The 57,671-nt window shown below is 46.1% G+C and carries 48 protein-coding genes and 17 tRNA genes (1 of these 65 running past the window's edge); 6 read left to right on the top strand and 59 right to left on the bottom strand.

Annotation, left to right across the window (positions count from 1 at the left end; genetic code table 11):
* From AC58QD_RS29280 to AC58QD_RS29270, 3 genes are all read right to left on the bottom strand, one after another.
* A protein-coding gene (locus AC58QD_RS29280; protein ID WP_497338601.1) for a CBO0543 family protein crosses the window boundary here: on the bottom strand, positions 1 to 402 show its 5' portion. 105 nt of this gene lie to the left of the window's left edge; the window shows 402 of its 507 coding nt (coding positions 1-402); it begins with the start codon at positions 400 to 402; its stop codon lies off the left edge, out of view.
* Between the two features lie 273 nt (positions 403 to 675).
* Positions 676 to 1,566, bottom strand: coding sequence for a TrmH family RNA methyltransferase (locus AC58QD_RS29275; protein ID WP_497338577.1), 891 nt, complete (start codon positions 1,564 to 1,566; stop codon positions 676 to 678).
* 7 nt (positions 1,567 to 1,573) lie between these two features.
* Positions 1,574 to 2,275, bottom strand: coding sequence for a potassium channel family protein (locus AC58QD_RS29270; protein WP_497338600.1), 702 nt, complete (start codon positions 2,273 to 2,275; stop codon positions 1,574 to 1,576).
* 135 nt (positions 2,276 to 2,410) lie between these two features.
* On the opposite strand from AC58QD_RS29270, the gene sspI reads away from it, so the two are divergent.
* Complete coding sequence (gene sspI, locus AC58QD_RS29265) at positions 2,411 to 2,623, top strand: small acid-soluble spore protein SspI (RefSeq protein ID WP_497338576.1); 213 nt, start codon at positions 2,411 to 2,413, stop codon at positions 2,621 to 2,623.
* Positions 2,624 to 2,741: 118 nt separating this feature from the next.
* Here sspI and AC58QD_RS29260 read toward each other — a convergent pair whose 3' ends face one another.
* The 3 genes from AC58QD_RS29260 to zwf all read right to left on the bottom strand — a co-directional run bounded on the left by AC58QD_RS29260 (position 2,742) and on the right by zwf (position 7,244).
* On the bottom strand, positions 2,742 to 4,331 hold the full coding sequence (locus tag AC58QD_RS29260; RefSeq protein WP_497338575.1) for a peptide chain release factor 3: 1,590 nt from the start codon (positions 4,329 to 4,331) through the stop codon (positions 2,742 to 2,744).
* Positions 4,332 to 4,586: 255 nt separating this feature from the next.
* The gene (locus AC58QD_RS29255) at positions 4,587 to 5,504 is read right to left on the bottom strand and encodes an NHL repeat-containing protein (protein ID WP_497338599.1); all 918 of its coding nucleotides are present in this window, start codon (positions 5,502 to 5,504) and stop codon (positions 4,587 to 4,589) included.
* A 165-nt stretch (positions 5,505 to 5,669) separates the two neighbouring features.
* Positions 5,670 to 7,244: a glucose-6-phosphate dehydrogenase gene (gene zwf, locus AC58QD_RS29250; protein ID WP_497338574.1), complete on the bottom strand. Its 1,575-nt coding sequence runs from the start codon at positions 7,242 to 7,244 to the stop codon at positions 5,670 to 5,672.
* Between the two features lie 204 nt (positions 7,245 to 7,448).
* On the opposite strand from zwf, the gene AC58QD_RS29245 reads away from it, so the two are divergent.
* Positions 7,449 to 7,826 carry a hypothetical protein gene (locus AC58QD_RS29245; protein WP_497338573.1) on the top strand — a complete coding sequence of 126 codons (378 nt, stop codon included), beginning with the start codon at positions 7,449 to 7,451 and terminating at the stop codon, positions 7,824 to 7,826.
* Positions 7,827 to 7,882: 56 nt separating this feature from the next.
* Here the strand turns inward: AC58QD_RS29245 and AC58QD_RS29240 are convergent, their stop codons facing one another.
* The 25 genes from AC58QD_RS29240 to AC58QD_RS29120 form a co-directional block, all read right to left on the bottom strand.
* Entirely contained in the window at positions 7,883 to 8,323 is a 441-nt protein-coding gene (locus AC58QD_RS29240) for a GNAT family N-acetyltransferase (protein WP_497338572.1), read from the bottom strand.
* A gap of 381 nt (positions 8,324 to 8,704) precedes the next feature.
* Positions 8,705 to 9,349 carry a response regulator gene (locus AC58QD_RS29235; protein ID WP_497338571.1) on the bottom strand — a complete coding sequence of 215 codons (645 nt, stop codon included), beginning with the start codon at positions 9,347 to 9,349 and terminating at the stop codon, positions 8,705 to 8,707.
* A 3-nt stretch (positions 9,350 to 9,352) separates the two neighbouring features.
* A complete protein-coding gene (locus AC58QD_RS29230) occupies positions 9,353 to 10,384 on the bottom strand; it encodes a HAMP domain-containing sensor histidine kinase (RefSeq protein ID WP_497338598.1) in 1,032 nt (343 codons plus the stop codon).
* 36 nt (positions 10,385 to 10,420) lie between these two features.
* Positions 10,421 to 11,068, bottom strand: coding sequence for a cell wall-active antibiotics response protein LiaF (gene liaF / locus AC58QD_RS29225; protein WP_497338570.1), 648 nt, complete (start codon positions 11,066 to 11,068; stop codon positions 10,421 to 10,423).
* 163 nt (positions 11,069 to 11,231) lie between these two features.
* Positions 11,232 to 11,966, bottom strand: coding sequence for a PspA/IM30 family protein (locus tag AC58QD_RS29220; protein ID WP_497338569.1), 735 nt, complete (start codon positions 11,964 to 11,966; stop codon positions 11,232 to 11,234).
* A gap of 3 nt (positions 11,967 to 11,969) precedes the next feature.
* Entirely contained in the window at positions 11,970 to 12,440 is a 471-nt protein-coding gene (locus AC58QD_RS29215; protein ID WP_497338568.1) for a PspC domain-containing protein, read from the bottom strand.
* Positions 12,437 to 13,111, bottom strand: coding sequence for a PspA/IM30 family protein (locus AC58QD_RS29210; protein ID WP_497338567.1), 675 nt, complete (start codon positions 13,109 to 13,111; stop codon positions 12,437 to 12,439). The genes AC58QD_RS29215 and AC58QD_RS29210 overlap by 4 nt, the downstream gene beginning before the upstream one ends.
* 42 nt (positions 13,112 to 13,153) lie before the next feature.
* Positions 13,154 to 13,453 carry a LiaF transmembrane domain-containing protein gene (locus tag AC58QD_RS29205; RefSeq protein WP_497338566.1) on the bottom strand — a complete coding sequence of 100 codons (300 nt, stop codon included), beginning with the start codon at positions 13,451 to 13,453 and terminating at the stop codon, positions 13,154 to 13,156.
* 274 nt (positions 13,454 to 13,727) lie between these two features.
* A complete protein-coding gene (locus AC58QD_RS29200) occupies positions 13,728 to 15,347 on the bottom strand; it encodes an extracellular solute-binding protein (RefSeq protein ID WP_497338565.1) in 1,620 nt (539 codons plus the stop codon).
* 86 nt (positions 15,348 to 15,433) lie between these two features.
* Positions 15,434 to 17,824 carry a helix-turn-helix domain-containing protein gene (locus AC58QD_RS29195; protein WP_497338564.1) on the bottom strand — a complete coding sequence of 797 codons (2,391 nt, stop codon included), beginning with the start codon at positions 17,822 to 17,824 and terminating at the stop codon, positions 15,434 to 15,436.
* Between the two features lie 518 nt (positions 17,825 to 18,342).
* Positions 18,343 to 19,788 (bottom strand): hypothetical protein, encoded by a 1,446-nt coding sequence (locus AC58QD_RS29190; protein WP_497338563.1) that lies wholly within the window; start codon positions 19,786 to 19,788, stop codon positions 18,343 to 18,345.
* A 24-nt stretch (positions 19,789 to 19,812) separates the two neighbouring features.
* Complete coding sequence (locus AC58QD_RS29185; protein ID WP_497338562.1) at positions 19,813 to 21,993, bottom strand: family 20 glycosylhydrolase; 2,181 nt, start codon at positions 21,991 to 21,993, stop codon at positions 19,813 to 19,815.
* Positions 21,994 to 22,005: 12 nt separating this feature from the next.
* On the bottom strand, positions 22,006 to 23,112 hold the full coding sequence (locus AC58QD_RS29180; protein WP_497338561.1) for a hypothetical protein: 1,107 nt from the start codon (positions 23,110 to 23,112) through the stop codon (positions 22,006 to 22,008).
* 22 nt (positions 23,113 to 23,134) lie between these two features.
* Entirely contained in the window at positions 23,135 to 25,120 is a 1,986-nt protein-coding gene (locus AC58QD_RS29175) for a beta-galactosidase trimerization domain-containing protein (RefSeq protein ID WP_497338560.1), read from the bottom strand.
* A 19-nt stretch (positions 25,121 to 25,139) separates the two neighbouring features.
* On the bottom strand, positions 25,140 to 26,360 hold the full coding sequence (locus AC58QD_RS29170) for an acyltransferase domain-containing protein (RefSeq protein WP_497338559.1): 1,221 nt from the start codon (positions 26,358 to 26,360) through the stop codon (positions 25,140 to 25,142).
* Entirely contained in the window at positions 26,360 to 26,773 is a 414-nt protein-coding gene (locus AC58QD_RS29165; protein WP_497338558.1) for a GNAT family N-acetyltransferase, read from the bottom strand. The genes AC58QD_RS29170 and AC58QD_RS29165 overlap by 1 nt, the downstream gene beginning before the upstream one ends.
* Positions 26,710 to 27,333, bottom strand: a complete 624-nt coding sequence (locus AC58QD_RS29160) for a GNAT family N-acetyltransferase (RefSeq protein WP_497338557.1) — start codon at positions 27,331 to 27,333, stop codon at positions 26,710 to 26,712. The genes AC58QD_RS29165 and AC58QD_RS29160 overlap by 64 nt, the downstream gene beginning before the upstream one ends.
* 222 nt (positions 27,334 to 27,555) lie before the next feature.
* Positions 27,556 to 29,946, bottom strand: coding sequence for a choice-of-anchor Q domain-containing protein (locus AC58QD_RS29155; RefSeq protein ID WP_497338556.1), 2,391 nt, complete (start codon positions 29,944 to 29,946; stop codon positions 27,556 to 27,558).
* 31 nt (positions 29,947 to 29,977) lie between these two features.
* On the bottom strand, positions 29,978 to 32,182 hold the full coding sequence (locus AC58QD_RS29150) for an IPT/TIG domain-containing protein (protein WP_497338555.1): 2,205 nt from the start codon (positions 32,180 to 32,182) through the stop codon (positions 29,978 to 29,980).
* 34 nt (positions 32,183 to 32,216) lie between these two features.
* Positions 32,217 to 34,478: a family 20 glycosylhydrolase gene (locus AC58QD_RS29145; RefSeq protein WP_497338554.1), complete on the bottom strand. Its 2,262-nt coding sequence runs from the start codon at positions 34,476 to 34,478 to the stop codon at positions 32,217 to 32,219.
* Between the two features lie 109 nt (positions 34,479 to 34,587).
* Positions 34,588 to 35,466: a carbohydrate ABC transporter permease gene (locus AC58QD_RS29140; RefSeq protein ID WP_497338553.1), complete on the bottom strand. Its 879-nt coding sequence runs from the start codon at positions 35,464 to 35,466 to the stop codon at positions 34,588 to 34,590.
* 18 nt (positions 35,467 to 35,484) lie between these two features.
* The gene (locus tag AC58QD_RS29135) at positions 35,485 to 36,444 is read right to left on the bottom strand and encodes an ABC transporter permease (RefSeq protein WP_497338552.1); all 960 of its coding nucleotides are present in this window, start codon (positions 36,442 to 36,444) and stop codon (positions 35,485 to 35,487) included.
* Between the two features lie 15 nt (positions 36,445 to 36,459).
* A complete protein-coding gene (locus tag AC58QD_RS29130) occupies positions 36,460 to 38,079 on the bottom strand; it encodes an extracellular solute-binding protein (RefSeq protein WP_497338551.1) in 1,620 nt (539 codons plus the stop codon).
* A 293-nt stretch (positions 38,080 to 38,372) separates the two neighbouring features.
* Entirely contained in the window at positions 38,373 to 39,350 is a 978-nt protein-coding gene (locus AC58QD_RS29125; protein ID WP_497338550.1) for a Gfo/Idh/MocA family protein, read from the bottom strand.
* Positions 39,351 to 39,538: 188 nt separating this feature from the next.
* Complete coding sequence (locus AC58QD_RS29120; RefSeq protein ID WP_497338549.1) at positions 39,539 to 40,738, bottom strand: GNAT family N-acetyltransferase; 1,200 nt, start codon at positions 40,736 to 40,738, stop codon at positions 39,539 to 39,541.
* A 282-nt stretch (positions 40,739 to 41,020) separates the two neighbouring features.
* Between AC58QD_RS29120 and AC58QD_RS29115 the strand changes: the two genes are divergently transcribed.
* Positions 41,021 to 41,113: a YjcZ family sporulation protein gene (locus AC58QD_RS29115; protein WP_497338548.1), complete on the top strand. Its 93-nt coding sequence runs from the start codon at positions 41,021 to 41,023 to the stop codon at positions 41,111 to 41,113.
* 207 nt (positions 41,114 to 41,320) lie between these two features.
* On the opposite strand, the gene AC58QD_RS29110 is transcribed toward AC58QD_RS29115, so the two are convergent.
* From AC58QD_RS29110 to moaA, 3 genes are read right to left on the bottom strand one after another with little or no spacing between them, the layout of a single operon-like run.
* The gene (locus AC58QD_RS29110) at positions 41,321 to 42,619 is read right to left on the bottom strand and encodes a molybdopterin molybdotransferase MoeA (RefSeq protein ID WP_497338547.1); all 1,299 of its coding nucleotides are present in this window, start codon (positions 42,617 to 42,619) and stop codon (positions 41,321 to 41,323) included.
* On the bottom strand, positions 42,597 to 42,728 hold the full coding sequence (locus AC58QD_RS29105; protein ID WP_497338546.1) for a hypothetical protein: 132 nt from the start codon (positions 42,726 to 42,728) through the stop codon (positions 42,597 to 42,599). The genes AC58QD_RS29110 and AC58QD_RS29105 overlap by 23 nt, the downstream gene beginning before the upstream one ends.
* 45 nt (positions 42,729 to 42,773) lie before the next feature.
* Positions 42,774 to 43,778 carry a GTP 3',8-cyclase MoaA gene (gene moaA / locus AC58QD_RS29100; RefSeq protein ID WP_497338545.1) on the bottom strand — a complete coding sequence of 335 codons (1,005 nt, stop codon included), beginning with the start codon at positions 43,776 to 43,778 and terminating at the stop codon, positions 42,774 to 42,776.
* Between the two features lie 263 nt (positions 43,779 to 44,041).
* Here moaA and AC58QD_RS29095 point away from each other — a divergent pair, with 263 nt between their 5' ends.
* Together AC58QD_RS29095 and AC58QD_RS29090 are read left to right on the top strand one after the other, a co-directional pair.
* A complete protein-coding gene (locus AC58QD_RS29095) occupies positions 44,042 to 44,407 on the top strand; it encodes a response regulator (protein WP_497338544.1) in 366 nt (121 codons plus the stop codon).
* A 168-nt stretch (positions 44,408 to 44,575) separates the two neighbouring features.
* Entirely contained in the window at positions 44,576 to 44,944 is a 369-nt protein-coding gene (locus AC58QD_RS29090) for a response regulator (RefSeq protein ID WP_497338543.1), read from the top strand.
* A 78-nt stretch (positions 44,945 to 45,022) separates the two neighbouring features.
* On the opposite strand, the gene AC58QD_RS29085 is transcribed toward AC58QD_RS29090, so the two are convergent.
* Positions 45,023 to 45,784 (bottom strand): sugar phosphate isomerase/epimerase family protein, encoded by a 762-nt coding sequence (locus tag AC58QD_RS29085; protein ID WP_497338542.1) that lies wholly within the window; start codon positions 45,782 to 45,784, stop codon positions 45,023 to 45,025.
* Between the two features lie 168 nt (positions 45,785 to 45,952).
* Between AC58QD_RS29085 and AC58QD_RS29080 the strand changes: the two genes are divergently transcribed.
* Positions 45,953 to 46,795, top strand: a complete 843-nt coding sequence (locus AC58QD_RS29080; RefSeq protein ID WP_497338541.1) for an ABC transporter ATP-binding protein — start codon at positions 45,953 to 45,955, stop codon at positions 46,793 to 46,795.
* Here the strand turns inward: AC58QD_RS29080 and AC58QD_RS29075 are convergent.
* The 24 genes from AC58QD_RS29075 to AC58QD_RS28960 all read right to left on the bottom strand — a co-directional run bounded on the left by AC58QD_RS29075 (position 46,792) and on the right by AC58QD_RS28960 (position 57,638).
* Positions 46,792 to 47,679, bottom strand: a complete 888-nt coding sequence (locus AC58QD_RS29075) for a helix-turn-helix domain-containing protein (protein ID WP_497338540.1) — start codon at positions 47,677 to 47,679, stop codon at positions 46,792 to 46,794. The genes AC58QD_RS29080 and AC58QD_RS29075 overlap by 4 nt on opposite strands.
* A gap of 20 nt (positions 47,680 to 47,699) precedes the next feature.
* Positions 47,700 to 48,443, bottom strand: coding sequence for a phytanoyl-CoA dioxygenase family protein (locus AC58QD_RS29070; RefSeq protein ID WP_497338539.1), 744 nt, complete (start codon positions 48,441 to 48,443; stop codon positions 47,700 to 47,702).
* A 127-nt stretch (positions 48,444 to 48,570) separates the two neighbouring features.
* Positions 48,571 to 49,452 carry a carbohydrate ABC transporter permease gene (locus AC58QD_RS29065; protein WP_497338597.1) on the bottom strand — a complete coding sequence of 294 codons (882 nt, stop codon included), beginning with the start codon at positions 49,450 to 49,452 and terminating at the stop codon, positions 48,571 to 48,573.
* A gap of 19 nt (positions 49,453 to 49,471) precedes the next feature.
* Entirely contained in the window at positions 49,472 to 50,404 is a 933-nt protein-coding gene (locus AC58QD_RS29060) for an ABC transporter permease (protein WP_497338538.1), read from the bottom strand.
* A gap of 79 nt (positions 50,405 to 50,483) precedes the next feature.
* Complete coding sequence (locus tag AC58QD_RS29055) at positions 50,484 to 52,109, bottom strand: extracellular solute-binding protein (protein WP_497338537.1); 1,626 nt, start codon at positions 52,107 to 52,109, stop codon at positions 50,484 to 50,486.
* Between the two features lie 156 nt (positions 52,110 to 52,265).
* Positions 52,266 to 54,584, bottom strand: coding sequence for an AraC family transcriptional regulator (locus AC58QD_RS29050; protein WP_497338535.1), 2,319 nt, complete (start codon positions 54,582 to 54,584; stop codon positions 52,266 to 52,268).
* 108 nt (positions 54,585 to 54,692) lie between these two features.
* Positions 54,693 to 55,715: a LacI family DNA-binding transcriptional regulator gene (locus AC58QD_RS29045; RefSeq protein WP_497338534.1), complete on the bottom strand. Its 1,023-nt coding sequence runs from the start codon at positions 55,713 to 55,715 to the stop codon at positions 54,693 to 54,695.
* Positions 55,716 to 55,856: 141 nt separating this feature from the next.
* A tRNA-Leu gene (locus AC58QD_RS29040) sits at positions 55,857 to 55,936 on the bottom strand.
* A 44-nt stretch (positions 55,937 to 55,980) separates the two neighbouring features.
* A tRNA-Arg gene (locus AC58QD_RS29035) sits at positions 55,981 to 56,057 on the bottom strand.
* A 17-nt stretch (positions 56,058 to 56,074) separates the two neighbouring features.
* A tRNA-Leu gene (locus tag AC58QD_RS29030) sits at positions 56,075 to 56,163 on the bottom strand.
* Positions 56,164 to 56,177: 14 nt separating this feature from the next.
* Positions 56,178 to 56,251 (bottom strand) — tRNA-Cys (locus AC58QD_RS29025).
* A gap of 9 nt (positions 56,252 to 56,260) precedes the next feature.
* Positions 56,261 to 56,335: transfer RNA gene (locus tag AC58QD_RS29020), tRNA-Gly, on the bottom strand.
* Between the two features lie 33 nt (positions 56,336 to 56,368).
* Positions 56,369 to 56,440, bottom strand: a tRNA-Gln gene (locus tag AC58QD_RS29015).
* A gap of 12 nt (positions 56,441 to 56,452) precedes the next feature.
* Positions 56,453 to 56,528 (bottom strand) — tRNA-His (locus AC58QD_RS29010).
* A 22-nt stretch (positions 56,529 to 56,550) separates the two neighbouring features.
* Positions 56,551 to 56,624, bottom strand: a tRNA-Trp gene (locus tag AC58QD_RS29005).
* A 9-nt stretch (positions 56,625 to 56,633) separates the two neighbouring features.
* A tRNA-Tyr gene (locus AC58QD_RS29000) sits at positions 56,634 to 56,716 on the bottom strand.
* A gap of 7 nt (positions 56,717 to 56,723) precedes the next feature.
* Positions 56,724 to 56,799, bottom strand: a tRNA-Thr gene (locus AC58QD_RS28995).
* Positions 56,800 to 56,812: 13 nt separating this feature from the next.
* A tRNA-Phe gene (locus AC58QD_RS28990) sits at positions 56,813 to 56,888 on the bottom strand.
* 70 nt (positions 56,889 to 56,958) lie between these two features.
* Positions 56,959 to 57,035 (bottom strand) — tRNA-Asp (locus tag AC58QD_RS28985).
* 63 nt (positions 57,036 to 57,098) lie between these two features.
* A tRNA-Met gene (locus tag AC58QD_RS28980) sits at positions 57,099 to 57,172 on the bottom strand.
* Positions 57,173 to 57,223: 51 nt separating this feature from the next.
* Positions 57,224 to 57,299, bottom strand: a tRNA-Val gene (locus tag AC58QD_RS28975).
* A 76-nt stretch (positions 57,300 to 57,375) separates the two neighbouring features.
* Positions 57,376 to 57,450 (bottom strand) — tRNA-Glu (locus AC58QD_RS28970).
* A 21-nt stretch (positions 57,451 to 57,471) separates the two neighbouring features.
* Positions 57,472 to 57,559, bottom strand: a tRNA-Ser gene (locus AC58QD_RS28965).
* 6 nt (positions 57,560 to 57,565) lie between these two features.
* Positions 57,566 to 57,638 (bottom strand) — tRNA-Asn (locus AC58QD_RS28960).
* Between the last annotated feature and the right edge of the window lie 33 nt (positions 57,639 to 57,671).

Genomic DNA, 57,671 nt, shown 5'->3' with positions numbered 1-57,671 from the left:
CCCAATAAAAATGAAAAACCAAACAACTAACGACCACCAAAAGTTCCATCCATTGTGATAAGACAATAATTTCAAAAATAAAAATAGGGTCTCGATGACTATAAATAAAATACTCCAAAAGGAAATATAGGCAAGTTGTTTAATGAACTGTGTCTTGTATGGATAACGTGAAAGAAAAATTAATACGATTAAAGGAAGGTTTGTGAAAGCAATAAAAAAATCAGCTATAGTATGATTCGGAGCTAAAAAGGCTTTATGGAAATACCAAAGTGAGTGTTCATATAATACAATAGAGATAAAAAAGTCAATACAAATGGCGAATATTATTGTAGGGTAGTATTTCCTCCAATTTTTCCAATCGGCGTATATCAAAGCGAAAATCAAAAGTATTACTGCAAACATTAAAGGAAAATAAATCGATAGTTTATGAAGCATTATATACCTCCTACAAAATTCCCCTACAGGTCAACCCTTAAAGTAGTTTCTTTTAAATGTGGAATATTTATACTCAGTGCTTCAATGGTCCGTATTTATTAATAAGCACTCCTATAGCTAGTAGTAGTTGACAATTGCCAAAACATAATAAAAAGACCAGAAATCGATCGAATGAAGTGCCGATCCATTTCGGGTCTTTGGTTTTTGAAATCAAGGCTTTGAGCAGAAACTAGTAACTGCTTACAACAACCGCTGTCTCGAAGCCTCGAATAACAGAACGGTCGCTGCCATTGCAACGTTCAATGACTCGGCCCCGCCCGCCATAGGAATAATAACATGCGTATTCACGATGCTGGCGACAGAATCAGACACACCGCGGCCTTCGTTGCCGACAACGAACCATGTGTGGAGCGAGAAATCCACTTCGTAGCAAGATTGCTTAGCTTGTAAACTCGTGTTGACGAGTTGAATCCCGCGCTTATGTGCTTCTTGAAGCAGAGGCTCCAGATCTGCTTCTATAATAGGAAGATGGAATAAGGAACCCATTGTAGAACGGACCGTCTTGGGGTTGTACAAATCTACGGTACCCCGACCTAATACAACAGCCGTAGCCCCAACGGCATCTGCACTCCTTATGATCGTCCCGAGGTTGCCCGGATCCTGCACGCCGTCCACAACTACAACGAGCGAAGCGTGATCCGTCCTTTTAATAATATTTGTGCCCTCTGCTTCTCCCGCAGCATCATTATTCAGACCTCCGCCGTCTGAACGGCAGCCCCACAGCACATTAAGCGAATCACTCCGCTTGTTGACCACCGCAAAAATCCCTTGCGGCGTCTGAGCATCCGTGCATTTGGACAGCACCTCTTCGCTTACGCTCACCCAATCATAAGTGTGCCCTGCAGCAGGATCTTCTGCACTTATCACTTCCCGAATTTCCTGTGGAACACCGCGAAATTCGGCGTAGACGATCGTCTCAATCGAAGCGCCTGAGCGAATGGCTTCTATAACAAGATGTGTGCCTTCTACCAGAAATTTCCCTTGCTGATCCCGCCCCTTTTTCTCCAGCAGACGGCTCCATTGCCTCACTCTATCATTATTGACTGATACTATATTCAACGTCTTGTCCATAAGACCGCTATTCTGAGAACGTCCGCTCGAACTGCTGCAGGTTTTCATTACGGCCTACGACGACGAGAACGTCATTTTCTTTTATTTTATCCTCTGCATAAGGTGCAATATTCATTTTATCTCCTGTTTTGAGCGCCATTACATTGCAGCCATACTTAGCTCTTATGTCTAACTCCCGCAAGTTTTTACCAATCATTGTGCTAGTTGCCTTGATCTCCACAATGCTGTAATCATCCGAAAGCTCGATGTAGTCCAGAATATTAGGCGAGATCAGATGGTGGGCCACTCGGACCCCCATATCCCGTTCCGGGTATACTACCTTATCCGCGCCGATCTTGGTTAACACCTTACCATGCAGCTCGTTCTGAGCTTTCACAATAAGTGCCGGCACACCCATATCCTTTAATATTAAAGTAGTCAGAATACTCGCTTGAATATCTTCTCCAATGGCAACGACCACCACATCGAAATTCCGAATGCCAAGAGCACGCAGCGCTTCCTCGTCTGTTGAATCTGCTTGTACAGCATGGGTAACCATATTCACGACTTCTTGTGTTCGTTGCTCACTGGAATCGATAGCCAACACCTCATAACCTAATCCGTGCAAAGATTTGGCCACACTAGAGCCGAAGCGCCCCATACCGATAATGGCATATTGTTTCGCTTTCATTCGCTTGCCCCTTCCCACGCGCTCTCGATTAATCTTCATTTTTTCCAACATTATACCATATTTCAATCCTTTCCCCTATCCGCATTAATCAGCCACATACATGTTCTACCCAATAAAGCACATCCTAAACAAGGTTGCCGTATAAAGTTTATTTAGTCTGGAGGAATCTCTTACGTGCAAATTGATTTGAGGCAGGCCATCTTTCAGCGTGTCCATGATAAATCCACCGATGAGCTGCACGAGGTGATTCAACTATCCATTCACGGGCAAGAGCTTGTGCTTCCAGGACTCGGAGTCTTGTTTGAAATCATTTGGGAACACAGCTCTTTGGACGTGCAGCATCAGCTGGTCGAGACCTTACACACTCAATTACAATTAAGGCAATAAGCACACAAGTCGCTTTCCCTGCTATTAACACAGTAAAGACCGTCCTATTCTGCACAATAGGACGGTCTTCTTTATTCAGTATTTCTATCTGATTCAATCGCCGGCCAACACCACAAACTTAAGGAGCGGTCTCCAGGAACTTGGCCTTAGGCATTTTCTCCATTGCAGTACGCATCGCATATTCATTCTCGAATAAGGCTACATAATTGTCCTTCTTATCCTTTACAAGCTGAGAGTTGATGCGGAATTTGGTAGGATCCAAGGAATCGTCCACTACCCAGCGAGCGAATTGGTAAGGCAGACGTTGAAGAATAATGTCCACGCCGTACTCACTGCGCATACGATGCTCCATTACCTCAAACTGCAGCTGGCCGACTACACCCAGGATGATCTCATCGAAACCAACGGTTGTATGGAACACTTGAATCGTGCCCTCTTCCGTAAGCTGGTCGACGCCTTTGAGGAATTGTTTCTGCTTCAGCGCATTCTTAATCGTTACTTTGCTGAATAACTCTGGAGAGAACGTTGGCAATTCATCGTATACAATTTCTTTACCCTGTGATAAAGAGTCGCCGATGCGGAATATACCTGGATCGAATAGTCCAATAATGTCGCCTGGATAAGCAGTGTCCACGATATCTCGGTCCTGTGCCAGGAACTGTTGCGGCTGCGAGAGCTTAATATCTTTACCTACACGAATATGCTTGACGGTCATTCCCCGTTCGAACTTCCCGGACACGATACGCAGGAAAGCAATACGATCGCGGTGAGCCGGGTTCATGTTTGCCTGAATCTTGAACACATATCCGCTGAAGCTTGGATAGCTCGGGTCGATTTCCCCTTCACTGCTTTTACGCGGGGCCGGTGTTGGTGCTAAGGAGAGGAAGTTTTCCAGGAATGTCTGAACACCGAAGTTATTGATCGCACTTCCGAAGAAAACCGGTGTCAGCTCACCTTGACGCACTTTCTCTATGTCAAATGCATCGCCTGCAACGTCCAGAAGCATCAGTTCTTCTTGCAACTGATCGTATAAATAATCTCCGGCAATTTCTTTGACCAATGGATCCTCATACCCGCTGACGGAGGTTACGCTAATTTCTTGATGGTCGTCACCCTTGAATAGCTCAACTTGTGTCTTCTCACGATCATATACTCCACAGAACTGTTTGCCTGAACCAATTGGCCAATTCATTGGATAAGAGCGAATACCTAATACTTGCTCAAGCTCCTCTAACAGCTCAAAAGGGTTACGTCCCTCACGGTCCATCTTATTGATGAATGTGAAGATCGGAATGCCTCGCTGACGACATACCTGGAACAGCTTCTTCGTCTGGGTCTCGACCCCTTTAGCGGAGTCTATAAGCATGACGGCGCTGTCTGCGGCTGTCAGAGTTCGATAAGTATCTTCACTAAAGTCTTGGTGACCCGGTGTATCCAGAATATTAATCCGGTGACCGTTATAATCGAATTGCATCACACTTGAGGTTACAGAGATCCCCCGCTGCTTCTCAATCTCCATCCAGTCGGAGGTGGCATGCTTGCTTGCCTTGCGGCCTTTAACCGTACCTGCCAACCGAATGGCGCCTCCGAATAATAACAACTTCTCGGTAAGCGTCGTTTTCCCGGCATCCGGGTGAGAAATAATGGCGAATGTGCGCCGTTTCTGAACTTCTTTCTCAATTTCGTTATCAATCGCTTTGTTACTCATGCAGCCTATCCCTTCATTGGTTAACTTTTATTGGTCAAGAATCATACATTACATGAATGTATAAGTCTTGTGACTAGGTTTGTGTGGGCAAGAACGTCTGGACATGCCTTCACTTGCGGTACAGAATATTGCTTTCTTATTATATCCGTTTTATGGATCAAATGTAAGGGAGCCCTCCGTCCTCATGAAAAAAAGCCGATTCGTCAAATAACGAACAGGCTGGATATACTGGAAAGCATAAGTGCTATTGGAGCCTTATTTCCTAACTAACTTCGTAATTCTTCCGGTTGGAACCCATTCCGCAACATAGATAGATCCCTCGGAATCCACACATAACCCATGCGGGGAGACAAAGCGGTCATCCGCCCATTCCGTCTCTGGCCGTCTAGGCCAACCTTCTTTCTTCCATGCTTCCGCGTCTTCACCAAGGTGAGCCAGAAACTTGTCATCTTTGTCTAGTATCGTAACCCGACTATGCAAATCTGGTATGTAGAGCTCCTCGCCATGTGTGTAGAAACAGCACGGCAAGTCTAACATCTCTTGGACAAAACGAAGGTGCTGTCCTTCAAGCGTGAATACCTGTATACGATGATTGCTCCGATCGGCAACATAAACTTCTGCTTGATCCTTGCCTTTCCGCGTATCAATCCAGATGCCGTGCGGACAACTCATTTGACCGGCATCAGAGCCTTTTCCGCCCCATGAGCGAATATGTTCTCCATCCTTGCGGTATTGGTGAATCCAGCTCTGGCCATAGCCGTCACATACGTAGAAATCACCATTGGGAGCTACAGCCACATCGGTAGGCGAGTACTTCAAGCCCTCTCCATATACATCTGGCAAGTCCGGAATACCCAGCTCAAGTACAATTTTGCCATCCAACGTTGTCTTTACAACCTTACCGCCGTTACCCGTGTCAGTCAAATAAAGATACTCTCCATCGCTTTCCTGACTCAGGAACAAACCGTGAGCTCCAGTACCGAACCCAATGCTCCAGGAATTCAAGAATACACCATCCGGACCTAGTACAACAATCTGCTCTTCCCCAGTATTATGTACGTAAAACCGTCCCTGCGAGTCTACATCAATCCCGTGCGTATTCCCTAACTTCAAGCCATCCGGCAGTTGACACCATCCAACCGCAACCTCATACGTGTGTTTGCCTGTCCCCATTGTTGCCACGAAGAGCACCTCCCAAGACTTTTATCCACATCTTGGATAAGTATACCACCAATCACGTTCTAACTGGTATCATCTCATATGACAAAAACCTTTGGAGAAAATCACTGAAATAAAAAGACGCTAGAAGTATTGCCCCTTCTAACGCCCCATAACATGTTATTTCGCTGTTCCTGTTGAGCCATCAACAGGCTCTAAAGGAACGATCTCGCCTTCGTGCTGACCGTTCACCGGCCACCAACGGAATCCATCGCGTTGGAGCAGCTCATGCGACCCTTTCGGCCCCCACGAACCGGCAGGGTACAAGTGCAGTTCGTTGCTCTCCGCTTTCCATGCTTGCTCGATCCGGTCTACGAACTTCCAGGCTAAGGCTACCTCATCCCAACGCGTGAAATAAGTGGAGTCGCCTCTAGATGCATCATACAACAATCTCTCATAGGCTTCCGGCGTGTTGATCCCTACTTCACTGCTTTGGCAGAAATCCATGGCGATTGGAACGATCCCCCATTGCGAACCAGGGCGCTTGGCATTCATCTTCAGATAAATACCCTCGTTCGGGTTCACACGGAAGACCAACAGATTCGGTTCAAGCGGTGTCTTTTTGGCAAAGTAAATATTATCCGGCATGTTCTTAAATTCGACAACAACTTCTGTCGTCTTCACTGGCAGCCGCTTGCCTGTCCGAATATAGAAAGGGACTCCAGCCCAACGGAAATTGTCCACGAATACTTTGGCAGCGAAATAAGTTTCTGTCGAGGAATCATCTGGAACTCCCTCTTCTGAGCGATAAGCCGGTAAAGGCTTACCCTTATGAGAGCCGGATGAATATTGACCGCGAATAACGTTCGCCTGTACTTCCTCATCCGAGGAGTACGTGCGCAAGGATCGCAGCACCTTAACCTTCTCATCCCTAATATCTTCCGGGTGCAGGCGGCTTGGCGGCTCCATAGCCATCATCGTCACCATCTGCAGCATATGGTTCTGCCCCATATCCCGCAAAGCGCCTGAATGGTCGTAGTAACCTCCGCGCTCTTCAACACCGACCGTTTCGCTTAGTGTGATTTGAATATTAGCAATGTATTTGTTGTTCCAGAGCGGCTCGAAGAATGCATTGGAGAATCGCAGCACCTCAATGTTCTGAACCATTTCTTTACCAAGGTAGTGGTCAATTCGATACACTTCTTTCTCACGGAACACTTCTCGTATCTGTTGATTCAGTTGTTCTGCAGAAGTGAGATCATACCCGAACGGCTTCTCGATCACGAGTCTGTGCCAACCTTTAGATTCCAGCAATCCGCCAGATTTGAGGTTGAATGATACATTTCCGAATAACTCGGGTGCTAGAGCCAAGTAGAATAGTCGATTGCCTCCAACCTTGAATTCCTCGTCCAACTGATCTGCCAGAGTTCTTAGTTGTACAAAACCATCGACATCATTCGTATTCAGGGACATGTAATGAAAATGACTGGCGAACTGATTCCATTGTGATTCATTATCAGCCTTGTAACGAGCGAACTCCTCGATAGAGTTGTATAGATCCTGCCGGAACTGCTCGTTCGTACGACTGCGTCTGGCCAGTCCAATTACAGCAAAATTCTCTGCGAGCTTGCCTTCCCGGTACATACTGTACAAAGCAGGAAATAACTTACGTCTAGCCAAGTCTCCGGTTGCCCCGAAGATGAAATATACAGCGCCACCAGATGGTGCTGACGCATGAATTGGAGTATTATCCATCAGATTCATCACTTTCCTATGTATGATAAAGGAGCTGCCTCACATTTGTCAGGCTATGTACAGTAGTTTAGCATATCCCAAGCGGACAATCCATTGTTGCTTCAAAGTGAAATTGGGCGGCCATCCTGTAGGCATCTATCCATACGCAACAGCCTTGATGAGAATAGCCTAATCCTATATCCTTATGGAGGTGCTAGTGAGCACATGAGATTGATAAGCCCCATTAAACAGGAACAATGCAGCCGACTGATCGGGTTACCTGTCTGTACCATTCTTCAAGATGGATCCCGCCATTTCGGAGTACTGAGTCGAGCTCAGAATGGAAAGCTCTATCTGAATGATGATGGAGAAAAAGCCAAAACATCTGCTAACCCAGAGAAGGCCATCTCAGCAGTCAACAAGAAATCTAGAGTAACCTCGAAAGCCATTATTACGAATGACGCTCCCACTAAAATAGTAAATTCACAGCCCTTCGACAATGGATTCCCGGATTTTGGAGCTTATGGCCTGTCAAGAAGTTTCAATAACAACAGTAGGAAAGTAGTAGATCTAGCATCCGTCTCCGTATTGTTCCCGTTGTGATCTTTCTCGCATGAATGGCCGGCTGTTCTCACAATGGATCGCCGGCCGCTTTTATTTTAAAGTCGTTTATCCATGGAAAAGCACTCAATGGCGGCTATGTGATCACGATAAGCATACCCTTTTCCCAGGTAAAATTGTTGGGCTAACCGATTGGACTGATCCACGTAAAGAACGGCATAATCGCATCCTTGCTTTCTACCGTAGCGTTCTGCAAGCTTCATGAGTTCGGAGCCTTGCCCCTTTCCCTGCGCCCTCCGTTTAACAGCGATCATATCGATGTTCAGCATTTTTTCGTGAATCAGACAATTGACAAATCCAATTAATCGCATACCTTGACCTAGTAATACAAAGGTCGAGCCACTTGATAACCTTTTGGACAGCAAATCGCGATTTAACGCAACTTCAGACATATTCCGTTTGGAATGGGGCAGCAGCTCATTACGGATAAGATCCATTATTCCCCGGTCATCCCGCCCTGCAATCCGTTTCCTTATCATCCGCTTCATCCCCTGTGTTTCTTGGTGCTTCCGCTTTATCCTATGCTAATTGTCTTGGGAAGGATCGGAAATGGGATGTTATAAACAAAAAAAAACGGCTGTGCGCCGTTTCCCCAGGTGGAGAGAACCCGACATTGCCGGGCTGCAATCCTGACTAATTCTATTACTTACGCCACTTATTGCTCATCGCCCAAGTGAATAACACCGTCAACACGATAAACACAATAAGGACTATTAACTGCATGCCGCTCATTCGTCTACGTTCTCCTTTGATTCCCGTTACCCTGATTCTGCTAATGTGTATCCACTGTCAGGGCTTGCCAACCATATGCTACTATTGTAAAGCCTGCGCAATGGATAGTCAAAGCGTTCGCCATCGAATTATTCAGCTAACCCATTTTTGAATGCATAGATGGCAGCCTGCGTCCGGTCCTCTACTCCAAGCTTGGCCAAAATATTTGTGACGTGGAATTTGACCGTCTTTACACCTATGTAAAGGTCATCTGCCACTTCTTGATTGGACTTGCCTTTGGCGATCAGCCGAAGCACCTCCATCTCACGATCAGTTAGCTCTTCGTGAGGAGCTGCTTCTTGCTTAGGTTGGCGGAAGCGGTTCATCATCTTAGCCGCTACCTGCGACTCCAGAATGGACTGCCCCCTAGCCGCAGCTCGAATGGCTTGAGCGATCTCGGAAGCACGGGACGTCTTCAGCAAATAACTGAACGCGCCTGCTTCGATAACCGGATACATCTTTTCATCATCCAGATAACTGGTAAGAACAATGACTTTGCATTCCGGGTATAGCTGTAATAGCTTGCGCGTAGTCTCAATCCCATCCATGCCTTCCATGACTAGATCCATAAGCACAACATCCGGTCGGTACTCTTGAGCTAGACGAATGCCATCGAGCCCATTGCTTGCTTCCCCTACAACTTCAATCTGGTCTTCTGTTCCCAAGACGGCAGCCAGTCCAATGCGGACCATCTCATGATCGTCTACTAGCAAAACTTTAATAGAATCGTCCATCGCTTAAGTTTCCCCTTCCTCTTCAACCAATAATATCGGTACACGAATCTCGATCCGAGTGCCCTTCCCGGGGGCTGTGATGAAATTAATGGTACCGCCGATTTCGTTTACACGTTCTTTCATGGACTGAATGCCGTAGGAGGCTAGCTTGCCTTCATCAAGCTTGAATCCGACACCATTGTCCCGGATCGACAGTCGAATATTATCTGAAGGTCGGATCAGCTTGAGCTCCATAATCGTAGCCTTAGAATGTCGAAGTGTATTAGATAGCGCCTCTTGGACGATGCGGAACAGATGGTCCTCAATCCCTTTTGGAAGCCGAATCTGCTCATCCATATCCCATGAAATATCGATAGGCACCTTCGCCTGCAGCTCTTGCAGCAGGTCCATCAACCCTTGCGATAATCGCTTTCCTTCCAGATGGACAGGACGCAAGTGCAGCAGTAGAGCTCGCATCTCCGATTGAGCGACAGATGACATCTCTTCGATCAGCGCAATTTGCCGTCGAGCCTTCTCGAAATCCTTCTCTAGCGTTCGCCCAACTGCTGTTGCAGTCATCGAGATCGCGAATAGCTGCTGGCTTACTGCATCATGCAGCTCACGCGCAAGTCGTTGACGCTCTTCCACAATGGCGGATAGGCGGGCCTTCTCGGCCAGCTCTGCGTTGTTGGTCGACAGCCGCTGCAAGGAGGACACCTGCTCCTCCCACTTCGTGCTGATTCGACCTAATTGATAGCCAAGGCGGCCTATCTCGTCGTCCCCGAGCTTAGGAATCTGGCGGCTCAGGTTGCCCTTCTCCAGATGCAGCATGGAATCACCAAGCAGCTCCAGCCTTCGCTTCATGCGGCTGCTCGACCAGAAGCCGTAAACACCGCCAATCACAACCACGATGCCTATTAACAGAAGACTGAACTGTAGCCCCTCCCACCATGATGGGAAAGGGCGAATATAATCGTAATAATACAGCGGGTAGACGACCGTGCCAAACATCGCAAGACTCAGAAGAATCGATTCGCCCATACTGCGCCATATCATATTGGTCAGTTTTTTATCCAAAGGACGATCCTCCGTCTACACGATTTTTATATCAATGTCCCCTACCAGGTAGGAAACAATTAATTTCACTTTTTGGTCGCTCGTCTCATAATTGGGAGATTGCCAGATGATCTTATTCAGAACCCCGGTATCTTTCTCACGAGCTACATCAATTTGTCCGACAATAACAGAGGCCGTGACACTTACACCCAAATCCTCCGGTACGATAATGTCCACATCTCCCAGAACACCTTGTAAAACTAGTGTAGTTTCTTGCTGCTCCGGCAGGGCCAGAGACAAATCAATATAAATTTCTCCAATCAGGTTCCACATACTCGAACTCTTAAGGACCCAAGATTCTTTGTCCCATTTGATACTCTCGATGAAGCTGTGCTTCTGGAAATGACCTTCTCCTCGATGTGCGCGCTTGGAATTCATATAAAACAATCCCAGCGAAATCAGCACAATCGAGAGTATAAAGGTAAAATGGTTGCTGAAAAAAATAACGATCCCGATACCCAATATCAGATAGCCGGATTTGTCCGGGGCCGTTCGGATCTTATACAAGCCCAACAACACAAATACGAGGGCGGCAGTGGTGAAGAAGCTTACATAATGATCAATCAGGATAAACAACCCTGCTGCTATTAGCACCAAAGCCGTATTCCGATTACGTTGATCCATTGCCGCACCTCCTTAACTTTTTTGTAGAAAATGCACTTCGTAAGCATACCTATTAAAACCTATTCATATGAGAAGAGCCATAGCGGCGACTAGCGGCCGTCCTATGGCTGGCTTCCATTAGAATATCACAGTTACATCATTGCTACCAAGCTTTTGTTCAAGCTTATTCGGCAACACTCACACCTGCTGGTTCACTCTTTGGAGATGTAGCAGGAGCTGCCGTTCCGATTGACAACTTGGCTTTTAACTGTTGCAATTGCTGATCCACCTTCTCTTGTTTGGAAGCATCCAGGGCAGGAACCGAATTGTAGGACGATGCCGGGATGAATGGCTTGCGGGAAATTTCAGCTTCCACTTCGAGCTGCATAATCTTCTCTTCCATACGGTGGAAGCCGCGCGATGCACTGCCGCTCTCGATCGTATTCGTGTAGCTCACTTGTGCCATTTGCTTCTTGGCTTGAGCCAATTGCGCACGGGTTACAAGCTCATTCCGTTTGTTGCGCATTTTGTAGAACTCATCTTTCATCTCATGCAGCTGTTGCAATAACTCTTCAGCTTGTGCTTTGGATTGAACGTGCATTTCGCTGTACTCTACAATCTTTTGATCGTAGTACAATTTCTCTTCCAAAGCTTGACGTGCGCTTGCTTCATGGCCGTTCTTCAATGCCTCGCCTGCTTTTGCTTCACGATCTGCACTCAGGCGAACCGATTCATTCAGACGCTCTTGAAGCTTGCGTTCATTTGCGATTTGTCGAGCTACTGTGACCTCAGCTGTAGCGATTTCCTCCTCCATATCCCGAATGTATTGGTTCAGCATCATAATCGGGTCCTCTACCTTATCCAGCAGTTCATTTACCGACGCCTTCGTCATATCTTTAATCCTTTTAAATACTCCCATTGTTTACACTTCTCCCTTCTCATAGTTAGACAGTTTAGTTTTTAAATCTTGAATTTCTTTCCACATAGCTTTCTTCTCAATATCCTGCATCATATCATCCAGGTGAGTGGCTTCTGATACAGGTGCTGCTTGTGACCCGTGGTTGCGACTAGGGTTGTAGGCCTGGTTGTTCATCCCGTTGTTGTAGCCAGCTCCATGCGGGTACCCAGCTGTACCATGGGACATCGGTGCTCCATGGCCCATTCCCCCGTACCCATTCCAGCCGCTCATTGGCGGTGCTGTGAAGGTAGGCTCTTTGGGTATCATCAGAGCGGCGATGAAGTAGATCGGAATCATAAGACCGCCCGTAAAGAAGATTGTAACTACGACAACCAGCCTGAGCAGGGTAGAATCCACACCTAACATCTCGGATAAGCCACCGCACAAACCGAATAGCTTCTTGTCCCTCTGCGAACGATAAAGTTTACCGGTCATTTCAACCAACCTTCCTTCTCCAGCTTCTGCCGCAAGTTCTGCATTTCTCGCTCAAGCGCCTGCCCCATTGCGGCTCCGGCGTGGGCTAACTCTTGACCTACTCGTCGCACATCTCGCAGGGATTGCGCCTCTACTTCCATATCCGAGATGCGTTCCTCCAGCCGAGTAAACGCTCTACTGCCTGATCCTGCGCTCATGCCGTTCATTCTGGCATTCATCTGCTGCTGCAATCGTACGGATTGCAGTCGAGCCATGTAGTAGTGACGCTTGCTGAGCACCTCGTCAAAGTCTCGTTTCAACTCTTCTAATTTATCCTGCAGCTCAACGATAGAGTGTTTACTTTGTTCGTACAGGCTTGAGTATCTTTCATAGGTCTCCTCATGCTGGAGCTTTTCTTGTAGCGCCATCTTGGCGACCTGCTCTTCACCGGCCTTGAGAGCCAGCATAGCTTGTTGTTCACGCTTGTCCTTCATTTGTTCGGCTGTAATCACTTGTTGACGAATGGTCTGTGCATGCACCAGCATTTGTTGATACAGCTTCTCGGATTCCTGAATTTGCTGCTTCTGCGCTGTTAAGTACTGATCGATCAAGCGTACTGGATCTTCCGCATGCTCCAGCTTCTCATTAAGCGTTGCAACCGTTATATCTCTCACCCGCTTCATCAGGCTCATCCTTCTACCTCCTCTTAGTATGAATGTTGAATAGAAACTGGATTAATTTGTGTTTGGGCTTCTCTTCAGTAATGTAACTCCGTACCCGATCAGCCCAGCTGCTATAAGAATTGCGAACAAGCCTGAGAATTTGCCAAGAAGAGCTAGCAACCCAATGACCAGTACCGCCCATCCGAAAAATTTACTTCCATTCCGAATGCCGATGTACCCTAGGCCTATCATAGCAAGTGGGAACAATATCCCCATCAGACTGCCAAGACCGAACCCAAGCTTACCTAGAAGAATCAAGCCTCCGCAAGCGATCAGGAACAGTGCCCAACCTGTATTCCGATTGATTTTCATCGTATTCACCGCCTTCCTTTATGCGTTTCGTTCATGTCTTTATTCTAGGTTATATTCCAATTGTCTAAAACGGACCACCGACGGTTTCTGCCCTAGACCTTGGTCGAGTCCATGAACCGTTCTCAGGGTACCATTCAGCGGGGCTTGGGAAGGGGACAAGGCATTTGTTATTGTGCAGGGTGTGTCGTAACGCAGAAACGAACAGTTATAATTAAAAAGAGCAGAAACCCAAATGGTCTCTGCTCCCGCTGCTTCAACTTCCATCCGATATCTACTATAACCGCTTTTTGAAACGATCAAACGCAGTCTGCATGATGGTTACAGCTTGATCGATCCCCATCAATTTGAGCTTCATTACGTAATCGTCATACCTATCGATCTGTTCGACACCCATAATAAATTTAACGATCATCTCGTCATTGTAGGTGTTGATGTCGTTCATTATTTTTCCGAGCTTATCGTTCTCTTCGGCAGTAGGGGTTACTGGTGGCAATATGTTCTCACCCGTCGCCTTTGCCCAAGTTTCTTTGGCATCCTTCTGTTGCTGCAACCCTGTCATTTGCTCCATCACTCTGCGATCATATTCGAAAGGACCGCTCGAATTCGATAAAGCGTAACGCGCCAACGCATGCGTTTTTGGCAGATTCTTCGGATTATTCATGATTTCGTTAGTTAAAGTCGGATATCCATTGATCATCTTATAGCTCACTTCAGGTACGCCGAAGTTAAACATCATATGTCCATCCTCGTTGTAGGCGTAATCCAACCACTTCATAGTCTCGTGCGGATGTTTGTTCGTTCCTGAAATCGCAGCGCCCAACCCGTTATATGTCGGCTCCGGAGCCCCGAATTTATTCGTTTCCCCTGTTTTCAGCACCGGGTAAGGTGCGCCGATCAGATTAAAGCCAGGGTTTATTTTCGTTAACATGTCCAAATATTTGCCCATACCGCTAGCCACATAACCGGAAAAAGCGCCAAGTACATTTGACGTTACTTTCTGGTCACGTAATCTTGTATCGGTTGCAGCAAAATCCTTATCGATTAACCCTTCTTTATACCATTGTGACATCGTTGTGATAAATGATTTGAATCCAGGCTCGATGGGGCCGTATTTGATCTTCCCGTTATCTTGATAGAAGGAGTTGGGAGTTACCCCAAAAGCACTTGAGAACGTCAACATTTGATCCAGTTTGTTAAATACCAGAGGTATTTCATCCTTCTGGTTGTTGGAGTTCGGATCCCGATCCTTGAACGCAGACAGCACAGTGTGCCATTCATCGATAGTGGTCGGTGCGTTAAGAGCCAATTTATCCAGCCAGTCTTTGCGCAGTATTGGACCGAAAACAACCTTAGACCAATTGTCAAGATTTAAAAACGGAATCACGTATATATTGCCTTCGTCGGTTGAGATAAGCTTTTTAATATCAGGATGCTCCCTCAAAAATTTGCTGAAATTCGGAGCATTGATGTCGATTAACTCGTTTAAACGAAGGATAGTTTTATCTTTAATTGCATTGTCAGGTCCTTTCGGAACATCCTTCCATGAATGAACAATGATATCAGGCAATTTACCCGTTGCTATTATCAGACTAAGCTGCTCATCTGCTTTCATGTTTTCAGACGGATGCTGAAAAACAACTTTCGTTCCTGTGATTTTCTCCAGTTGTTTGTAGACGCCAATTTCACTATAATTTTTTAACGTTGCCCCTGCTTCCGCATTTAACCAAACCCAGTATGAAAGATTAGCTGGATATCCGACTTTATCCGGTACATTGGACTCATCAGATGCAATGTTGCTTATACCATCGGAACCTTTCTTAATTCCGCCCGTGCAGCTTCCTGTAACGAGTGAAGCTGCACAAACAGCAGCCAGCAGCTTGATTATTTTTTTCATTATTCCTCCTCACCCTCTGAGATGAAGCTTAGTCCAAGAGTCATATTGATGCATTATCCTTTTACGGGTTCGACCGTTATCCCATTTCACGATACATTATCTGTATGACTGTTTTTATTCTTACCTTTGGAAATCGCCCCTGAGTTTTCCCTGTATTTCCCAGGTGTGATGCCCTCAAATCTTTTGAACACTCGAATCAGACCAACATCGTTCGCATATCCGACCAATTGAGCAACCTGGGAAATCGTCAGCACCGGGTCAGATAATAAAAGTTTCGCATGCTTCAATCGAACAAGCGTGACGAAATCCGTGATGTACTGGCCACTATATTTTTTGAAGAAGGCAGATAAATACTGCGGTGTAAGTCCTAACTGCTCGGCCATTGCGGTCAGGCTAAAACTGCTGGTTGTCCCGTGCTCTTCCACGTATTCTCTGATACTATTGAACAACTTCTCTCCATGATCGGAACGCTTCTCATTGACGACGTTACAGATCAAAGCATACCATTCCAACGTTCTATCCAGCATTTCTTCCGCAGTGGGGCAGCTTAATATGGATTTGGCTGGATCGCTCTCGCCATTAACCGACTCCCAATTCTTAAAGTGAAAGGAATGGAACAATTTGTGCAAAGTGCCCACCATATCGAAAAATAAACATTTACCAGTATGCGGACTTAGTTTACGATTCTGAAAATTGATCTCATAAACTTGCTGCAATAATTTCAAAATGCTTGCATAATCACCGCTCTTGGCCAAATTGATTAATTGAGTTTCCGTTTCCAGAGGATAATGATACCCGCCTACCTCAAAGTCATCGATTTCCCCGAAAAAAATGACTGTATCTTGCCCTCTAATAATTTTATAGTCAAGCGCTGATAACGCTTCCCCGTATGCCCGACCGATCCGTTCAAAACCTTGATGAACGTTGCTTGTGGTGATGGTTGTACGAATTCGGAATTGTTGATTAAGTATTTCCTTCATTCTCACCACGAACGAACGCAAAGTGCTCATCCATGAATCGGATTTCATTTCTTCGCGCATATTGATTAATATGGCAAGCCGCAGGCGATCCAACTCAACTACATACTCACATCCCTTCAACAATTCGGAGCTGAGGTTTGCGACAATAAAACGAACGAGCGCCCACTCCCGTTCAGAGTCTTCCTGTACGAATCGGCTGAAATCGTCAATATCAACGATAACAACTGCAAATATGTCTGAAGAAAATTTCACTCCCATAAATTCAAGCGATTCATTCATCTGAACCGTATTGTCCGTATGTCCCCGGATCAGGCGGGACAGGAAGTTAGCTTGAATAACAGGCGCCTGTTGTGACAAAGTGTCACGTAAATGCCGTTCATCTCGCATCGTTTGCTCTAACGTCTTTTTGATTAATTCGAACTCGTTTCCCTTTATTTTGTCTGCAGACCCTTTGCCTGTCCGGATCGATTCGACCAATTCCCGAACTGGGCTATAGTTCCGATAAGCCATAAAATAACAAGTAACCCCGCCCCCTAAAAGACAAACAAGCAACAGTGTGAAGGCCCACAACTTTGTAGTAGTAACTTTTGATAGGACAAAATCTTTTGGGAAAACAGACACGTACGTCCAGCCGTTTAATCCGGAAACAGTGTAGGACAAAATCATCTGTTCTCCCGCGATTATTGAACTGTTGCGGTCGGAGGAGGGTGACAAAGCTATTTTACTTATAACTTCTCGGATCGTATCTTGATTATCCTCTGTCGTCATGACCACTTGTTGATTTGAATTTATGATATAAATGCTTCCGTGGTTCATCTGCTCAATCGGAAGCAGCATTTTTTTGATTTCTTGTTCATCCATTAATATGGCAACTGCCCCTTGCGGATGCGTTTTTTCTTCTATCGGCAGGGGTTGAATGTAAGTAATGACATTTGTGCTCTTCGAGCCTACTATAATCTCCATAGATGGTAAATATGTCTTTGTAGTGCTGTTTAATAGCGCTTCTTCCATCATACGTCTATTGTCGGCATTGGGTATAATGCTTATATTATTGTGATAAATCGATAAATCGGTTTTCATCTTTGTCGAAACAACAACTTGCGAGTCGCGGAAATAGGCAAAATAGTCGTCGATGAAACTGTTCGTCGTACGGATTCGAACTAAATCGTTATAAAAATCGATATAATTGTAAAGATCCTGACTTTGTTGCGAGTCCTGATTATTCAGCAAATACCTAAGCTTTGGGTTCAATCCAATCTGCACCGCTAACCTTTCAATTTCTTGTGAGCGGTTATCCGTTACTTGTCTCACTTGTTCCAAAAGCGCTAAGTTCGATCGATTGGCGTTTTCAATCAGAACCTTTTCCACTCTGTTATATAGAAAAACACCAACGATGACTGGAATCAACAGAATAGAGAGATAGGAGAGCAACAACTTAAGAAAGAGACTTGTCTGGGTTAGTCGTTGGTAGTTATTCCTACGTGTGAACGTGATCATACTTACCCTCCCTATTAAAAAGACACTTTAATGCTCCTGTACTCTCTATTCTGTACACCCGATTATTCACTTTGGTAAAATAAAAAGGTATCCAGCTCCTCGATTGGAAGTAGTTATTTTTCAAAGATAACCATTTCCTGAGAAACGAATTCCTTTTGTAAAAAATTCAATATTCACCGTGAAAATCCTCCTTCTCCTTCTCCTTTTTCATTTATTTCGTTCCTCATCTTGAATTGTAATAACCGTCACGCTGTCGGGACCCTTGTTTGGGATATATATGAAAATACTCTTGAATAAATGTACGCAACAGACGAGACTTAAGCTTTCTCGCTCCTTGGACGATTTTCTCGGGAAAGGGGAGGCTGTTGATACCGCCATGGCCGATGGAATGACGCCACCATTCGAAAGAACCTGTATGCTGATCGGCGTCAATATACACATGCCGCTCATTGCGTGGGCAACGAACGGCATGTGCGCTCTCTTGTGCGACTATCAGAATTGCATGTTTCTCTAGCGTGTTAATCGATCAATACCACATTATCTATCTTGTACACGCCTAAACAATATTTGGGATTGGTAACCGCAGCAGTGATCTTAGTTACGTAACAATCAGGTTTAGGATTGACCCACTCCAAGTCATACAGGGAAATGGTCTGAGAGTTTACATCGGCATGAAGCAGAGGCCTTGTGCGATAGCTTACCTTGTGTAGCCTTGTATCCGTATCATATTGATGTGTAATAGGATTAAATTCATGGTTCCACTTCACGGATTCACAACTAATATTTATATCCATAATCAAATCGATTTGCTCTTGATCGCCGTTATCGAAGTGTACTGTATAATAACCAATGCGCTCACCGGATTTTGCAGAACCCTGATCCGCTTTAAGGGAATGCCTGATCATAACACTATCACTTGATTGCTGGATATCGGCAATCGTCATTTGTTCATTGAAATGAATGATTGGAATCGGTTTTCTTGTAACAACATCCCTGTCATTATTTCTAATAAGCACAGAATAGCGATCCGCATACTCACTAAGTGAAGGCCTTCTTAATCCGTGGACATTATTCATGAACAAGTAAGTTCTTTCCATTGCCAGCGGAAGAACCTTTTCCCATGTTGAGTTTGCAAACTCAGCATGATTTAGAGCATACGATCCTATTACTAATCTGAAGATGAATCCATTCTGAACCATGGCTTCTTCTGTGAGTTCGCCTGTATAGGAAACTTTTACATCCCCGATCGCTTCAATATACTTGGTGAATCTTGTTCTTAGCTCCCACGAAGCTACACTTGATGCATCAAGCTCAAATGCCGTTTCATAAGGACCATCTTCATTTTCATTGCTAAAGCAGGTTTGAATCCCGTTTCTTCTGCACAAGTCTTCCATGTATTCCTTTGCCTCTTGCTGCAGATCACTGGAATCACAATTTCCGAAAATGATGGAATTGTATTTCAAATCAGCGATCTCTTCTATCACTTTAAGGAACCATTCATATTCCTTTTTATTGGGCAAATGAATGCACACTTGTCTTAGCTCTCTGTAAGGATGAACGAGCATAACCCCATTTTTAATCGTTCTACCATCAGACATTAACTGTTTTACCATCTTCAAAGCATAGAGGAATCCACTGCCGCCCAAAGCAGCTACCTCTAATTGATAGGAACGAACGAGGATCATGAAAGATTCATTGCCAAACTCGGAAAGTCTAAAGGCTGTCGAGTACTTGTTATTGATGCGGGCTATATCCGCTTCTTCTACCTTTCTCAAAACAATTGCGCCTGCGGTGTCTAAAGAAACGTTTCCCAATCCCAAGATTCTCTTTAAAGCTTCTGATATTTCTGGAACCTCAAGAAGCACCTCTTCACTTAAACTAACATTCAAAGGCTTGCTTGCATCAAAATAGCCGTAAGTAGGTTTGTATAGGCTTGGCTCCGGGTAAATAAAGGCTTGTTTCATGTTTGACCTCCCGTTGAAAACGCATTATTTCAGCTTCACACATTTAATATCGTAAACCAGAATTTTAAAGGGCGTATTGAGGTTATTTGCCGTTAGGGAAATGCTTGCAATTGTTTTATTCGGATAAGGATTGTTCCATTCAAAATCATAAACCGTTTGGCTTCCTCTTCCGTTTTCGCAGATTAAACGTGGTTGAATATAATAAGAGGCCTGCTGAAAATAAATATCTGTGTGGTAGTTGCAGATCGACTCTGCCCTTCTGCCCCAGTCTGCTTTGGAGTTTGCGATGTGCTGGCCGAAGTATAACTCAATCGGACATGTAGAGCCGTCTTCATACGTAACCGTGTAAGTTCCAATTAAATAATCCTCTATCTTATATCCATGGTCAGCTAATCGAAAAGGAATAACAGCCGTCGTATTATGACTGAAAATGATACTATCGGCTTGATCCTCGACAATACCTACTCTAAAGGTTTGAGCTACCGTATATCGTTTTATCTTCGAATGATAAGTTCCCACTTCATGCTTCACATTCGTGTGCAGGAAATTTCGTATTTCCACCGCAGATGTTCCCAGGTAATAATTGTCCTTCTCCTCGTGTCTAACAATGACGGAAGACGTATCATATTCTTTTTTCGAATAGGACGGAAGAATTTCCCCGCTCAGAATCTGCAACAAATATGGCGAATACGCGACCGTCAAATCTCTAACCTTTACATAGGAATAATTATTGTAGGTTTCATTCCAGAAAGCATAAGAAGAATAAATGATATTGAATAAATACCCGTCGCGGGCCATATTATTGTGCTCCAGCGTATCCCAATGGGAACACTCCGCACCTACTACGTTGTCCATCCGTGAAACCAATTCCCAATTGGGCACATTAGGTCCAACAAAATTGCTGCAGATGCCTGTCAGTCCATTTTGTCTATATTGTTCAAAGCCTGTAGGTTCAATGCCCCAATACCAGTTAAACATAGCAATATCTTTCGGAACTTTTGAAATAGCAGGAAATGTGGCGCCTCTATAACCGAAAATTTTCGATACTTCATAGCTTTCAATAACTTTAAATGCGCCTCCTTGTCCTCTTCCATCAAGCGTATGCGCATTTAAAAGCTTTTCTCCCCACATTTCAGTCTTAACTTCTTTTGTAGCTAAATAGTCATGAATTTTGGTAACGTCGTAAGCAAATAGGTCCGCAGGATCCCAATCCTTACACTTCTCGCACTCACAATAGGAATACCACTCATCGTGACCGATATTGATCGTCGCAGGTTCAAATACTTCAATTACCTCATCCATTACGTCAAACAACAGCTCATAGCTCTTCGGATTCATGGGGCAATAGGTGTCCGGATAAGGGTCATGGGGCCTTTCAGCGATTTCTCTATGCGGAATAACAAGATAATCGCAATGACTCAAAGATTGAACCTCCGGTACAACTTCAAACATATGTTCCTTGCAGAACAGAACTAATTCTTTCACGAGTTCTTGACTTAGAAATTTACCGCCGCCATTCTCGATGTGAATGCTATCCTTCATATATTTAAAGGCGTTTTGATACAGCTTAGCCTTTTCAGGAAATTCATTCATATCTTCAGCATATTTCACCCAGGATTCATTAATTTCTGGATGCCTTTTATATTCCATCCCGGTTACTTCCACGTAGATACGATTATATTTCATGTTGGCTAACCCTTTTATGAACCTCTTGAAATAATCGACCTCCTCTTCCGGGGGCAAATAAATGTGCACACCTCGCTGGCTTACATGCGGATAATCGAAAATTATAGCACTTTTAATAGAAACTAAGCTTTCGGTACGCATTACTATCAATTGCTGCAAGGTTTGTATAGCATAAAAAAAACCTTTGCGATCCATAGCCGATACTCGAATCCCATCCTTGTAACAGTGGATGAAATAGCACTCTTCCTTGAGCTGATCAAGTTGAAAATTCGTGTTAAATTGCTTATTGATCTCTTTGATTTCATGTTCAGAACCTAATGTGAACCCTAATTTACAGTCGTTCATATCCTGATTGACGGTAAGATTCATACCAAGGGTATCGTTTAATGCTTGTATTAGCTCGGGATAATTACGACTAGCTTCAGGACTTATGAAGATAGGATCGGTGTATCCGATACTCCTAAAGCCTTTTTGAAAGCTCAAATAATTAGGTTCGGGCATAAGCACAGGTAATTCCATGTGAACCTCCATTCAGCAATTTGGCGTTAATTTAAATAACATCGGAATGTTGCTGTCCGTTTCGCCTACATAAATGGTGCCGTTATCCATTACCGCCATCCCATGAAAGTAGCACAGCTCCCGGTCAGGATTCGGGGAACCGTGGTCAACGAATTTCTCAGTCTTGGGATTGTAGCTGATCAAGTGCATGTTGGGAAACCCTGCGGTAATAAATATAGTGCCGTCATTAGCCTCTTTCATGCCGGGTACCCTTGGTGTCATGATAGGTTTGCCTATCGGCGTCACCTTGTTCGTACTCTCATCCACTTTAAATATTACGCCGCCTACCGCTGTTCCGCCGTAAATCGTACCGTCGGAAGCGCATACCCAACCGTCAATTCCTTTATTTGCGAAAATATCATATTCATCCCCATGAACAACAAGCTCTTCTGTTCGGATGAACTTATCCGTATCGGGATGATAATTGAAAAGATAGGTTCCCAGGAAGCTGAATTTTTTCCTGCTCTCATCTGCAACCGGACCACCGCTCCAGGTAATATTACCGAAATAGCCGCCGAATACGGTTCCTTCCTGTCCGACGACAAGGTTATGCGACGCATAATGCGATATTTTTCCCTTGTCGATTACTCTGTGATCATCCAGATAATGAATGAAAAAGTGGTTGTCAGGAATCGTATAGCCATAGATGATTCTTCTCTTCTTGTCTATTGCCAAGCCGTGTATGGCATTTAATGGAACCTGGATGCCATAATCCTCAAGTTCCCCTGTATGAATATCGTATCTGAAAAGATGGCCTCCGCCGTAAGCTGCCAAATCGCAGTCATAAGGGGAACCGTTCCAGTCGATGTTCAAGCCCTGTCCTATATACAGTTCACCGTCAGGTCCTTCAACGAGCGAATTGTGCACCTTATCATAGATCGGCACCATATTTTTGCGCTCAGGGAATATTTGTCCAAGATCTTGGACGGAATCATCTTCAGCATTAACTTTTACGAGGACATGGCCTAAACCAGTGAGTCCTACATAAATATTTCCGTCGATCCCTTTTTGTACCGATGTGATTGCGATTGCCCCTTCGATACCGCCAAGCGAGATTTCCTTAACATCGTAACCGATCATCGCATTTTTCCCCTTTCAGATTTTATTCAAAACAAACAACCGAATAAATACGTAGCTTGGGGATCGTAATCCAGCCGCTCGAACTCATCTCCACGGTACATTCCTCTCCGGTATCTGCGGATAATACTTGGATTCGGGTTCCGGGATCGAGACTTGCGCCAAGCTTGATTCTGACATTGTTTACTGCCTCTTCGCCCTTGTAATTCAACAAATGCAAGCAAAGCTTTTGGTCGCTTGTTTTTCGCTGTATATCCACTACTACGTAGTTTGGCGCTTCAACCTCTACAGGAATCGTTTTCTCCGAAGCCCATTGGATCGCTTCCATAATCTCATCCTGATTGAGCGGAGGTCCCCAATATTCCGGTGTAATCCGCGGCTGGTCTTCCTTCTGCGCAAAGGCTTTCATATCGAACGGCTTATTTGTACGTAAATTCGGAATATAGACGACCTTCCCTCGGCCGTAATCCATTTTTAACAAATGATGCCACGGTTCTTTGGCAATCCCGAGCTTGGCTAGCAGCGACTGGTCCCCCCTGCTTCTTCTCCAATCGTCAAATTCACCGGATTTATCCGTAACAATCAAGCCGCCGCCATTGTCCGCAAACGCTAGCAAACCTTGTATCTCTTCATCAGTCAAGCATTCCGTATTGGGTAAAATGATGACCTTATACTTGTCAATGCTAGTAAGATTGAATATCAAGTTGTACGGAACATGCCCTTGCTGCAGCCCCTGCTGCATGGTGATGTTCGAATAATAGGGATAGTAGTTGTTGAAGGATAGCGATGCCTTCGATTCGTACAGCGCAACGTTCGTTACAGGCACAGCGTCGTAAATGTCGGCATGCTTGTTTCTAAACGCTTTATACCCCTTGAACTCTTGCTCTTCCCCGGAATAAATCGCCGCAGCGCCTTCAACGCCGTTAATAATGCCGTGATTGAATGCCATCGATTCCGCATAAGCAACCATTTTACCGGGAGAGGACTCGTAGGGCTGATTAGCGAACACGATTTTATCCATAGCTCTTGCCATCTTGAAGCTGCGGATTCTACTGAACAGAACACCATCACTGGAATACCTTGGGAATCTGTCGCATTCATTCCAGAAAGCGTCCATACAATCTATGAAATCAGGCACATACAAGCCATGCAGGAAGGCTGTATTGGATCCAAAATGTTTGTATGTGTTAAATTCCAGGAGGACGTCCGGATTAAGTTTTTTACAGTAATCATATAAGCGGGTTATGACCTTAGTAAGGCTGTCGCATCGGAAAAGAATCCATTCCTGGATGACCGGGTTTCTGATCTCCACAAGATTCATCGGGTGGATGAAATAGTTCCATACCGGAGGCCGCATGTAATCGAGTATTGTATGCCCGAATCTTTCTTTTGTACGCTTCGATCCTTCCGGAGTATCTGGACGGTATTTATCCTTGAGAAAGTTTACAAAAGCGGTTTTGCAATCCATGCAGTGGCACACGTAAGGCTCCTCGGACGTACTAATATTATCGAAGCCGATAGCATCACCGCCTACTTCCACGACGCCTTTATGAATAATTTGCTCCAGGTAGTCCCAGAAGCCATTCTTGTTAAAGCAGGGATAATATCGAAACGTCTGATGGCCGTAGAGCAGCGTGATCGGCTTTCCGTCCTCGTCCGTCTGAATCCAATTCATCATGTCCGGTTGTTCGGCCAGCATCGTTTCCCCGGAAAGGGTGCCGAATTGAATGTATAACTGGACCTTCAGCCCATGCTTATGGGCCAGCTCCACGTACTGCTTGGTCATCTCCATCTCTTCTTGCTCACACTCGACGCCTGAGCCTTTGTAAAAATGCTGTCTGATTATATCGCACCCGTTCTGCACGAGCTTAATAATATTTTCTTCCATATGATCATCCAGAAATCTTTGTTCCGTCTTCAAGTCCGCATATCCCGCTCTCCGTAAGAAGCTAAGCGGCTCGTGATTGATCGCTAATACAAAACCATTTTTTCTAAATGAATCGATCGTCATCGCGTTCTTTCATTCCTTCCTAGTATGAATTAGGTGAATCAATGCTTCCGATCTGGCCGTAATGACGGGCAAATAATCCTCTCTCAGCATCTTCCCGCATAATAAACCCGGCCCCGCTGTGCATGAGATGCCCCTCCTCCAGATGTTCGACAATCACACGCCGAAGCAATGTATTTCTAGGTGTGGTTGCAAGATCGATCTGCCCCTTGCCAAAAACTCTGGCAAGTGTCCAAGCGTTATGAGATAAGATCGGGAACAAATAGAAGTCGTTGAGAAATTGAACTATATTCGATGTTTCCGGGAGCAATTGCCGGAACTGGGGACTGAGCAGCCAGGAGCCGCATGTAAAAGCTTTAAATTTCGTGTCAGGAAAATATTTCGGATAAAACTGCAGCGCCTTTCTGTAAGATTCCCTGCACCGGTCCAAAGTCATTTTGCTTCCCTCCGGTATATGGAGCTGCAGCACGGGATCGCCCCCAGATAAGACTGGCTGCCACTGCGCTTTCTGCAAGCGTATGGGCTCATGGAGTGCATGCCCTTGGGCCGATATCGGAGTCCCGATAATCTCATGCTCCGTCATCTCAAACCGGGAGGTCCATCCTCCATGCCGATCGTAAATATCGTTCGTTCCATCAAGCTGTCCATCGGCTCTAAAGCTGACGCCGGCTTCCGGAAATGCGAAGACATTGCCATTGTTCGCATGACGGAATACATGCAGGTTGTGATGGAACGGCTCGATAATAAACTGCAGCCGGCCAAGCCGGAACAGCTTACAGGTCATGTGAAGCTTTAACCAATCCAGCTTCTCAAGCCCCCAATGTCCATACTTCTTGCGATAGTCGCGCATCCATACTTCGACGTCGCTCATCGTTTCTGTAAGGACATCGAGCGGAATTTGCCTCGAACGATACCACTCGATCGTCTTCGGCAGTCCAGAAATATAAACGATGGCCGCGAACATACCAGATTGTTCGCCCATTAGACGATCCAGATCGGATCGATCCGGCCAAGTCGTTTGTTCAGCTTGCGGCCTATTACCGGAATCATATAAAAATAAGTGGCTGATCCAAACGAGCTTTCTAAGCTCCACATGCTCTCTCATCAGCGAGAGGGCTTGACGATACGCTTGCGAAATATCATCGGGAAGCTGCAGCACCTCGTTCGCCTCATGAAAAAATCGTTCCGTCAAAAAAGGGATGCTCCAATCTGCGTTAAACTCCAAGCCGTCAGAAATGGCCATTATTCATGCATCCCAACGAATCGTTTTTGCATATAGTCATACGATTTCCATACCTGATAGCCGAGCTTCCCATAAAAAGCAGTGAGACCGGTATGGTCAATGACGATATGCCGGATTCCGCGCTGCCGGAGAAAATGAATCCCGGCTTCGACAATGGCAAGCCCGTATCCGTTGCCTCTGAATCGGCTGTCCACGCCGAGGGGCCCGATCCCCCCCAATTCCTCCTGAAAGAGAGGCGCCCAATAAATGTTTTGCGTCATGATCGGCGACCGTATATCATTAATCCGGCAAAAGCCGATGATTTGACTTTCTTTTTCCAGCAACACAAATTCCCGGCCGTCTCCGCCTTTTAAAATATAACGAGCCGCTTGATATTCCCATTTGCCAGGGAAGCATCTATGAAAAAAATCCAAAAAGCGCTCATGATCCGAGCCATCCCATAAACGGTATGTGACACCCTCGGCTTCCGGCAGCGGGGTGCGGTCCTGATCGGTGTACCGTTGTACAGATCTGAAGCTTGGGACACATACTCGTATCCACGGCGTTCAAACCATGACTTAACCGACTCGCTCTCATGCGGAATACCCGGGAAAAACCGCCATTGCATGTCATTCCCTAAGCCGATCATTGTTGCTCCAGCATTCGTCAATGCAGACTCGGCTTTCTCCAGCAGCTTGCTGCCGACACCCTGGTTTCTGCAGCGGGAATCAACAAGCAGCACTTGAATCCAGCCTTGCCGGCGATCGAATTGGAATCCTTCCACCGTATCCTGCCATATTTTCGAAACTATGAAGCCGGCGGCATTATCGTTCTCATCTAGTGCTGCCCATGTGCCGTCATGAAGCATATTCGGATCGCCTAACGTATTTTGAAGCAGCAGCTCGAGGTGCATCGGAAAACTGGCTTCCAGCTCCCGATTCCATAGCGCCAGCAAATCAGGCATCAAATTGTGAGTCAGTGGAACATATCTCAACACCATTCCTCCTTCAGGCCTCTCCGTCTTATAAACTTCTATTTCGCAAAAAGGGGGATCCCCCTTCAACAGAGCTCTGCTTCTGCTTAAGAGTGTTCCCCCTTGTTCGCTATCGCCTTAAGGGTAAAGATACAGATACAGATTGTACATCAGCACCGCGGTTGCGGCCCTTGTAGTCGTTTCCTTCGGATTTTCATCCCCAGTTGGGTTATCATCTCCAGGTTAATTATCATCCCCTTGATTATCATCCCTAGGTGGATGAATGATTGGCGCGTGCTGATATTCTACAGGGCCAATGTCTATGGCTGAGCCTGAAATTCTTGCTTTGCCAAGGAAATCGGTTACCGGCATGACGGGTGACGAATACATACTGCCGTTTACAGTAATGCTCATTCTGCCTTCATCAATCGCCGGACTGTTAGACAGAAGACTATAACCGGACAGCTGCGGATTCAAGTAAATGGCCGAAGTATCCCAAGCCTGAACAGCATCACTCTTCCCTTCGCGACCATAGAAAATGTTGCCATAATTGCCCGGGAGCATATCGATAGAGCCGCCTTGGAAGTAAGTATGCTTCGTGGTGTAAAAGATGTTGCTGAAAATATATAGCGATCCGCGTTTCCGCGACGCATCCGTAGTAATTTTGCTGGACGCGATTTGACCTGACGATTTCAACGCCCATGGGTCATCCGGATCGTCTGGCACTTGCTTGTCGCTATCATAGCCGTTGTCTTTGAACAGATTGTTGTAAATGAATATATCCGCATCATTGTTCACAATATTAATCGCATTGAAGCTGCCGGATGTCGCCCATGTAGGACCTATTCCGGTATGGTCAAAAATGTTGTTGTATATCGTCCATGTACCCGTGTTTGAATTGGAAATATTGATTGCATTTCCTCGGATATTTTTGAAGTAGTTGTCGTGCAGGCTTACATTTTTGAACGCCTCGATATCGCCATCCTTATGGAACTGAATCGCGCGGTTAGCCATAATATCCGTCATGCGGTTCCAAGCGATCTCAATATTTTCTTTTACCTGACCTGAGTTGGAGAAATAAATGGCATGGAACAGCTTGTCGGAGCTCTGCGCACCAGTTTTGTCGAAGTGGTTGCCGAGCAGCTTCACCTGCCCGCCTGCTCCATGGAGCGTACCGCTTGCCCCATCTCCGCTAGGCTGGGTTACATAGTTGCCGACAAATCTTAATCCGTCAAAGAAGTCTACAATCGGTCCCGTCGAATCCCAAACCTTGATCTGGGATATAGTCCAGTATGGACCTCCGGAGAAGACACCGCCTGTCTTGCCTCCGAGATTAACCACGGCTCCCGGATAAGCGACAAGCGCTTTTGACGCTGATGCGGCTGCACTGCTCAAGGCGATTGAGTTATCCTTGTTGTTTACAATCTCGCCGACTGAAGTACCCGCATAAACGATCCCGCCGTTGCCAATTTTCGTCTTGGCATTGTTGATCGTCTCATACGGTTTGTCAAAGCTTCCGTTACCGCGAAGGTCACTACCGGTAGAGGAGACGAAGACGATATCGCTGCTGTCAAGGATTTGAATAGGCAATTCGTTGGAGCTGCCGTCAGCCTTAACAAGCTTTATAACTTGAGCGCCTGCCGGTACATGATTACCTAATTGAAAGCTGATCTTTTCAAGACCGGATACAGGGTCGCTGCCCCAGACGTGGTAGGAATTTACCGGAACTCCCCCAACCTCTATGTAAGAGTTTCCTCTGGAAGGACCAAAGTTATTTCCCCATACTGTAACGAACGCTCCTTGATTGTTTTCTCCTCCCTTGTTAGGAGCAGTTGTTAAATCAGAGAAGTGCAGGGCGGCTTGTGAACTGCTGCCGGACTTTTTTGTCTTCACGAGCAATTTGCTAGTCTTTACGCCCTGAGCCGTATAGGTTGCGGTAATGTTGGCCGTTCCCTCGCCCTTCACATGAGCTTTAGTGCCGTTGATCACAACTGCTTTGGTGTTTGTAGAAGAGAAGCTCAGCATGGAGCTGTTCGTAATGTCAACTTCCGTCGCCCCGAAAAGAGCAGTAACCTTCAGATCATAGCTTCCACCGACAAGCGGGTTTTCAACTGCGGTCAGCTTAATGCTGGAAATATTGTCCCATACCTTCACGCTGGAAAAAGCCGTAAACCCGTTGGCACTTGCAGTAACGGTACCTTGACCTGCTGATAGCCCTTTGATAAAGCCGCCGTCAAGGGCTAAATTGTTGCTTGCGGTCAAATCTGCGGATATATTCTTATCGATAGAATGGTCGGAATAAGTCCTTATCAAGCTGAAAGGAACCTTATCGCCTGCCGGAATGTTGTATTCCGCCTTGTCAAAAGCTATACCTGTTGTAGCCGGCTCCAGTACTGTTACGTTAAAGGTAACCGTCACATTGCTATACTTTGCGGTAATAGTAGCCGTACCTAACCCATTTGTTAGTATCGTGCCGTCGGATGCTACAGCTGCAACAGCGGGGTTAGAGGAAACATACGTAGATAGTGCCGCTACATCATACTTCACTCCGTTGAAGGTTGCTTTCAGATCCGCTCTTGCAGATACTCCTCGAGGCACACTTAGGGAAGGCGTGTCTGTTGAAAAGCTGGTCATTGGCGACGAATCCAGGGAAACATTTTTAACCTCAACGCTTCCTCCAGTCATACATATAAGCGAAGTAAGCGGCAACTGAATTTGGCGCATAGCTGTAGTTGCTTGCAATTTGTATGCCGTTCACCCATACGCTATATGTTCTGCTGAACATATTCGTCTCGATTTTCACTTTGTAGGTCGTGCCTGCTGCTGCAGCTACACTAGCGTCTTTCTTGAATACTCCGTTGTCGGCCGCCATAAAGTAGCCGGTCGCTTGATCCAGCTTTAAGACGATGGCTAAATCCGACATGCTTGATGCAGCTGTGTATAAATCGCCGAAGCCAATATAGCTGTCGGCCGCCAGAGAGCTTGCAGTTACATCAAACTGGATCGCAGGTAAGCCGGTTATGGCTTTGTCAAGCACGTACTTTCCACCCGCCATAGTCGAACTGGATACTAATTTGTTTGGCAGTGAACGCTCAAGAGCACCTACGTCCACATTAGATCCGCCATAAGGTCTCTTAACACCGTTATAAGCATAAGGAGCAATATCTGCAGCACTGCTGCCGATCCGATCGATCATGCGGGTACCTGCATTTATGGCCAGACTTCCGTTTGCCAATCTGAAATCACGGTTCTCCGGATTTACGAACAGGGCGGTTGCAGCCACTGCAGGATCGTCCCAATTATACGCCTTAGCCGTCAGGTCCCAACCAGGGGCATCCCAGTCCGTTCCGATGAGCAAATTGTTGTATGCGCCCGACACCATGCCGGAGAGGCTGAAGTATCGGTAAGGGGCAGCTGTGGCAAGCGGTGGACAATAGATGATGTTGTTAGCAAAATATTTCGGTTTTGTGTTGTTGCCGATGACGACCCGTGAGTCGGTTGCATTGACGGCGATCGTCGTGCGGTCCGCCTGAGTAATTTTACCCGCTGCCAGTGCTGCATCCGCTGTTTGGATTGAAAAATTGCGGGCCGCCTGCGTCAGTCCTGTTTTGTAAAAGGTGTTGTTATAGAAATACGTTTCGGCAGAATTCCCGTCATAACGGACCGCATTATACTGCCATATATTTTTGGTTGTGGCCGCATAGCCCCCGTGTGACACCTGATCGAAAATATTGTTATATATTTTCACCACACCAAGTGTCGAATTGCTAGTTTGTATAGCGTACCATGCCGTTTTGTAAAAATAGTTATCGTGGATGGAGGAATCCTTGGTACTGGTACCCCCGGAGTAATAAATACCGAGCGCGGCATTTCCCCTGCCCAGCTCATCTTGACCAATCGTATTCCAGCCGATCTCCAGGTTGACATATTCCGTAACACCGGACGGTGCGTTATCCGGCCTGACATCAATGATGCGCGAATTTCTCTGGAAATTGCCTCTCTTAGTCGCTTCAATGACGCCCAGATTCCAGTCTGCTTTGAATCCGTCACTATCTTTCATAACATTTACGATATCATTGCCGAGAATCGTAATATTGCTGCCTCCGATTTTTAGTGCTGCAAGGCTCTGAATCATCGCCATAGAGGGCATTTCAATCCGGTTGCCTACAATTCTGAAGCCGTTGGCATCGTAAATTTCGATGGCCGCAATAGTCGCATCGACCAAGTGCAACTGCGAGAGGGTCCAGTATTTTCCTCTCGGGTTGGACGAACCATTTGTAAATATTTTGCTTGTTGTCGAACTACCCAGCTGTACTGAAGCTCCCGGATAAGCTGCCAACGCGTAAGGTGCCTCTGCAGTTCCTACCTTGGAAAGATTGAAGCTCTCCGCACTTGTAAAACCATTCCCGACATACACGATATCACCGGGATTCATGGCCGTGATCGCAGCTGCAAGATCGCCGCCAGCCTGAACAAAAGTGATCCCGCCGTCCCGTACAGTAAATGGAAGCGTATTCGAAACACCGTAAGCTGTTACAACCGTTATGTTGTAATTGCCGTTCGATATGCTTTTCGGGATTTGGAACGTTATTTTCTTGTCTGTCCATACACTTGTTTTAATAGCTTGAGTTCCGCCTATGTAAACTTCGCCAGACATTCTATCACCGAGATAATTGCCCCATACCGTTACAAATGCGCCATCGCCATTCTCTCCGCCTGTCGCCGGACCTGAAGTGAGGTCCAGGAACTGAAGCATCGGCGGAAGGATCGTGTCGTCGACTTGGGGTTCTGCAGCAGACGCCACATTGACCGTCATGGATACAAGCATGCAGACTGTCAGGAACACAGCAAGTATCTTCTTGAGTCTCATGTATATCTCTCCTTTATTGAACACCTTAGAATACCTATCTTCGTGCACCTGCAATACTGAATAATAGAACAGATTGTAAGACGTCATCCGGTTTTCCGACCCATCGGACAGATTGAATCTGTTTATCCGGATACGGGTTTACCCATTCGTATGCATATGCGGTTTTCGAACCCTCCAACGATTCCAGTTTTACCGGAATCGTGAAGTACATTAGCGATCCCCGCCACTCATCGGCCATCGAGTAATAGGGAGGAATGGTTGCTGCTCCCTGCCCGCCCTGGACACCCGCTTGCTCCACATCCTGCCTTACTTGGTCTCCGAGCGATCTATACCTGCCCCAATCCATTCCGATATTTCCGATGTGAACGCCATATTGAATATTCAAGGAATAACTCGATCCATCCTCATATTGGATTTCGTATTTTCCCAATTCATATTCGGACATATCATGGAAATTCCAGCTAGGAATAAATCTCATCGTTCGGGTTGCCGCATGCAAGAAGATAAGGCTTCTCATGCAATCGCCTACGTCCACATACACTTCATCCGTTGCCTCGGGAATTACAAGCTCGCTGCTGCCAGAAAAAATTTGTGGAAGCCGGTTGCCTTGATTCCAATCCACCTGGTTCATAAACACCTTTGAATTCCCGTCGTCACATCCAGAGTTACTGTTCTGACCAGCGCTGTACAGCTGCATGAATCCGGATTCATTTCCGGAAACCGAAGCATAATTGCGATTTCGCAGCATGCACTTCACATGGGGCATCATAGCGATCGTTGTGCGATCGGCTTCTGCCCATGCGTCCTCATCGTCACCTCCAGCCCACAGCATGCCAGCGGTGAATACGATTTGGTACATCGTGTTATTTCTGGCGATCGTGTACTCATCTGCCAGACACCAGGTAGAAACTTCCGCTCCAATAACTGCTTCACTACTGGATCTTTTTCTCCAATCGGCTATTAAGCTGCCATCGAAGTTACCTAATACGACCGTAAATCCATGATCACTGAATTCAGATTCTGTATTATGGCCGAGCGAGTGGTACCAGTCCAGCATCAGGATGTCTTTGGGAATTCGATCGATTGCCTCGTAGGTGGCCGGAACTCTCCAGTATCTTCCTTTCTTGTCGGTCTTTTCTTCGAATACACCCCCACGTGCTATACCATCAAAGGAGATGAAATTCTGTAATTTTTCGGCCCACATCATGATTCGAATGCCTTTGGATTTGTAAAAATCGTAAAGCTTGTTAATTTCATACGCTAACAGCTCATGCCCGGTTTTGTCCTTGCATCTTGGACATTCCCCTAAGATGCGTACCTCATCGTGACCGATACACACCCATTCTGGTTCAAAAACCTCGATAATTTCCTCCGCCACTTCAAAGTACAGCTTGTACGAATCCGGGTTTGAAGGACAATATGTATCAGGAAACCGCTCCTGTGGCCGTTCCGCTATCTCTTTATGTGCGTAGCACAAATAATAGCTGTGGCTTAACGCCTGGATTTCCGGTACAACGTCAATCCCGAGCTGTCTGGCGTACTGCACGATATCTCTCACTTCAGCTTTCGTAAGGTAAGACCCGCCTGCCAATTCTGTATGGGTACTGTCCTTCCAATAGGCTTCTTCATTTGCTTGTATCCCTCTTGGCCCTCCCGGATACGCATGGGCTTCACGACAAAAGCGCTCCCAACCTTCATTGATCTCAGGGTGGTTGTCGTATTCCATTCCGCCCCCGATTTCAAGAATAAGCAAATTCATTTTCAAATAAACGAACGTTCTGAGCATCCTCTTAAACCCTTCGATCGATTCACGCGCTGGTAAATAAAGATGAACACCCCTTCGTGAAAATTGGGGCCAGTCACCGATCTGCACACACGGAATTGACCAACTTTTACTTTTATCCTTGAAACAAAGCGCTAATAGCGTCTGCATGCCATAAATCGTCCCGGCTCGATCGCCGCTCGATAACTTGATGTACTGGCTGGTCACAGACAGTGTGTAGCTCTCCGCAACAATTGCTTCCTCCTGAGGGATATCCAATAAATGGTCTGCATGTACCGTATCGTTCGTTACTAGCAAACTCCAACCTGCCTTGGCGTTCCGGTTTCGCTGTATTTCTACATGTAACTGCTCACCAATCAACTCGAATAACAGGTTCTGTAAAAGCACTGCTGTTTCGCTTTCGCTATCCTTGTACACGACGATTTTTGTTGACGGACCTATAACGAATTCCCCATTGCCCTGCAGCATTTCCTTGGGTTTTGGATATATGGTTTGCAACTCATCCCTGTGCATAAGCGGCCTCTTTCATATTAGTTTTCACATCTTACCTTGCTGTTACCGAATTTGATTCCCTTTAGCATAGTTACCCCCTGGTCATAATTCCCTGTAGTATAACGGCTGACTATTCTTTGATGGCCCCGATCAAAACCCCTTTGACGAAATATTTTTGTAAAAACGGATACAGAAACAAAATAGGAAGTGTCGCTACAATAATAGTGGCGTACTTGATCGTTTCGCCGACCTGCATCTTATCGCTGACATTGGCAGATGTGAGCATACTTCGCGTGTCATTCTGCACTAATATTTCCCTTAGCACCATCTGTAAAGGATACAGATCACGGTTGTACAAATAAATGAGTGCAGAAAACCATGAATTCCAGTGTCCGACGCCGTAAAATAGCACCATGACGGCTACAACGGGCATAGAAAGCGGCAGCACGACACGAAACAAGATTGTAAAATCGTTCGCTCCGTCCATACGCGCTGACTCTTCCAGGCTTATCGGTACCCCTTGAAACGAAGTCCGCATAATAATAACGTTCCATGCGCTCACAGCACCGGGCAAGATCAGCGCCCATCTGCTATCGACCAGCCCGAGTTTCATAATAATCAAATAGGTCGGAATCAGCCCGCCGCTGAAGAACATCGTGAACACGATCATGAACATGATCGGATTTTTCCAGAACACATTCCCCCGGGACAGCCCGTACGCCGCCAAGGCGGTCAGAAATACATTCAAGGATGTGCCCACTATGACGTAAAACAAAGTATTCGAATACCCAGTTAAAATCATAGGATTTCTGAATACCGTCCAATAGGCTTCGAAGTTGATCCCTTTGGGAAATAAAAGCAGCCCTCTATGTTGTATTAGCTGTGCGGGATCACTTATGGAAGCGAACAGCACATACAGCATCGGATAGAGCGTGGCGAGCGACAAAAGGATTAGAATAACGGTATTGACAGAGTCAAAAACAATTTCGCCTAGGGAACGTCTGTTCATGCCTTCAATTCCTCCTGATCACCAAAGTTTCGTTTCGCTCGTCCGGCGACTGATGTAATTCGTCATAACCAACAGGGCGAAGCTTATGACGGAGTTCGCCAAGCCGACCGCCGCACCAAAGCTGTAGCTGGCCTCCAGAAGACCTTTGCGGTATACGTAAGTGGCAATGACATCTGCCGATTCATACGTGCTGGGATTGTACAGAAGCAATATTTTCTCCGTGTCTACAGACAGGATGCTGCCCATATTCAGGATGAACAGAATAATAATTGTCGGCAAAATGCCTGGTAATGTAATGTGCAGCATTTGCCGAAATCTGGTTGCTCCATCAACACGTGCTGCCTCGTAAAGCGTCGGGTCGATGTTCGCTATAGCGGCCAAATAAATGATCGAGCCCCAGCCAATTCCTTGCCAAATACCGGAAGCGATGTATAGAGTGCGGAACCACCCCGGAGTAGTGAGAAAGGGGATCGATTGCCAGCCGAACGCTTCAAGGATTTGATTGACTAGCCCGCGCAAGGATAAAAAATCGACCATCATCCCTACGACGACTACGACGGAAATGAAATGCGGCAAATAAGTGATCGACTGTATTGTCCGCTTAAAAATATGATGCCTCACCTCGTTCAAAAGCAATGCCAGTATTATCGAAGCCGGAAAGGCAAACACGATTCCGTACAAGCTCAACAGCATCGTATTGCGCAATACGCGCCAAAAAAAGAACCCATTGAAAAAATCGATGAAATGCTTGAATCCTACCCATGGACTGCTCCAGATGCCCAGTCCCGGAGAAAAGCTTTTAAAAGCAATTTGTACACCATACATAGGCGCGTAGTGAAACACGATATAGTACACAACGACCGGAAACAGCATGATATAAATGTAAAGGTTGCGCTTAAAATCTTGGGCGAGCCTCCTCCTGAGGCCCGCCCGTTGTCTGGAAGTGTCAGTTTGAGTTTGCGGATAGTGTTGTGCCATTGGACAGCTCCCTTATCAACGCTTTTTGAATCGGTCAAGAGCACCCTGCATGATTTTTACCGCTTCATCGATGCCCATTCCTTTTATTTTCTTCACATAATCATCGTACTTCTCGATTGGCTCAATACCCATGATTAGCTTAATGATCGTTTCATCGTTATACGTTTTGATATCATTCATGATGCTTGCCAGCTTATCATTTTCTGTGGCGGTAGGTGTAACCGGCGGCATAACATTTTCTCCTGTTGCCTTACCCCATGTTTGTTTAGCGTCCTTCTGCTGCTGTCTCGCAGTCATTTGCTCCATGACTCGTTTGTCATATTCGAAAGGACCGCTCGAATTGGACAACGCGAATCGGGCCAGCGCCTGTGTCTTCGGCAGCTTATTCGGGTTGTTCAGAATTTCATCAGTAAACGTCGGGTAATTATTGGCCATTTTGTAGCTCTGACCATCAACTCCGAAGTTAAACAACATATGGCCTTCATCGCTGTAAGCATAATCAAGCCACTTGATAATCGATTCCGGATTTTTTGCCGTTGCGGAAATTGCCGCACCAAGGCCGCTGAATGTTTTCTCCGCAAGGCCGAACTTATTAATTTCGCCTGAATTCAACACTGGGAACGGAGCGCCGAGTAGATCAAAGGATGGCGTAGTCGGCTGCATCAGATCGAGATATTTGCCGATACCGCTCGCCACATAACCCGGGAAAGCGCCTAGAACATTGGTCGTTACTTTCGTGTCACGCAGCTTCCCATCGGTTGCAGCAAAATCTTTATCGATCAACCCTTCCTTATACCACTGGGCCATCGTAGTAATAAATTGTTTGAATCCAGGCTCGGCTGGACCATACTTCACTGCTCCGTTGACTTGGAAAAATCCGGTGTCTACACCAAAGGCGCTTGAGAAGGCCGCCATAGTGCCAATATCTTGGACCAACAGCGGAATCTCATCTTTCTTGCCGTTGCCATTCGGATCTTTATCCCTGAACGCCACTAACACATCATGCCATTCATTGATCGTAGTAGGAGCTTTAAGACTCAATTTATCCAGCCAGTCTTTACGGATTACGGGCCCGAACACAACTCTCGCCCAATTGTCGAGATTTAAGAAAGGAACTACATAGATGTTCCCTTCATCTGTTGAAATAAGCTTTTTGGCATCAGGGTGGCTCTTCAAAAATTTATCAAGGTTAGGAGCATTCTTTTCAATCAACTCGTTCAAGCGTAGAATCGTTTTTTCTTTAATTGTATTGTCAGGGCCTTTAGGAATGTCCTTCCAGTTATTCACAATAACATCAGGTAAAGTTCTTGACGAAATCATCAGGTTAAGCTGCTCACCAGCGTTTTCAGTAGGGTGCTTGAAGTCGACTTTTGTACCTGTCTTTTTCTCCAGCTCTTTGTAAAGCCCCATTTCGTTGTAGCTTTTCATCGTTGCACCGGCATCCGAGTTCAACCAGACCCAATAAGTAAGACTGGCCGGATATGGAACTTCCGCCTTTTTCTCTGGTGGTGCGGTTGTCGCACTAGGCGACGGTGTCGCAACATCGTTTCCTTTCTTGTCGCCATTTGAACAGCCTGCGGCAACAACGGTAATTACCAACACAGTACTAAGAAGTTTGAACGTCTTACCTCTCATCTTTCTTTGCCTCCCCTAGAAAACGTTATCGACGATTAGTTCATCGACCTACCCTCAATGTAGTTCACGATGAACGAAAGCGTCCACTTTCAAAACATCGGAAACGCTATCCTGTTATCCAATCGGCCCCTATCCAATTTTAAACAGCGCTATCCGAGAGTGTGATTAGACTAGTTGAACTGCCCATAACCCAGAATTTTCCTAATTTTATCAGGATTTTTCATCTTGATTCATTAGGCAAAAAAAAGTCTTAAGCCCCGAAAGCAGGCTTAAGACTTCGCACTGTCAACCTATTACTCTACTGTCAAGTCACGTCCTTGGCGATGAGACTCGTACATGGTGTTTACTACTTTCACGACGCTGCGAGCATATTCACCCGAACAACCTGGGTCCGTCCCATTTTCTATCGCATCAACAATATCCTTGAATTGCAGCACGAACGAATTAACGGCTCCTGTCAGATCAATCGGCTCATATTTGCCCCCATCACTCACCCAGACCCCGGCTCCCGATGCAAGTCTCATCATACCGTTCGTAAACATGAACTCCGCTTCATTCCGGTTAACGCCGCCATGCCCGCTCTGGGAAATGGTAGCAGCAACACCTGACGCTGTCTCTACATAGGCGATTCCGCTGGACTCTACATCACCGATGGGAAACCCATAGGTGAAAGAAGCTTTTACTTTCACAATTGGGCTTCCTGTAATCCATTGAACGCGATCGATCGAGTGTGTGCCCAGATTCGTGAATATTCCGCCGCCAGCTTGTGCTTTCCAGTAGCACCAATTAGGTCGGTTCGGTTGATAGTAGGTTACGTGCCTGGAATCGGTAATCATGATGAGCTCGCCTAATCGCTTCGATTCAATGACTTCTTTGGCCACAATATTATCTTGTATATAATGAATGGAGTGACTGACCAACAGCTTGACACCATTCCGCTTAGACGCTTCTATAATGGCATCACAATCTTCAACCGTTGGAGCCATAGGCTTCTCCAGCAATAGATGACATCCTTGATCCGCGCACCATACAGATACCTCTCGATGCAGGAAAGGAGGCAGTGTATTCACGACAATATCAGGACGCTGCTCCAACACCATTTCTTTATAGTCATGGTACGCCTGGGTTCCATACTTCTCAGCTGCTTCTTCCGCTCTCTCCAAAACAACATCCGCAACTCCAGCAAACTCCAATTGCTCCATGTCCGCAATTGCTTGCATATGCCCTTTTGAAATGTTCCCTGCTCCGATAATGGCTACTTTATACTTCATAATAAGCCTCCCACTCTGCATTTAACGGCCCCTCTGAACAGTGGAGCAGAATGGCCGCTCATCGTACCCTGTTTAGGAGCTTATCTTGTTATTGTAGAGCTTATTTCATAAGTAGGACAAGTCTATTAATCGTCTATATCATCTGGTCGCGAAGAGACTGTGTATAAAAAAGCCTCATCCGTTGGAAGCTAAAAATAATCCGATAAATATGTCATAGTCCTGGGGATGACTCGTTCCAGAGCATCGACGGTTCTGCTATCTGCTTGAATACGTCCGTAACGGTGCAGGTCTGTTGGCCGTTTATACCCAATTAACATAGAAGTTAGTGTCTGGATATCACAATGCAGGGTGTTTCCATCGTCCGACTGATTATCTAGTTCCAATGGTTCGATATTCATTCTAGTAACCTGAGCTGTTCCGTCAGATCGTATTACAATTTCGAACCAACCATCATTCCAGTCTGCTTGTCGATCTTTTAACCTCAATCGGAATTGCAAGTCCTCCGTACCGGCCTCGAATACAGCTTGCTCCAAATACCCGACCACATCTACAATTCTAGCCATGAAATAAGGGACGGTCTGTTGCTTGACCGTTGGATTATGCAGCAAATACGGGAGCGGGTCATCTGAAGGGGCTTTAACCGTAATCGTATCGAACATGGAGTCATGATTCGCGATAAACTTCCACAGGCCATACCACGCATCCATATCGAGTGAGATCAATTCGCCCACCGCCAATTTTCTGTTCTTTACTTCATAGATCATATACCCTCTCGCTTGCCCAGCCGAATTGTGATAAATGACCGCTTGTCCTTTTTTTTGCTTAAAAACAATCTGCCTCCACCAAGCCTCATCTCGTGCGAGCATGCCGTTATACTGTAGTGCATAATCCGTATAAATCCCGTGTAACAGAGTCCAATCCCGTTCGACCCGCTCCACTGAGCCCATTGAATTCTCAATTACTGGCAGATGAGAAGCAGTCAGCTCATATTCAATATAGTCGGTATATAGCTCCCAGCCGAATTTGCGGTAGAACGGAATAGAGAATGGGTGCAGGAACGATATGGTTCTGCCTTCCTCCTTCATGACTAGTAACCCTTTGGCGAGCAGTTGGGAAACCATCCCTTTCCGTCTATATTCCGGCCACGTGGCTACACTCGCAACCCCGCCTACATCGGTAATCCTCCCATTTATGTATGTTTGGATCGGATGGATGGTCATCTTTGCTGCCAGCTTCTGATCAATGAAGTAGCCCCAAGTGATTTCGGGTTTGGCAAAAGCTTTCCGATCCGTTCGTTCCTTCTCATTCAATTCGTATTGAAAGGCAAAACAAGATAAATCAAGGCTGGCATCCAGCTCTTCCGTTCTCAATCTCCTTATTTCATCCATACTCTCTCCACCTTCCCAAAAATATGCCACAAGTCACGAAGACCTGTTATATCATCAATGCTAACTTTAAAAACCTATTGGCGGCTGCTTGTGCTGCAACCTTATTTTATCAGTTCGGGAGGCGTTCGAATAGATTCGAACATTGGAACTAGTTGGTTAACCGGTTTTGTTCGGTATAGTAAAAATACCTGAAATCTGGGTGATCATTAGGGCCAATGTCCAGTCCAGATGACGGTAACCTACATATATTGAACAATCCGGAGTTCGAAAGGAGAATGCTGCATGAGTGCTGGAGGAGCCTTCACATCGGTAGGAATTATCTTGGTGCTTTTTATCCTGTTAGTAATCGTTACAGGGGCTGCTTGTTGTTTCTAAAAACACACACGAGTCGGCGCATCCTAGTGGGGTCTCTTGGATGAATCATTCGCAGCTGACCTCCTATCTTCAATACAAAAACCCCGTATCCCATGCAAAATGGGTGCGGGGTTTTTGTATTTGCAATGAGACAGAAAGATGTATTTGAGCATTAGCGGAATGAATCTGCATGAATTTCCATTATTTCATTGGATGAAGACTAGCAGCTTATATAATGGTTTGGATCCGGATCACTTGTACAAGACTGCCTGGGACTATTCCTTCTCCGCCAGGCGGGACGATGACCAGGCACTCTGCTTCCTTCAGCGATATCAAGTCGCTTGACTTATTGCCCCCAGCGGGCAATACATATACCTTGCCTGCTTCCATTCGCAGCTTGGCTCGTATGTAACGTTCATAGACCGTTCCTTTGACGATCCCGCCCTCCCATACCGCTTGAAAACGGTTACGTTGTTCAGTCTTCGATAGGAACGCTTCATCTTGCATTTGTTGGAGCGCAGGGCGCACCATCAGCTCGAATCCTACCATACACGCACCGGGATTACCGGATAAAGCGAACAGCAGGCGATTATGCCATAGCCCCACACTCGTCGGGCTGCCTGGGCGCATCTGGACCTTGTTGAACAGCAGCTTTCCATCCCACTGCTTGAATAGCTCGACCATGACATCGTAGTCCCCGACTGATACGCCGCCGCTCGTCAATATAACATCATATTCACCTGATGACATTGCTTGACGGATGACAGGCAATACGTCCCCTAGTCGATCTGAGGACGTGCGGAGCAGCTCTGCATCTGCACCTGCCGAGGCGGCCAGCAAGGCTAGCATCGTGGAGTTGCTGTCGCGGATACCGCTCACCGGAAGCGGTGAGGGCGTATCCACAGGCAGCAGCTCCGCGCCGGTCGCCAGCACGGCAACGCGAGGGCGCCGGCGCACGGCGACGCTGGCGTGGCCGAGCGACGCTAGCACGGCCGCCTCACCGGGGCCGATGCGCGTGCCCGCCGCGAGCAGCCGCTCGCCTGCCGCCGCCTCGTGACCGGCGGCAGTAATGTTGTCGCCGGGCGCGGCCGGCTTGCCGACGCGCACAAGACCATGCGTCCCGTGCGGGGTGCCCGCCGGGACAACGGTTTCGGTCATCTCTAGCATGATGACCGCATCTGCCCCTACCGGCACCGGAGCGCCGGTCATAATGCGCGCGGCTTGTCCCGCGCCTACGATCGCTTGCGGCACTTGCCCGCAGGCGATCGCCTCTACGACGTCCAGCACAGCTGGACGTCCAGGCTCCGCGCCGACGGTATCCTGCGCACGAACCGCATAGCCGTCCACGCCGGAGCGGCTAAAGTGCGGAATCGGCTGGTCAGCGCATACGTCCTGCGCCAGCCGGCGACCCAAGCTGCCGAGCAACGGAACATGCTCAGCGGGAAGCACAGCCTTGGTGCACGCCGCGATCTGCGCTTGCGCTTCCTGCACGGTTATCATCGTTCTACGCGGTATGCTGCTGTTCACTCCTGTTCCCTCCCTGCACTTGCTCTCTCACTCGTACACACACTTGAGCTTGAGCTCGCTCTCGCACTTGCACCTGCACTTGCACCTGCACTTGCACCTGCACTTTCACTCGCTTGCTCACCCTCGCAACTATGCGGGATAAGACTTACGAGCGTTATCCCCCAATCTGCGACATCCGACGCAAGGTCGGTGTATGAGATTGATCCTGTTGCGATAGTACCTGAGCCATCTCGTGATTGAGCGGCTTAATATCAAGCGCGCGGAAGAACATCTCTTGCATGCCCGCTTCGTCACCCATATAAGTGCGCACGTTAAATTCATCCGTCCAATATAAGCATGGCTTGATGTTGCCATCAGCCGTTAGCCTCAGTCTGTTGCAAGTTTCGCAAAAGTGATCGCTCACCGGGTGAATCAGACCGAAAGTGCCCGTTGCCCCTTGAATCCGATAATTCTTACTCGGGCCATTGCCGTATACATCGCCAAAGGGCGCTGCTTCCCACCCCTGCGCGGCGCAAACATCAAGAACAGTAGACAAAGGTACATACTTGGTCCGCCAGTCGTCGTTCTCATGGCCGATCGGCATATATTCGATGAACCGAACCGTTAAGTCCCGTTCCATGGTCATTTTCAGAAAATCTGCAATCTCATCCTCGTTAACGCCCTTCATTAGAACCACATTCAGCTTGATGGGTTGAAATCCGATCCGAATGGATTCCTCCAACGAAGCAAGCACTTTATTAATGTCTCCTCCTCGAGTAATAGCAGCGAAACGATCCGCTCGAAGAGAATCCAAACTAATATTTACCCGGGTCACCCCTGCCTTTTTAAGACGCTCTGCTCGAGGTGCAAGGAAAATTCCATTAGTAGTAAGAGCAATATCTTCAATCCCGGGAATCGCCGAGAGCTGGGCTATCAGCACTTCCAAATTTTTACGAACCAGAGGCTCCCCGCCCGTAATCCGCAGCTTGCGCACACCCAACCGGGCCAGAACACGAACGACTTCGGTGATTTCCTCGAACGTCAGAATCCGGTCATCTGGTTCGAACTCCATACCTTCCTCCGGCATGCAATATACGCAGCGAAGGTTGCAACGGTCAGTGACCGAGATTCGCAAATAATCATGCACTCTCCCGAATCGATCCACAAGTGTCGTATTCATGCTTAGCCCTCCTTTAAATAGATATCTCACCGTTTGATTTATTCTCTCTTCATTCTATCACAATACCATGACTTATGCTCCGCAAAAGCATAGTACCATTGCCAGAGTTTATAAAAGATTCTGGACAACCGCGACTTTTGACCTACACGTCCAAATAGAAAAGAGAGCCAAGTGGTACTTCTCAATATGGCATACAAGGCTCTAATATAGAGGTAGATCATACATTTCAATTAAACAACTTTGTTGAAGGTAAGGTGATTCACATGCATACGGTTATGATCGTTGACGATGCGGCATTCATGAGAACGATAATTAAAGATATAGTATGTGAAATTGGTTGCAGTGTTGTCGCCGAGGCTACGAATGGAGAAGAAGCCGTCTCCATGTATAAGCGTACCCGACCGGATCTGGTGACGATGGATATAACAATGCCCCTAATGGACGGAGTAACCGCACTTCGTAAAATTAGAGCCATAGACCCCAAGGCTAAAGTAATTATGTGCTCGGCCATGTCTCACCAACCCATGGTGATAGAAGCTATTTCTTTGGGCGCCAAAGATTTTATTACCAAACCTGTTCAGAAGGAAAGAGTCCAGGTCTCCGTCCTCAAAGTGCTAGAACAAAACTAGCTCCCCCTTCTCTCTATCTCCTAAGCTATTAATTTGTCATGCCGCTTTTATCCCTTCCATCCATCGTCCGTAATCCTCCTTTATCCTATTCCGTTCTAAATTAGCGCTTCCTTTAATAGATTAATATAAGGTTGAATGCGACTAATTTTTTTCGAAAGGGTGGATCCCGTGGCGACAATATTGGTTGTGGACGATGCCGCATTTATGAGGACGATCTTGAGTCATATGCTGCGTGAGTACGGATATGAGATTATAGAAGCAAGCAGCGGTGAAGAAGCCATACAGCTGTACATACAGACTAATCCCGACTTGGTAACCATGGACATTACAATGCCCGAGATGGATGGGATCGTCACGATGCAAAGGATTCGCAAGTTTGATCCCAAGGCCAAAATAATCGTATGCTCCGCAATGTCGCATCAGCAAATAGTCATTGAGGCTATTTCCTGCGGCGCCAAAGACTTCATAGCCAAACCGCTTCAGAAGGAACGAGTGCATAGCACGATTCAACGCGTATTGACTGAAGTGGAAGTATGAGTTTCAGGCGAGCAACCCATGTAGATAAAAAGGACTTTCCGACAATCGGAAGGTCCTTTTCGTGTCAAGAGGAGTTATTTACCCTGCTGCATTTGCTCTACCTACAATCCGCTTCAACGTTGCTGCATCATCCAGGAACTGTTGAGGTGAATCGTCCTTTACGAACTCAAGCATCGCGTATCGCTCTTCGCTTGGAGGCAGTGCTGCCATATACTTGTCCCAATCTGCTTCGCCCTCGGCCAACGGGAACCGTAAGCCAGGCGTTATGTAATACACGTGCACATTAGTCAACCAAGGCGAGAGCGCCTCAATATCAGATAAGTAATCTTCTTGCTTAAGTGTCGGAAGCGGCTGCCAGTAAGTGTAGACGTTCGGATGGTTTACACCCTTCAACAGCTTCAAGGCGGGCTCTAATCCATCCGTCAACGTATTCCCGTGGAATTCGAAGGCGATGCGCACACCAGCGGCCTCTGCAAGTGAAGCGATTCGGTGGGTGTCCTTAATAACCTCATCCCACCAAGCCTCATCTGCGATGTCGGAGCCTTTGTTCCCTGCCCAGATTCGGATCGTCGGAGCGCCCAGTGCTACTGCAGAATCCAAGACGTCCTCGAATTTATAGGAACTGCTGCCCAATCGATAATACGAGCCGTAAGAGGCTACCTTCAGTCCTGCTTCTTCCGTTAATTGCCTGACCTCTCTCGCCAACTCCGCGTTACCAGGGGGAACATGTACATCGCCGCCCCATTCAATCGCTTCCAGCCCTGCTTCAACAACCAAGGATACAATCTCTTGGGGACTCAATTTACGAAAAGTAACCGATAACAATCCCGTATGCAGCATTCCTAGTATTCCTCCCGTTTTCTATAAAATTCACTGCCGAACCATTCCTCCATTATACCGCTTTTTGACCCTTTCGAAATACTTTCTTAAGATTTGCGAAATAGGAAAGACAATGTTTTATTATACACTTTGGTTATTAGAGAATTAGGAGAGGAGCTCAAATACCCAATGAAGCATACACCTGTTGTCCAAATCAAGAATCTAACGAAAAAGCTCGGGAAGAAAACGATAATTGACCGCTTGAGCCTGGATATTTACGCCGGAGAAATATTCGGATTTCTTGGACCTAATGGCGCTGGGAAAACAACTACAATTCGCATGATGGTTGGCCTTATTTCCATGACTGATGGAGACGTGACTTACAAGGGCATCAGTGTCAAACACAACTACCGCGAAGCAATTGCTCATGTAGGTGCTATCGTAGAAAATCCGGAGATGTACAAGCATTTAACGGGTTATCAAAATTTGCAGCAATACGCGAGGATGATCAGCGGCATTACGCGGGAGCGAATACAAGAGGTTGTCCAGCTTATTGGCTTGGAAGCCGCGATACACGATAAGGTCAGAACGTATTCACTCGGCATGCGTCAGCGCCTGGGGTTGGCTCAAGCCCTGCTTCATTCCCCGGCATTCTTAATATTAGATGTTATTGGCGGCGGGCTTGCTGTAAAGTACCTGATGGATGATTCAAGTTCTGGAGGGTGGCAGCAAGATGTCACGGAACGAACGGCACAAATGAAGCAAGCTTTGGCTGAAGAAGCTCCTTCTGAAGCAGATAAGCTGAAAATCGAGAGAGAGGTCGCAATCAACGACTACCGTATCGCTAATGATATCCCTCCAATTGATTATTCCATTAATAGCTTGTGGGCCTTTGTGAAGATAACCTCGGAAGGTAATCCCAGCATGGTGGATCTGGTCACACTGATAACGATCCTAATAGCTGCAGGAGTTGTAGCCTCTGAGTTCTCCTCTGGTGCGATCAAGCTGCTGCATGCCGATGTTACGCACTAGCTGCCAGAACGTCCAGTCTCCTCTCTCCTCCCTGCCTGCTGATACTGACGTGGAGTACAGTTATACTTGACCTTGAACACTCGTTCGAAGTGTGTCAACGTTCGGAATCCAGAGGCATGACATATTTCAGTTATTGGAAGTCTCGATGCATGGAGTAGAGAAGCGGCGAATTCCAACCGCAAATTCTGCAAATAGTACTGAAAAGTTAACCCTGTCGTCTGATGAAAGCACTCACTGAAATAACCAGGCGCCAGTTGGGCTTCACGCGCCGCGTCCTTCAAGCTGAGCGGTTCACGGAAATGATGATGGATATGGACTAGTGCCTTTGCTACCCCTGTATGGCCAGCAGTCCCTTCATCTGGCCTCCTTCTAATACTTGGTGCTGCTTCCCGCTGTCGAAGAAGCACGATCAGAATTCGCTCAAGAGCACCTTTCACCATTAATCGTTGGCCCGTCTTTCTCACTAGTGTTTCCTGCTCAATTAATTGATACTCTTGCTGGACCAAGCTCAACATAGATGCATCGAGATCAGTCATTCTTTCTGCATTCCCATACAGCAGCAGCTCCCGCAATTCCTCAACAAGCATCTCATCGGAGAAGATTACGTTATACACTTGTAGTGTAGAGCCTTCGTCTGGATACACCTCATGGAAATCTGCCGGCGTTAGCAAGAACAAGCTCCCCCTGCCCAATCTATGGGAGACTCCATTCACTACATTAGTCCCATCACCATCGGTGATGAGACACATTTCGTAGAATTCATGCCAATGAAGCGGAACCAATCGATTCACATGCTGCTGAAAAATATTAAAGGAACGGCTTACCTCCATATACTGTTCCTTCAATAGCCTCTTTGGATGTTGTGACCAACCCTCCTGATCCACTTCGCCATCTCCTCCGCCTATCACACGTTCACAAAGTTACTTCCCGCAATATCCTTCCCGCGTGCGAGCCATATTTTGTGAACCTTGTTGTGTTCCGCAATAACTCGGTCCTCTGTTGAGAAGTAACGCATCGTATAACCGCATCTGCGGTACTCACTCGTATTCATCTTTGCCCCATGAATGATTCGACTGTCGTGCAAGGAACATTCACCGCGCTCCAATTCGAAATAGACGGCTTTTGAATCATCGATGTTCTTGATCTGAGTGCGGAATAGATTACGACTGCCATCTACTTCTTCATATTCCGAAAATCCATTGTTGTGTGTACCCGGGATGACCCTCATACATCCATTCTCTTGGTTACTGCGATCGATGGCCAACCAGACCGTAACAATTTTCCCAAAACTGCTTAATCGCCCTTTCCAATAGGCAGAGTCCTCATGCCACGGTGTTGCTCGTCCAATCAATGGATCCTTACAGATGAAATGGCTTGACCATAATCCAATGTTAGGTCCGATAATAGGCTCCACTAGATCAAGCACTTCATCAGCGAGCAGGAATTCCAATAAGCGCTCATCGCGAAAATGCGGGGTGTCCAGCTCATCGGACAGCTTCTTCCCTTTCAGCGCTAATTGTTCCTCGAATATATCGGTTAAACGATTCAACTTTTCTTCAGAGAAAAGCTGCTTTTTGTAAAGGTGGTATCCGTTCTGCTTATAAAATGCTGTATCCTCAGAAGATAATAAACTGGCGTTCGTGTGCATACATATTCGCCTCCGCTAATCGTATTGGTTACACCATCACTGTAACAAATCGTCAGAACGTGCGCTCATCTTTGCATCCGTCAAAGTTAGCTTTTCTTCTGTTTTTATAACATTATCCTATCATTGTTTATCCTTTTAGAGCACCAACCATGACCCCTTTTACAAAATATTTCTGCAAGAAAGGATAAATAAAGAGAATCGGCAATGTGGCAACAATAATCGTGGCATACTTGATGGATTCGCTAATCTGCGCTATTTGATCCATATTCGCAGATCCAAGCATCGAATCTGTTGAATTCGAAATAAGAATCTCACGCAGAATCAATTGCAGCGGGAATAGATCCCGATCCTTCAAGAACAAGGAGGCATAGAACCAGCCATTCCACTTCTCTACTGCATAATATAAGGTCATTACAGCAATAACCGGAAGCGACAAAGGAAGAACAATTCGCATGAATACAGTGAAGTGATTAGCACCGTCAATCTTGGCTGACTCTTCCAGGCTATCGGGGATCGCCATAAACGCGGTTCTCATGATAATCAAGTTGAACGTATTCACTGCAAAAGGGAGAATGAGCGACCATAAGGAATTCATCAAGCCCACGCCTTTGACGATCATATAGAACGGAATTAATCCTCCGCTGAAGAACATCGTGAACACAATTACGAATATAAACGTTTTATTCCAGAATACATTTTTACGCGATAACACATAGGCGGTCATAGCAGTCACGCTCATGCTCACACCTATCGCACCGATCACGACAAAGAGTGTGTTACTGAACCCCGTAAGGATACTTGGATTTTCGAATACTTTGAGATAAGCATCGATGTGAAATCCATATGATTTCAACAATAGTCCGCTATGCGCCAACATTTGACCACTGTTGCTTACGGAAGCAAGAAAAACGTAAATGAGCGGATAAGCAGTTACGATCATTAATAGAACGAGGATCGCAATAATGATCCAATCCGCAATTCGATCTGTGAATGTAGGCTTTAACCCAATTCCCACGTGGTATTCCCCCTCACCATAAACTATTCTCACTGACCTTACGACTGATATAATTCGCTGCTATGAGTAGCATCAGGTTGATAATTGAATTAAATAATCCAACTGCGGTACTGAAGCTCCAGCCGAATTCTAACAAGCCTTTGCGGTACACATAAGAGGAAATTACATCGGCCGTATCGTAGATAGAGGGGTTGTACAGAAGTATGATCTTCTCGAATCCAACATTCAGCAAGTTCCCCATCCTTAAAATAAACATAATCATGATAGTGGGCAATATTCCTGGGATCGTTACATTCCACATCTGGCGCCATCTACCCGCACCGTCCATTCGAGCTGCTTCATACTGCTCCTGATCGACAGCGCTCAAAGCAGCAATATAGATAATTGATTCCCATCCAATGCGCTGCCATATTTCCGATGCGATATAGATCGGTCGGAAGTAATCTGGATTCTGCAGCATCGTCTTGCCGTCTCCTCCGAAGTACATGAAGGCTGAATTTATTATTCCTCCGCTATTCGTAAAGTCCTTTACAATCCCGCAAATTACGATTAAGGAAATAAAATAAGGCATATACGTAACCGACTGCACGATACGCTTGAATTTGTTATTGCGCAGTTCGTTAATTAGCAGCGCCAGAATAATCGGGGCAGGAAATTCGAAGATAAGCGTGTATATGCTGATCAGAACGGTATTTTTGAATATTCTCCAGAAGTAGAATCCACTAAAAAAGTCTTTGAAATGCGCTAGCCCCACCCATTCGCTTTTGAGAATACCGATATTCGGCGAGTAATCCTTAAAGGCGATAATAGCTCCATACATCGGTCCATATTGAAAAATAAAGTAATAAGCCAAAGCTGGGATCATCATCACGTATAACACCTTGTTTCGAAGTAAATCCTTAAGGAGAAACTTCTTCCATCCAATCTTCTTCGCCATCGTTTGCATCGTGTTTCTCCTTTCGCAGGGACAGGTAAGAATGAAAAGGAGAGGGGGGTCTTTACCCTCCCCCGCTGTTCCAATAGGATTATCGCTTGTTATAGCGATCCAGTGCGGCTTGCATGATTTCCACGGCTCTGTCGATCTTAAGTGACTTTAACCGATCCAAGAATTTGTCGTACGCCTCTAACGGATCCGTTCCTAGCACGATGCGGATCGTTGTTTCATCCACAAGCGTGTTCACTTCTGTCATAATCTTTGCCATTTCGGAGCTCTCTTCCGGTGTAGGTGATACAGGAGGCAGCATATATTTGTCTACTTCTGTCTTAAACCACGTTGTTACGGCATCTCTTTGCTGAGGAAGTGCTGCGAATTGCTCGTAATAACGTTTATCCTGGATCGTAGGACCGCCGGTCGAACGGGTATACAAGCCAAGATTCAATGCGTAATCCTTCTTAATCATATCAGTGTAGGTCGGATAATTATTGACCATAGTGTGAGTGACGCCTTCTGTCCCGAAGTTGAAAAATTTTGCACCTTCAGGACTGTATCCATAGTCAAGAAGCTTAACTGCAAGCTCTTGATGCTTACTCTTGGGTGAGATTGCATACGTCCCGCCATTCGGAGCCGTGTAATCCTTTTGGCCGAATTTAGGCACGTCCCCCTTCTTAAGAACCGGGTACGGTGCTCCTACAAGGTTGAATTTCGGGTTGTCCTTCACAGCGGCGCCCAGCCATTTTCCGATTCCGCCTCCAGCTAGTGCGAATGTGGCGCCGGATTTGCCTGATGTCATATTCGAGTCCAGTATCTTTCCATCCACTGTCGCGATGTCTTTATCCAGCAATCCTTCCGCATACCATTTGCGCATAGTCGCCAAGAATTCTTTATAGCCTGGTTGTGCGGGTCCGAATTTCACTTTACCGCTCTCCATATGGAAGCCACGTGTAATGCCGAAGGCGCCTATGATCGTCCCTGTGGCTAATCCGTCAAACAACCGGGGAACGCTGGTGAATGTAAGCGGAGCCGTTGCTCCTTTCTTCTCCTTAAACGCTTTCAACATCGTATACCACTCATCGATAGTTGTCGGCACCTGTAAGCTCAGATCATCTAACCAGTCTTTTCGAATAATAGGACCACCGTACGTCTTTAACCACTCATCCCCGCGAATAAATGGGAACGCATAATAAGAACCATTATCCGTCTTGATCTGTTTGTCAACCTCAGGGTTCTCCTTCAAGTATTTCTTTAGGTTGGGTGCGAATTTGTCGATCAGATCATTCAGCTTGAGAATATTGCCATCCTTGATTGCTTTCTCAGGACCTCCAGGGTAATCGTTCAACCAATTCCACTCTATGATGTCAGCATACTCTCCGGAAGCGAACATAACATTCAATTGTTCTTTCTGTTGATTAACGGCTGGAGTAATATATTTCTCTTTGATGCCTGTCCGTTTGGCTAATTCTTGGAAGATCGGCCAGTTGCTCGCATCAGGTGTAACAGCCAGTTGGGCACCGCCTGCTACATACCAGTGCGTTAGCACCGTATCTGTCTTTATTGGATACGTGGTTGCGACTGCAGCTGTCGCTCCTGGACTGTTAGATGGAGTAGAAGTAGAGCCAGGCGATTCTGTACTCTTGGAACAAGCGGCGAGTACCGTCCCGCTAGTCATAATCGCAGCCAGAGCGATTACCGTGCTTTTGGAGAATGCTCTCATATTTCTGTTGACCTCCTCGATATTGTTACTTCCCTTTATGGGATTACAATCCCGATTATGCAGCAGATGAGGTCCTATCTCTATAGTCAGTACATCCAAAACCATACACAAATTAATCGATCAATATCTCAAAATATCCAATCTAATCATCAAAGTTTATTCCAAAGCCTTGTATTTCCCCGGTGTAATGCCTTCCCACTTCTTGAATGTGCGCATAAACGTGTTCATATCACTGAAGCCGCAGCGGTTTGCAATATCTTGCAAAGGAGCTCTCTCCTGTTTAAGCAATTGCTTTGCCTTTTCAATGCGAATCTTATTAATCGCATCAGGTAAGCTCTCGCCCGTCTGGTCCTTGAACAGCTTGGATAAATAGGTCGCCTTCATACTGAACTGCTCCCCAAGGAGTGATATGTTCAAATTCGTATCCTGGTAGTTGTTCATTATATAATGGATAATCATTTGCGTGAATTGCTGAAGCTCATCCTGCCGATGTTTATTTTTGTTGGAACAATGCTTAACAAACGTATATTGGCACACTTCTTCCAGCACTTCAGTTAGCTGACGGTGCATGTCTGATACCGTTTCCGATGCGGTCAGCTTCTCAATTGCTCGCGGATTACTGGCCAGGAACGTTTCCTGAATGTCTCCAATTTCCTGAATCGTTTTGACGAAGGTGCTTATTAGATCAAAAAGCAGGCATTTGGTCAGTTCGACAGATAATATGTTCCGTTTGAAGTTGCGTTCCATAATATCGTTCAAAGTAAGCCGGGCTTTCTCTACATCACCCACTTTTACATAGTTGATCAACTGTTGCTCTACCTGTAGAGGATAATAATATCCATCCTTCAAATCTGCTAAGCTGTCAATTTGCAATTGATCGTATACGATAATTCCTTTTTTACCCATCACTAACTTATATTCCATTGCATCCATAGCTTCTTTGTAGCCATCCGTAATCTTTGCTAAGGAACGATGCACTGCACTAATGGACACTGTCACATCAATCTCGAATTTACTCTTCAGGAATCGTTGTGCTTCTTCAGCTATTTGATATATTTGATCATTTACATGGGATTGATCTGCCCTCAGATTAATTAGACAGGCCATCATATCGTCAATCTCCGCTACATAGCCGTTATGAAGCTGGTCAGCAACAAGCTCTTCTACAACATTGGTTACAATGAACTGCAACAGTTTGAATCTGTCCGGGACCGTCATATCCTTCATTCGTTCAAAAAATTTATAGTTATCCTCCAAATAGAACAGCACCACGCAGAAATCATCCGTCTTAAATTGGAGATCAAATGCAGATAAAGCCTCCTGAGTAGGAATTTGATTTTCCAATCTGCCCTTTAACATTCTAGAGAGAAAATTGGAGCGCAACTGATTTTGCTGCTGCTTCATGCGAAGTTTAATCTGATCTTTTTCGTCGAATGTTTTGGACAGTGCATTTTGTATAAACAGAAATTCATTCGAGCCTTTATCTATCGAAACTCCTGCCTTAAGAGCCATTGATTGAAGCAGTTTACCGAGTGGTTTATAATTACGTCTAAGAAATAGAAGGGTCAGTACAATACCGCCAATTACACTAAAAGCAATACTTGAATAAGTAAGATTACGGACATACTGGGCCTCCTTCCATACAAGACGGCTCGGAGAAACCGTGAGATAGATCAGGCCGGAGCTCTTCGACTTGCTGTATGTAAAAAGTGACCAATCCCCATTGTACTTATCGTTAAAACTTCCATGCTCTCCCTTCAAACTATCGAAATTAAATGTTCCCCCGTCAATCGAACCATTCGAGACAAGAACTTGTTTCTGCTCGTTCAATACCAATACTTCTCCGCCATTAAAATGACTAACATTGTCAATAGCTTTGGACAATTGCTTCGTATCCATCATCGTAACAATCGTACCAACGGGCTGGTTGTTACTGTCAACAGGAAAAGAACTCATAAGGTTTACGAAGCTTCGTTTCTCTGAACCTGTAGTTTGAAGACTGGTCAGCATATACTGGCGGGGACTCGAGCTTCGTACAGCCTTCCTCCAATCCTCCAGAGATAAGGCTCCGCCTGTGTACAAATCCTCGTATGCGGACTCGGCTGCGCGATACAAATTCGGCATGATCACTAAATCCCCGGCTGCCCAAAAAATATAAAACTGAAAAAACATAGAGTAAGACGTTTTATAATCACGCAAGTCTTTAATAATATTGTAAAGCTCATAGCGGTAGTCATCTCTGTAAAATTTATTGGAGTAGAACAGGTCCTGAACCCTGACATTACCGTAAATTTGCATCGTAAGACGCTTGGCTGCTTCAATTTCGTTGTCAACCACTTCCTGCATTTGTCGAATCAACGAATCGTTCCCGCGCTCAATTTGATTCTCGATTGTATGTTTTGTTTGCCAATAAACAGCAGCGCTAAATAAAATGGGGACGAACAGCACGACTACATATGAGAGTAACCAGGTCATGACGACACTTTTCCTTAACATCCAAAGTTTACTCAAATTCAAATTAACCACTCCACTGTTTGCAATATGTAAAGACGTATCGTTGGCTAATTAGTCTAGGGTGTAATTTTAAACGCTCTCCCCTGAAATCAAGCTTGGAAGGAGCTGAATCTTGGTTTGCTCGGATAAGTCTTTGTTACCTTCAATGTAGTCAATCAATCTCGATGCAGCCGTATATCCCATTTCTACATAAGGGATTTCTATTGAGGTTAATGAAGGAACCAGATGCTCGTTGACTCCCTCGGTGTTATCCGCTGCCATTATATACAGATCTTTGCCCACACGCAGGTTCAGTTCATATGCAGCACGATAAATATGTATAGCACCTCGTGACCAATTCGCCAAAACTGCAATAGGAAACGCTTGCATAGATAACCATTCTAACCACCACGTACGATCTTCGTTCCAGGCAACATCTTTACGTTTGAAAAGGATAGGTTCATAACCGCGTTGAGTCATCCACTCTATATAGGCAATGACTCTTTGCTGATCTCCCCAGTCCGGATTATAGGTCATTCCATGATAAATCTCCAGGTAAGTTGGCGGAATGCCGGTTTTGTTATAAATGTAATTCAATGCATATTCAATGCTGTATTTATAGTTCGTTATTACGGATGTGACCGCATCACTCTCGGGGTAACCCTCCAAAGAGACGTAGGGTATTTTTTGCTCTCTCATACATTTCGCCCAGTACTCATCATTGTAATTCGTGTTGTCCTGGGTAAGGATTCCATCGATACGCCTTTGTGCATATAAGTCCAGAATGCCTAGGCGCTTCTCCTCTCCATGCTCTGACCCATATAACAATAGATGATAACCGGTTTCCCAACACGCCTGTTGTGCTCCCTTCATAATTTGGAACAGGAATGGAGAATCAGGGTTACCTACCACTGCGATACATTGCGTACGACCAATTCTTAATCCTCTTGCTTGTACATCAACCTTATAATTTAATTCTTCAATGACTTGAAGAACAGATCTCCTCTTCTCTTCGCTAACCCGAATTCCTTTAGTTCCGTTCAGGATTGCTGATACGACACTAGTAGAGACACCAGCTTTCTTAGCTACGTGTTTACTTGTAATTTTCTCCATATTAACCCTCCCAGTTTCATGATAATACGATTTATCATTGAGGGTCAATTAACATTTCTAGCTTTTGTAAAATAAAAAGAAATGGACTGTACATTAATTTGTACAGTCCATTTCTAGTTAACCATATTCCGTCTTGCTTAATGCCGGTGAAGGGACTCGAACCCCCACGGTTTCCCTCACGATTTTGAGTCGCGCGCGTCTGCCAATTCCGCCACACCGGCTAATTCATTCATATTCGATTCCCGAAACACAAATGGGAATTGAATGGCGTGCCCTAAGAGATTCGAACTCCTGACCTTTTGATTCGTAGTCAAACGCTCTATCCAGCTGAGCTAAGGGCACATATGATGTTGTAAGGATGGTGCCGAAGACCAGACTTGAACTGGTACGGTGGTCACCCACCGCAGGATTTTAAGTCCTGTGCGTCTGCCGATTCCGCCACTCCGGCTCGCTAAGCATTCATGGAGGCGCCACCCAGATTCGAACTGGGGGTAGAGCTTTTGCAGAGCTCTGCCTTACCACTTGGCTATGGCGCCGTAAAAAATTGGAGCGGACGACGAGATTCGAACTCGCGACCCTCGCCTTGGCAAGGCGATGCTCTACCACTGAGCCACGTCCGCAAACATATTAATTCCTATTCCCAATAAGAAATACTGGGGATCTAGGATTCGAACCTAGGGATGACGGAGTCAAAGTCCGTTGCCTTACCGCTTGGCTAATCCCCAATATTGAAAGTATGGGGCGATCGACGGGACTTGAACCCGCGGATGCCGGATCCACAAACCGGTGCGTTAACCCCTTCGCCACGACCGCCATATTCTCATTAAATTGTTTCTGGCAGGGGCAGCAGGAATTGAACCCACACCAAAGGTTTTGGAGACCTTTGTTCTACCTTTAAACTATGCCCCTATACTACAATGGAGGATGATGGATTCGAACCACCGAACTCGAATGAGAGCAGATTTACAGTCTGCCGTGTTTAGCCACTTCACTAATCCTCCATAATGCTGGTGCCGTCGAGAGGACTTGAACCCCCAACCTACTGATTACAAGTCAGTTGCTCTACCAGTTGAGCTACAACGGCATATTCAGTTAAATGGTGGCTCGGGACGGAATCGAACCGCCGACACGAGGATTTTCAGTCCTCTGCTCTACCGACTGAGCTACCGAGCCTTGAATTTAATCTGATACTTGCGGTTACGAACAACCAAGCAAGTAAGACGTCACTTTTTGAGATAAAAAATGGCGGAGCTGACGGGATTCGAACCCGCGGTCTCCTGCGTGACAGGCAGGCATGTTAGGCCTCTACACCACAGCTCCACATTAATCCGGGTTGTCCGGTTCTCAACAAGATAAAGTTGAACTTATACCATGTAGAGATAATTGCGGGGGCAGGATTTGAACCTGCGGCCTTCGGGTTATGAGCCCGACGAGCTACCGGGCTGCTCCACCCCGCGTCATTAAAAAGCAATTCAGTTGTCAACTTGCTTCACTTGTTGGAAGAAAAATGGTGGAGGCTGACGGGATCGAACCGCCGACCCTCTGCTTGTAAGGCAGATGCTCTCCCGGCTGAGCTAAGCCTCCAAGAGTTAAGTCAAAGTGACAAAATCTAATATAACAAATATCTTCAATAAAATCAAGCTGTATTTCAGTAAGAAAATGGTGACCCGTAGGGGATTCGAACCCCTGTAACCTCCGTGAAAGGGAGGTGTCTTAACCGCTTGACCAACGGGCCATACTAAGAATTGAAATACAACGGAGAGCGAGGGATTCGAACCCTCGAGACACTTTTGGCGCCTACACGATTTCCAATCGTGCTCCTTCGACCACTCGGACAGCTCTCCATGATACTCCCCGAACAGGACTCGAACCTGTGACAACTCGATTAACAGTCGAGTGCTCTACCAACTGAGCTATCAGGGAACATTATTCAGTTACAGGGTTGTACCCTGAAAA

The sequence above is a fragment of the Paenibacillus sp. J2R1T-4 genome (genome assembly GCF_059692235.1).
This window is presented reverse-complemented; position numbering and strand designations above follow the sequence as displayed.

What these genes read in the sequence shown, in the direction of transcription:
- AC58QD_RS29275 (WP_497338577.1), bottom strand. Translation starts at nt 1,566, where the DNA reads ATGGACAAGACGTTGAATATAGTATCAGTCAATAATGATAGAGTGAGG.
- AC58QD_RS29270 (WP_497338600.1), bottom strand. Translation starts at nt 2,275, where the DNA reads ATGAAGATTAATCGAGAGCGCGTGGGAAGGGGCAAGCGAATGAAAGCG.
- AC58QD_RS29260 (WP_497338575.1), bottom strand. Translation starts at nt 4,331, where the DNA reads ATGAGTAACAAAGCGATTGATAACGAAATTGAGAAAGAAGTTCAGAAA.
- AC58QD_RS29255 (WP_497338599.1), bottom strand. Translation starts at nt 5,504, where the DNA reads ATGGGGACAGGCAAACACACGTATGAGGTTGCGGTTGGATGGTGTCAA.
- zwf (WP_497338574.1), bottom strand. Translation starts at nt 7,244, where the DNA reads ATGGATAATACTCCAATTCATGCGTCAGCACCATCTGGTGGCGCTGTA.
- AC58QD_RS29245 (WP_497338573.1), top strand. Translation starts at nt 7,449, where the DNA reads ATGAGATTGATAAGCCCCATTAAACAGGAACAATGCAGCCGACTGATC.
- AC58QD_RS29240 (WP_497338572.1), bottom strand. Translation starts at nt 8,323, where the DNA reads ATGATAAGGAAACGGATTGCAGGGCGGGATGACCGGGGAATAATGGAT.
- AC58QD_RS29235 (WP_497338571.1), bottom strand. Translation starts at nt 9,349, where the DNA reads ATGGACGATTCTATTAAAGTTTTGCTAGTAGACGATCATGAGATGGTC.
- AC58QD_RS29230 (WP_497338598.1), bottom strand. Translation starts at nt 10,384, where the DNA reads ATGATATGGCGCAGTATGGGCGAATCGATTCTTCTGAGTCTTGCGATG.
- liaF (WP_497338570.1), bottom strand. Translation starts at nt 11,068, where the DNA reads ATGGATCAACGTAATCGGAATACGGCTTTGGTGCTAATAGCAGCAGGG.
- AC58QD_RS29220 (WP_497338569.1), bottom strand. Translation starts at nt 11,966, where the DNA reads ATGGGAGTATTTAAAAGGATTAAAGATATGACGAAGGCGTCGGTAAAT.
- AC58QD_RS29215 (WP_497338568.1), bottom strand. Translation starts at nt 12,440, where the DNA reads ATGACCGGTAAACTTTATCGTTCGCAGAGGGACAAGAAGCTATTCGGT.
- AC58QD_RS29210 (WP_497338567.1), bottom strand. Translation starts at nt 13,111, where the DNA reads ATGAGCCTGATGAAGCGGGTGAGAGATATAACGGTTGCAACGCTTAAT.
- AC58QD_RS29205 (WP_497338566.1), bottom strand. Translation starts at nt 13,453, where the DNA reads ATGAAAATCAATCGGAATACAGGTTGGGCACTGTTCCTGATCGCTTGC.
- AC58QD_RS29200 (WP_497338565.1), bottom strand. Translation starts at nt 15,347, where the DNA reads ATGAAAAAAATAATCAAGCTGCTGGCTGCTGTTTGTGCAGCTTCACTC.
- AC58QD_RS29195 (WP_497338564.1), bottom strand. Translation starts at nt 17,824, where the DNA reads ATGATCACGTTCACACGTAGGAATAACTACCAACGACTAACCCAGACA.
- AC58QD_RS29190 (WP_497338563.1), bottom strand. Translation starts at nt 19,788, where the DNA reads ATGAAACAAGCCTTTATTTACCCGGAGCCAAGCCTATACAAACCTACT.
- AC58QD_RS29185 (WP_497338562.1), bottom strand. Translation starts at nt 21,993, where the DNA reads ATGGAATTACCTGTGCTTATGCCCGAACCTAATTATTTGAGCTTTCAA.
- AC58QD_RS29180 (WP_497338561.1), bottom strand. Translation starts at nt 23,112, where the DNA reads ATGATCGGTTACGATGTTAAGGAAATCTCGCTTGGCGGTATCGAAGGG.
- AC58QD_RS29175 (WP_497338560.1), bottom strand. Translation starts at nt 25,120, where the DNA reads ATGACGATCGATTCATTTAGAAAAAATGGTTTTGTATTAGCGATCAAT.
- AC58QD_RS29170 (WP_497338559.1), bottom strand. Translation starts at nt 26,360, where the DNA reads ATGGCCATTTCTGACGGCTTGGAGTTTAACGCAGATTGGAGCATCCCT.
- AC58QD_RS29155 (WP_497338556.1), bottom strand. Translation starts at nt 29,946, where the DNA reads ATGACCAGCTTTTCAACAGACACGCCTTCCCTAAGTGTGCCTCGAGGA.
- AC58QD_RS29150 (WP_497338555.1), bottom strand. Translation starts at nt 32,182, where the DNA reads ATGAGACTCAAGAAGATACTTGCTGTGTTCCTGACAGTCTGCATGCTT.
- AC58QD_RS29145 (WP_497338554.1), bottom strand. Translation starts at nt 34,478, where the DNA reads ATGCACAGGGATGAGTTGCAAACCATATATCCAAAACCCAAGGAAATG.
- AC58QD_RS29140 (WP_497338553.1), bottom strand. Translation starts at nt 35,466, where the DNA reads ATGAACAGACGTTCCCTAGGCGAAATTGTTTTTGACTCTGTCAATACC.
- AC58QD_RS29135 (WP_497338552.1), bottom strand. Translation starts at nt 36,444, where the DNA reads ATGGCACAACACTATCCGCAAACTCAAACTGACACTTCCAGACAACGG.
- AC58QD_RS29130 (WP_497338551.1), bottom strand. Translation starts at nt 38,079, where the DNA reads ATGAGAGGTAAGACGTTCAAACTTCTTAGTACTGTGTTGGTAATTACC.
- AC58QD_RS29125 (WP_497338550.1), bottom strand. Translation starts at nt 39,350, where the DNA reads ATGAAGTATAAAGTAGCCATTATCGGAGCAGGGAACATTTCAAAAGGG.
- AC58QD_RS29120 (WP_497338549.1), bottom strand. Translation starts at nt 40,738, where the DNA reads ATGGATGAAATAAGGAGATTGAGAACGGAAGAGCTGGATGCCAGCCTT.
- AC58QD_RS29115 (WP_497338548.1), top strand. Translation starts at nt 41,021, where the DNA reads ATGAGTGCTGGAGGAGCCTTCACATCGGTAGGAATTATCTTGGTGCTT.
- moaA (WP_497338545.1), bottom strand. Translation starts at nt 43,778, where the DNA reads ATGAATACGACACTTGTGGATCGATTCGGGAGAGTGCATGATTATTTG.
- AC58QD_RS29095 (WP_497338544.1), top strand. Translation starts at nt 44,042, where the DNA reads ATGCATACGGTTATGATCGTTGACGATGCGGCATTCATGAGAACGATA.
- AC58QD_RS29085 (WP_497338542.1), bottom strand. Translation starts at nt 45,784, where the DNA reads ATGCTGCATACGGGATTGTTATCGGTTACTTTTCGTAAATTGAGTCCC.
- AC58QD_RS29080 (WP_497338541.1), top strand. Translation starts at nt 45,953, where the DNA reads ATGAAGCATACACCTGTTGTCCAAATCAAGAATCTAACGAAAAAGCTC.
- AC58QD_RS29070 (WP_497338539.1), bottom strand. Translation starts at nt 48,443, where the DNA reads ATGCACACGAACGCCAGTTTATTATCTTCTGAGGATACAGCATTTTAT.
- AC58QD_RS29060 (WP_497338538.1), bottom strand. Translation starts at nt 50,404, where the DNA reads ATGCAAACGATGGCGAAGAAGATTGGATGGAAGAAGTTTCTCCTTAAG.
- AC58QD_RS29055 (WP_497338537.1), bottom strand. Translation starts at nt 52,109, where the DNA reads ATGAGAGCATTCTCCAAAAGCACGGTAATCGCTCTGGCTGCGATTATG.
- AC58QD_RS29050 (WP_497338535.1), bottom strand. Translation starts at nt 54,584, where the DNA reads ATGACCTGGTTACTCTCATATGTAGTCGTGCTGTTCGTCCCCATTTTA.
- AC58QD_RS29045 (WP_497338534.1), bottom strand. Translation starts at nt 55,715, where the DNA reads ATGGAGAAAATTACAAGTAAACACGTAGCTAAGAAAGCTGGTGTCTCT.